A 54,010-nucleotide genomic window follows, 5' to 3' on the forward strand; every position below is an offset into this window, starting at 1 on the left:
AAAGTGATAAAGAAAACATCCAACATATAACGACCGCAGGCCTAAGCAGCAGCAACCCGGCATCAACCCCTCACCGCTACCCCCAAAACCTAGCGACCCAGCCCCCCCGACCGCTCCCACCAAAACCACCCCCCGTCCACCGGTGCGAACGAACTACCTACTTCGCCCCAGCGCAAACAACGTCCCCGCCACAAGAATAAACGCCCCGATAATCACCTTCTGCCAGGTACTGGGCACGCCGACCAGAATCAAGACGCTATTGATGAGCGTAACCAGCACCACGCCCAACAACGTCCCGACCACCGTCCCCGTCCCACCGGTAATCCTGGCCCCGCCAAGAATCACCGCAGCAATCACATCCAGCTCAGTCCCAACCAGATCAAACGGATTCGCCAGCCGATTAGTAGAGACATGCAAAATCCCGGCAATCCCCGCCAGCATCCCGGTGTAACCAAAAACAAACAGGTGAATAGCCCGCAGGTTATAACCAAGCCGCTCGGCGATCGGCAAACTCCCGCCCATCGCATAAACACCGCGCCCCATCATCGTCCGGTTGAGCAGCCACCACGTCACGCCCGCGGCTAAAAACAGCGCAATCACCGACACCGGCAACACCGCCCGAAGCCCATCGTTCGTGTGATAGAAAAACAGCGGCAGACGCCCGAAGCTGTCCATGCTGTGCGGGATATTCATAAAAAACTGCGTGCCCACAAAGGTCAGCAGCAACCCGCGATACAAATACTGCGTGCCAATAGTCACGATCAACGAAGGCGCCTTCAGCCGATGCACCAGCACGCCATTGATCAGCCCAAGCAACACGCCACCCACTGCGCCGCAAAGCAGAATCAGAACAAACGGCGCATCGGGCCACCAGGCGAACACGGCCTTGGTGATCGAATACATCGTAAAAGCAGCGATCGCGGTGAACGATACATCGATACCGCCCGACGCCAGCACCACCAGCGTCCCCAGCGCAAACAACGACACCGTCGTCCCCGAATGCAGCAGATCGAAAAGCGTCGCGAACTGGAAAAAGCGCGGATTGAGCGTACCCACCACCAGGCACGTCACAATAATCAACCCGACCGTGAACCACTCAGGATTGCGCACCAACCGCGCGGTAAAACCGAGCTGCCGCACCTGTGGCGCAACCTCCGCCAACGCCGGACTCAGCGCGGACGCGCCTTGCGATGTCTGAGCAACGCGATGAAGTGACTCGCTCATGCTGCCTCTGAAAGTAAAGCGTGATAAAGATCGGCTTCAGTCAATTGCCCCGCACGATATTCGTTCGAGACACGGCCCTTCTTCATCATCAGGATTCGATCGCAGTTCTGCAGCAGCTCAGGCAAGTCATCGCTGATCAAGATAATGCCGATGCCCTGCTCCGCCAGCCGCTGCATGATGCGGTAAATAATGTCCTTCGATCCCACATCCACGCCGACCGTCGGCCCGTGCAGGATCAAGACGCGTGGATCGATGGCAAGCCATCGGCCGATCAACACGCGTTGCTGGTTGCCACCCGAAAGCGACTGAACCGGTTTATCCACGTCAGGCGTCGCGATCTGCAGTTCCTTCACGGTGCGCTCGGCAAGCTCGCGCGTGCGTTTCCGGTCGACCTGTCCGAAGCGGTCGCGCAAACTCGAGATCATCGCGGTGATGACGTTGTCGCGGATGGATTTATCGAGGAAAAGCCCTTCATTCAAGCGGTCTTCGGGCACGTAGCCTATGCGCTGCCACTTCGCATCGGAGGGAGTCTTGAGCCGCACGATTGAGCCATCCAGCGTGACCGTTCCGCTATTCGCAGGCGCGACGCCCGCCAGCGCTCGCGCCAGTTCGTTGCGCCCCGAGTCGAGCAATCCCGTCACGCCAAGAATCTCCCCGCGATGCAGCGAGAACGTGACATCGGCGAACTGGCGGGAACGCGATAACGCTTTCACATCCAGCACGATGTCGTGACCATCCATGACTTCAGCCTGCCGATACCGCTCGTTCGATAACTGCTTGCCCGTCATCAACTCGCCAATCTGCGCCTTCGTGTAATTCTCGATCGGCCCTTGCGCCATCTTCTGGCCATCACGCAACACGATCACTTCACCGCCGATCGCGTAACACTCGTCCAGCTTATGGCTCACGAACAGGACGGCGACGCCATCGGCACGCAGCTTGGCGAGCACCGCGATCAGGTTGTCGACTTCCTTTTGCGTAAGCGATGTAGTCGGCTCGTCCATGATCACGAACTTCGCCTCGCTCGCAATCGCACGCGCGATCGCCACGAGTTGCCGTGTCGCCAGCGGCAACTGCTCGACCAGTGTGGACTGGAAATCGGCATCGCCGGGCAAACCCACTGCTTCCAAAGCGCGTGCCGCCGTGCGCGCCAGCGCGCGGCGATCGAAGGCTCGCGTAAGCCGTCCCGCATGCGCGGCCAGCTCCGATGTCAACGCCACGTTCTCCGCGACGCTCATGTTAGGCAGCAGCGAAAGGTCCTGATACACCGTCTCGATACCCGCCGACAACGCCTCCAACGGCGCAAGCCGCGCATGCCTTACGCCTTCGATCACGAGCTCGCCCTGATCGGGCGGCTGCGCCCCGGAGATGATCTTGATCAGCGTGCTCTTGCCACAGCCATTCTCGCCGAGCAGGTGATAGATCTGCCCGCGCTGGAACGAAAGGCTCACGCCACGCAGCGCGTAGACGCCGGTAAAGCGCTTGTGGATATCGACAACTTCGAGAAGCGGCGCTGTACTCATCATTGAACCTTCGACCCTTTCAAGCTTCCTCAAGACGGCGCGCACGCCTGCCGCGCGCGCCTTACTGCTTTCGCATGAAAATCAGAACGGATACTGCTTGTAGTTGGTCTTGTCGACGTCCACCCAGCCGGCGCCGCGCACGATGATGCCCTTGCCCGGACCCTTGCTTACCGTGACCTTGTTATAACCAACGATACCCAGGTCCGCGCCGTTCTCCACCGTCTTGCCATCGATCAGCATCTTCGCGATCTTGTTCATCGCGATACCGGCGAGCTTCGGATCCCAGAACGCGATACCGTTGATCGCGCCGCTTTCCAGGAACTTGCCGGCTTCCGTCGGCAGACCCGTGCCGTACACGCAGATCTTGCCGATCTTGCCGGCCTCTTCCACCGCACGCCCGATGCCAATCACATCCAGCGACGACGACCCCTGGAAGCCCGTCAGATCCGGGTGCTTGCGCAGCACTTCCTTCGCGACCTGATACGCGCGTTCACCATCATTGTTGGTCTCAAGCTTCGGCTCGACCAGATCCATCTTCGGGTACTTCTGCTTCGCATTGCCAATGCCGCCATCGGCCCACTGAACCTGCGAACGGCTGCCAAGCGAGCCCACCAGCACCGCCCATTTGCCCTGGTCACCCATGCACTTCGCAAGACGTTCGTTCAAACCCGCGCCGTACGCGGTGTTGTCGAAGGCTTCGATGTCGACCATCGTGTTCTTCTCGTTGTCCGCTTCATGCGTAACGACCTTGATGCCGCGATCCATCGCTTTCTTGAGCGCCGGTTCGAGCGTCGGCGGATCGTAGGGGACGACCGCGATCGCCGTGACCTTCTTCGCAATCAGGTCTTCGATGATCTTCAGTTGCTGTGCAGCGTCCGCACGTCCCGGTCCAGTCTGATACGCGTTCACGCCCGGGGTGCTCTTGGCGAATTCCTTCACGCCGTCGTCCATCCGGTTGAACCAGTTGATACCCGTGACCTTGACCACCGTGACGATGGTTTCATCGGTCGCGGCCTGCGCGACAGCAATGGCTCCGGCCGCAAGCGTGACAGCGGTGAGCGCGATGGCGATTCGACTGAGTTTCATGCGTTTGTCTCCGTTATGGTTTGTATGTGCTGCACATGAGGTGAAGTTTTGAAGCCCGAGGAACTCGAAGTCAGGTCAAGCCGCTGGCGGCTTTGGCACTTTCGAAATGGGCGCGGCGCCGCCGAGCCCGAAGATGGCGCGCACGCGTTCCCCACCCGCCAGCGCGAGCGACGCCAGCAGCAGGAAACCCCACGCACAGTCGCCGAAGAACTGCGACACGCCGAGCAGGTTGAACAAGCTCGACAGGAACTGGAGCACGGTCGCGGCCAGGAACACGCACACGATCCGGCCATAACCGCCCGCCGGATTCACGCCGCCCATCACGGCAATCAGGATCGCGATCAGCAGATACGAATTGCCGTAGTCCCACTTCGCGCTGGACGTATGCGTCGCGCTGATGAGACCCGCTAACGACGCAAGCACGCCGCACATGCCATAGGTCAGGATCAGCATGCGGTCGCGCGGAATGCCGGCGTAGAACGCGGCTTTCGGATTCGTACCCATCAGATAGAGCCGCAAGCCGAAGGGCGTGCGTTTCAGCACCCAACCGAGCAGCAACACCGTGGCTACGAAAATCCACAGCGAGATGGGGACTTGAAGGAAGGTGCCGTTGCCGATGTTCGAGAGGGCATCGACGTATTCCACCCGCACTGAAGCACCGTTGCTCAGCACCACGGCTATGCCGGTGAAGAGCAGCGAGGTACCGAGCGTGCAGAGGATCGGTGTGAGTTTCAGGCGCGCGATGATCACGCCGTTCATCAAGCCGCCCGCTGCGCCGAGCGCCACGGTGATCGCACAAAACACCGCGGTATAGAGCGACGGCGAGTTATCGGCGGAGACGAGCATCGGCAGCAGTTGCGCCGCGACCATGCCCGAGAGATTGGCAAGCGCGACGCCCGACAAGTCGATGCCGCCATTTCCCGACACCATCGAGAGCATGATGCCGAGCGCGAGCAAGCCGAGCTCGGGCAACTGGCTGCCCATCGACTGGAGGTTGTCGATATCGACGAACTGGCCATGCGACAACGCGGTCGCGACGATCACGACCAGCAGGTTCACGGCGACCAGGAAATTCAGTTGCCGGTCGGCGAGCCATTTCGATGTGTTCATCGAGGCGCTCCTCCGTTCAGGAATGTTGAGCCGACACGCTGCCGGACTTCGCAGCTTCGCCGAGTACCGCTTCGATCTCGACGAGCGTCGGCATCGACGGTGCGGTGCCCGCACGCGTGACGGACAAGCTCGCCAACGCACAACCAAAACGCACGGCATTCAACGGGCTTTCACCGCGTGCGAGCGCAGCAGCGAATCCGCCGGTGAAACCGTCGCCGGCGCCTGCGGTCTCGACCACGCGACCGCAATTGAAGGCGGGCACGAGCACCGATTGCTCCGGCGTATGCAGCAACGCGCCCGCTTCGCCCAGCGTCACGATCACCGCGCCTACGCCCTTGGCAAGCAAGGCATCGGCTGCACGGCGTGCGTCGTCGACTGACGTTATCGCGATACCCGTCAGCGCCGTTGCTTCGGTTTCGTTCGGCGTGATGTAGTCGCAGAGCGGGAAGATGTCGTCGTCGAGCGGCAACGCAGGCGCCGGATTGAACACGGTTGTCACACCATGGCGACGCGCGAGTTCGAGTCCGCGCTTGGCGGCCGGAACTGGCTGTTCAAGCTGCGTGACGAACACGGCGGCGGCCGCGATATCCGCTTCGATCGCTTCGACGTCTTCAGGGCACAACCGTCCGGCCGCACCCGCTGCAACGATGATCGCGTTGCCGCCGGTGACATCGTCGACGAAGATGTGGGCCGCACCGGTGGCCATGCCATCCGTCGATGTCGCCCGCGCCGTGATGCCTTCAGCGGCCCAGGTCGAGCGCGCAATGTCGCCGAATGCGTCGGCGCCGAGGCGCGTGCAGAAGACCACATCTGCACCGGCACGCGCCGCTGCCACGGCCTGGTTCGAGCCCTTGCCGCCGGGTCCCATTGCAAAGGCCGATCCGGCGATCGTCTCGCCAAGCAACGGCATGCGCTCGGCGCGAAACGTGAGATCCGTTACGTAGATGCCGAGGATGACGACGCCGCGGTTCATCGCGCGCTCTCCGAACCTGAAACTGCGGCCGGGGCATCGGGCGCGAGGTTCACACCCTTCTTGAAGATAAAGCAGCCATAACCGCGCGCTTCGCCGGTGGCGATCACGCAATAGGCTTTTTTGGCGCGTTCATAAAACGCAAAACGTTCGATGGAAGCGAAGGGCGTCGCGCGCCCTTCGGCGGCATCCACTTCGGTTTGTGCTTCGCGCTGCACGGCGGGGAGCGCGTTTGCGTCGCCGACCACTTCCATGCGTTCGGCCGGATGATCGACGAAGCTGTCCAGCGGCAACACCGACAACACCGCGCGAATCGCACGCGGCGCGTTCACGCCATCGAGTCGCAGCACATGACCGAGCACCGTTTGGCGCGCGACGGAATCGGCGGGAAAATTCGCGTCGCAGATCACGACTTCGTCGCCATGGCCCATCGCGCACAGCGCGTGCAGGACGTCGGCATTCAGCAGCGGATCGAGGTTCTTCAGCATTGCGTCTCCTTCATGTTGAGCGTGCCTCGCTGTGTTGCGAGGTCATCGCTCATGATACTAATTCGTCTGCTTCGAACCCGCACGGTCGGCGTTTAGTCGCCGTACGGGATCCAGATGTTCTTCACTTGCACAGCTTGGCGCAAGAACGGTAATCCTTCGCTGGCGGTGGCGTCGAACCAGTCGAACACGCGGCCGTAGTCGACGAACGTGCGCTTCAGATTCCCTACCGACTCGCGCTCTGTCATCGCCGATAAATCCGCACCGCCGAAGCACCACAACGCGTCGACATCGTCGTGTTTTGCCAAGGTCGAAGCCAGCGCGTGGCGCTCGCCCGTGACGATGTTCAACGCGCCCGCCGGCACATCCGAAGTCTCAACCACTTGATAAAAATCCGTCGCCATCAGCGGACATGTTTCGCTCGGCACCGCGACCACACGATTACCCAATGCAAGCGCCGGTGCAATCAGTGAGACGAGGCCAAGCAACGGCGCTTCGTCCGGACACACCACGCCGATCACGCCGAGCGGTTCGTGCATCGCCAGCGCAACGCCTCTTAGCGGCGGCGAGTGCACTGCGCCATCGAACTTGTCGGCCCATGCGCCGTAGGTGAACAAACGGGTGATCGACGCTTCTACTTCGCGCTCGGCATCGGCGGAAGAAACGCCTGTCCGCGCCGTGAGCTGCCTGGCAAATTCATCTGCGCGCGCCGACAGGTTTTCCGCGAGGTAATACAGCACTTGAGCACGATTATGCGTGCTGGCTTGCGACCACTTTTCAGCACTGCGCGCCGCCGCGACCGCGTTACGCACGTCCTTGCGATTGCCCTCGCCCACTTCACCTACGATCGCCCCCGACGGCGCATGCACGAGCCGCGAGTAACCGCTGTCCGGCCGAACCTGCTTACCGCCGATGAACAACTTCGCGGTGCGATCGAGCGCGCTGACATTGCTCTCGGTGGAAGCGGACTGAGCATGCGCCGCAGTAGCGTTTGAGCGAGCGGCCAGCTTAGTCCACGCGCGCGGCTTCAGATACTCGTAAATCCCCTCGCGTCCGCCTTCGCGGCCGAAGCCCGACTCGCGATATCCGCCGAAGCCGACGCTTGCGTCGAAGAGATTGGTCGCGTTGATCCAGACCACGCCGCATTGCAGACGCGGTGCGATATCCAGCGCGCGGCCGATGGTCTCGCTCCACACGCTCGCCGCGAGTCCATAACGCGAATGATTGGCCAGCGCGACGGCTTCGTCGGGCGTGCGAAAGCTCATTGTCACCAGCACCGGCCCGAAGATTTCCTCTTGCGCGAGCGTGGACGCAGGCGCGACGTTGGTCACCAAAGTAGGCGGATAAAATGCGCCTTGCTCGGGCATGCTCAGGCCCTTGGGCTGATGAATCTCACAGCCTTCCTGCACGCCGCGCTCAACCAGTGCGCGAATGCGTTCGAGCTGCACGGTATCCACGATTGCGCCCAGATCGATGCCCTTGTCGAGCGACGGCCCGACGCGCAGCGTGTCCATGCGGCGTTTCAATTTATCGATGAAACGCTTCTCCACGCCTTCCTGCACCAGCAGCCGCGAACCCGCGCAGCACACCTGGCCCTGGTTGAACCAGATAGCATCGACGACACCTTCCACGGCGCTGTCGAGATCGGCGTCGTCGAACACGATGAACGGCGACTTGCCGCCGAGCTCGAGCGTCAGCGACTTGCCCGAGCCTGCCGTGACAACACGAATTTGCCGGCCCACTTCCGTCGATCCGGTGAACGCAATCTTAGCTACACGCGGATGCTCGACCAGTGCGGCGCCGGTGCGGCCATCGCCAGTGACTACGTTCAGCACACCCGCCGGCAAACCTGCGCGCGCTGCTAATTCGGCAAACAGCAACGCCGTCAGCGGCGTGTATTCGGCGGGCTTCAGCACGACGCAATTACCCAGCGCGAGCGCCGGCGCGATTTTCCACGAGAGCATCAGCAGCGGAAAATTCCAAGGGACGATCTGGCCGATCACACCTAGCGGCGCCCACTCGGCGAACTCGCGATCCTGCAATTGCGCCCAGCCCGCGTGATGCAGGAAATGCCTTGCTACAAGAGGGATGTCGATGTCGCGCGATTCGCGAATCGGCTTGCCGTTATCGAGTGATTCAAGCACGGCGAACAGGCGGGCATGGCGCTGCACCATCCGCGAGAGCGCGTACAAATGCCGTGCACGCCCCGCGCCGCCAAGCGCTTGCCACGCGGGTGAGGCGCGATGCGCGGCATCGACGGCTGCGTCGATATCCGCTTGATCGCCTTGCGCGATACTCGCAAGCACGCGCCCGGTAGCGGGTTCCAGCGAGTCGAACTGCTCACCCGCCGATGGCGTGCGGAAGGCGCCATCGATGAAATGACCGAAGCCGTTCGTGTGTTGATCCAGCCAGGCGCGCACGGCGCTGTCGTCTTCCGGTGCAGGTCCGTAATCCATCGAGGAGAAGTAGTCGGCTACGCTCATGGGGAGCTCGTGTAAGAGATGATGCGGTGCTGATTCAAGCAACCGGATGTCGATGGAAAGCCGAGTAGCGGCCGGTGACGTGATGCTCGAGTTGCCGTTCGATATCGGCGAGCAGACTCGATGCGCCTATACGAAACAGCTCCGGTTCGAGCCATTCGCGGCCGAGTTCTTCCTTCATCAGGATCTGGTATTCGAGCACCGACTTGGCGGTGGACACGCCACCCGCTGGTTTGAAGCCGATCATGATGCCCGTCCGTTCCAGGTACTCGCGGATCATGCGCACCATGACTAGGGAAACGTCGAGCGTGGCGTTGACGCCTTCCTTGCCGGTGGAGGTCTTGATAAAATCGGCGCCGGCCATCATGCAAACCATTGATGCCTTGGCGATGTTCGAGAGCGTGCGGATGTCGCCGGTGGCGAGAATGGCTTTGATATGCGCCGGGCCGCACGCTGCGCGGAAGTCGCGCATTTCGTCGTAGAGCGCTTGCCAGTTGCCGGTGAGCACGTGTTCACGCGTGACGACGATATCGATTTCCGCCGCGCCGTCTTTCACCGATGCCTCGATCTCTTTCAACTTCAGCGGATGCGGGATAAGGCCGGCGGGAAAGCCCGTTGATACGGCTGCGACCGGAATGCCGCTGCCGGCAAGCGCTGCGACTGCCGTGCCGACGAAGCGGTGATACACGCACACTGCGCCGGTCTTGATGGAGCCGGGCGGCATGCCGAGCGCGTCCAGCAGGTCGTCGCGAATCGGACGGCGCGCTTTGGCGCATAAGCGTTCGACGCGCGCGGCGGTGTCGTCGCCATTGAGCGTGGTCAGATCGATGCAGGTGATGGCTTTGAGCAACCACGCTGCTTGCGCGTCCTTTTTAACCGCGCGGCGCGTGCCGAGCGTACTGACCCGGCGGCTGACAGCTGATTGATTGACTCGCAGGCCGTCGACCCACGAGAGATCCAGCGGCACGCCGGGATTGCGCTGTTCCGCGTGAGTCGAAGGCGGTTTGCCGCGCAAGGGGACAACGGGTTGAGAAGCAACATCGAGCATGAGCGTGGCCGGTTGTGCGGTGCACAACATTTTCCGGTTAATCGATGCATTATTCTAACACCTGGTTGTTATGATTGTAACATTCGGGATTATACCGAGGGCGGGGGTCGTTGGCACTTGGGGGTTTTTTGGGGGGTGGTGCTGGGGTGGTGCTTTCGGCGGTGGTGGTCTGCGTGAGTTAGCCGTATTTTTTATCACCATTAGCCACTGTGCGTGGCGGCACGTCATTTTTGTCCAAAGCCGAAAGCGACAAAGAAACGAAGCAAAGAAAGCGCTTTCCAACCACGGGCGAATTAGCGTCCCTAGCGTGCAGGCTAGAAGTTTCTGGCACCTGATAGCACGCTGCTCGCCAGACTCACCGATGTTTGAAACCCGACCTCTCCGAACACCGATACCCACACGCTTCGCCTCCAGTGATTGAACCTGCCCAAGGAACACCCCGCGCTATCCGCGTACAACCACCTCAAGAAATAACCTCGCAGTCCGCGTAGCCAACCCACCCGGAAATGAGGCAACCAGCACACGTGAGGCCGTACTGGTTCGTGGGTCACGGTTCTTGCCCGAGAGCGTTGGGGGCGAAGCGTGTTCGTGTCAGGATTCGCGAGAAGGAGGGGTTCACATATCGGGGAGTCTGGCGGGCACCGTGCTATCAGGTGCCAGAAACTTCTAGCCTGCACGCTAGGGACACTAACTTGCCCTTGGTTGGAAAGCGCTTTCTTTGCTTCGTTTCTTTGTCGCTTTGGACAGAAATGACGTGCCGCCACGCACAGTGGCTAATAGTGATAAAAAACACAGCTAACTCACGCAGACCACCAACGCCGAAAGCACCAACCCCGCACCCCCCCGTCCACCGGTGCGAACACCCCTCCTCCCCGGTTAGAATTGCCCTTCGCGCATGCATCGCCAAAAAAATCAGGGGCGACGCCGCGGTCAAGGAGAACCCGATGGATGCATTGCCACCCGAAGAAACCATCCGCAGCGCCGTCGACCGCTCGGTGAGCCGCTTGCGCCTGCAGCACGAGATCGCCGTGCAATTCGCGACCTCCGTCCTGCGGGTACACAGCGCCAACGCGCTCCTCGACGAGGCATGCAAGGCGGTGTCGGCTGGATTGCGCTCGCGTTTTGCCAAGGTGCTCCGCTATCAGCCCGAAAGCGAAACCTTCGTACTCGAAGCCGGAGTAGGCTGGGACCCCGCAGACATCGGCACCACGGAACTCGGCGCCGACGACGCCAGCCCCGCCGGCCACGCGTTCGTCAGCGGTCGCCCGGTACTATCGAATCATCTGGGCACCGAACATCGGTTCCGCACGCCCGACCTGCTCGCCCGCCACGGCATCAAACGCGCCATCAACGTCCCCATCCGCGGCATTCCGGAAACCTTCGGCGTGCTCGAAGCGGATAGCTCCGACGACGAAGACTTCACCGAAACGGACATCGTTTTCCTGGAAGCGATCGCGAACGTCATCTCCATGGGCCGCGAACGGCTGGCGGCGGAATCGCAGACCGGCGCCGACGAGCTGTTCTCCACCAGCGTGCTGAACGCGAGCACGGACTGCATCCAGGTGCTGTCGCTGAATGGCGGCATCGAATTCATGAACGATAACGGACTGGCGGCGCTGAGCATCGACGACTTCGCAGACATCGGCGGCACGTTTTGCATCGATCTGTGGCCGGAGGATCAACGCCCGAAAGTCCTGCAGGCTCTGGCGAAATCGGCCGAAGGCGAACCGGTCCGCTTCGAAGGCCCCTGCCCGACCCGCGCCGGCGATGCTCGCTGGTGGGATGTATCGGTCGCGCCCGTTCGAGACACCGACGAGCACGTAAAACGTATCGTGCTGACCATGCGCGATGTCACCGAACGACATGAGAACGAAGAAGAACTCGCGGCGCTTGTATCGAGCCAGGAAACGCAGCTCGGAAATTCCGCGCTCATGATGAAGGAGGTTCATCACCGCGTTCGCAACAGTCTTCAACTGGTGCAGACGCTGCTCGCGCTGCAGGCGAATCTCGCCGGCGACAAGTCCGTCGCCACGCATCTGCAAGCGGCGGCCACACGCGTGCGCACGGTCGGCTCGGTGCATCACCGGCTCTATCAGGACGATGGCGCCGAAGCGACGGACGCCACCAGTTACTTGCGCGGCTTGACGGCCGATCTGGCGGAACTGGCGGCGGGGCGTGAGGTATCGCTGGAAGGAGAATCGATTGTGCTGCCCGCCGCGCGGCTCGCGCCGCTCGGGCTCGTCACGGCGGAACTTGTGACCAACGCGCTCAAGTACGGTCGCGGGACAGTGCGCGTGAAGCTGGAACGATCCGGCGATGTCGTGCTGCTTTCGGTGGAGGACGAGGGAGACGGTTTTCCCGTCGACTTCCCGAAACCGCAGGGCACGGGCCTCGGCATGCGGCTCGTGACCACGTACGCCGGCAAGGGCGCGGGCGCGGTGACCGTCGACAGGACGGTGCCGTTCAGCCGTATTTTGGTAAGGTTTCCGGCGGGGTGAAGGCGGGTTGCAGGCGCGGCCCCGTTAAGCCACCCCCTTCTCCCGCAGCCTTTCGATCATCTCGCCCGGCACATCCCAGTCTCGCAGGATCGCTTCGTTATCTTGCCCTGGACTCGCCGGTGGCCCGCTCACCTCGGGCACCGTGCGGCTAAAGCGCGGCGCGGGTCCCGGTTGTGTCACCCCATCCACTTCAATGAATGCCCCCCGCCTCCGGTTATGCACATGCTCCGGTGCTTCGTTCATATCGAGCACGGGAGCAAAGCAGACATCAGTGCCTTCCATCAACTCGCACCATGCCTGCCGCGGTTTCGTCGCGAAGATAGCCGCAATTTTGGTTTTCAACACCGGCCATTGTTCGCGATCCATCTGGCTCTCGAAGGCGGCATCGTGGATATCGCAGAGCTTCAGCAGCAGGGCGTAGAACTGCGGTTCAATCGCCCCGACCGACACGAATTTGCCGTCCGCGCATGCGTACGTGTTGTAGAAATGGGCGCCGCCGGCAAGCATGGCCGAACCTCGCTCGCCCGACCACGCGCCAAACGCCTTGTAGCCGTAGATCATCGCGCCGAGCAGCGCGGAACCTTCGATCATCGCGGCATCGATAACCTGACCCTTACCCGAACCGCGCGCTTCCAGCAGCGCGCACACCACGCCGAACGCGAGCATCATCCCGCCGCCGCCAAAGTCGCCCACAAGATTCAGCGGCGGCACCGGCGGCGCATCGCCACGGCCAATCTCGTGCAACATGCCGCTCATCGCGATGTAATTAAGATCGTGACCGGCAGCGTTGGCCAGCGGACCATCCTGTCCCCAGCCAGTGACGCGGCCATACACAAGCCTCGGATTGCGCTCCAGGCACACGTCCGGCCCGAGGCCAAGCCGCTCCATCACGCCGGGGCGAAAACCTTCGATCAGCGCATCGGCCTGAGCAACAAGATGCAGCGCCAGTTCGCACGCTTCCGGTTGCTTCAGGTCAAGCGCCAGAGAGCGGCGGCCGCGCGCCATGACATCGAATTTCGTACCTTGCATCGGATAGGGTGTCGTGCCGCCGGCCGGCTTACGGTCGATGCGGATCACTTCCGCGCCCATGTCAGCGAGCATCATCGCGGCGAACGGACACGGGCCAAGCCCAACCATCTCGACAATACGAATCCCCTTTAGCGGCCCGCTCATCGCAAGGTCCCGTGCGAAGAACAATGCGACGCTGGCAGCGCACAAATAGCGGGAGATTTCATGTCGGTTTTCCTTAGCGGAATGGTTATGCAAGTCCAGCGTTTCCCTTAATCGCCTGAGTCTCAGGCGCTCGTCGATTTGCGAAACTTTACACCCCGCCCGCTCATTGAGCGGACCCTTGCCTTACGTTTAATACGGCTCCCTTGCCGCACCATGCGTGCAATGCCCCATTTATCTTTTCTAGCCGGGTACCATTGAATAGAATTGACCAAATGCCCGCGCATTCCCCCTGCTCGAGCGGCCGGTTGGCTTGGCGAACCCAAGGCGAAGCCGACCGCTCAGGAGGGAGCGAGCGGGCAGGTTTGGCTTTTGCCTTGGTTGCCGATTTTTGAGCGTGCGCCTCAGTGCCCGGCGCGTCGACGTCAGCCCATACCGTTGGTTTTCTTGTGCTAGCCTCGTCGTCATGGAACGCCGCAAAGTCACCTTCAAGCTCTACCCCAACGCACGCGAGGCCGAACGCCTCACGTCGTGGATCCGCTTGCACTGTGAGCTGTACAACGCGGCGCTCGAGGAGCGCATCGACGCATACCGCAAGGCCGGCAAGTCGATTAACTACTACGACCAGCAAAACGCGTTGCCAGAGATCAAGGCGGCTCGTCCCGAGTTCGTCGAGCTCGGCAGTCACGCGTTGCAGCAGACCCTCCACAAGCTCGATCTGGCGTTTCAGGCGTTCTTTCGCCGCATCAAAGCCGGGCAGACGCCCGGGTTCCCGCGCTTTAAGGCTAGCCAACGGTTTTCGGGCTTCTGTTATCCGGATCCGGCGGGTTGGAAACTCGCACAGAACGGCACGCGTGGAGCGACCGTTCGCCTCGGTAGCGCCCAGGATGCGATGTCGATCCGTGCCCGAGGCCAGCACCGGTTTGGCGACGGCGCGAAGCCCAACGATCTGACGATCACGCGCAAGAACGGGGAGTGGTTCGCCTCGGTCACGCTGCGTGTTTCGGAACACGCCTGCGCCCGTGCCCGCACGGGTGAGGAGCATCGCGGCGTCGACTTCGGGCTGACCGACTGGGCCACGTTCGATAACGGCGAGACGATCGACAATCCACGATTCGTGCGCAACGAGATGCCCCATATGGCGGATCTGCAGCGGCAGCAGGCGAGGAAAAAGCGCGGCTCCATTCGCTATCAGCGGCTGGGCAAGCAGGTAGCGAAGCTGCACGAGCGCATCGGCCACCTGCGCCGCGAGTTCCTGCACAAGACAACGACTCGGCTCGTCAAGTCCTGCGCGCTCATCGCGACGGAAGCACTGCGCACACAGAACATGAGCCGCTCGGCCAGGGGCACGCTGGACAAGCCCGGCCGGAGGGTCAAGCAAAAGGGCGGGCTGAATCGCGAGATTCTGTCGGCCGGATTGAGCATGGCGCACCACATGCTCGCGTACAAAGCGGTAGAGGCTGGTACGCGAGTGCATGTGTCAGACACGCGCCAATTAAAGCCGTCGCAACGCTGCTCGTCGTGTTGGGAGATTGTGCCCAAGACGCTCGCGCAACGCATGCATGAGTGCCCGCACTGCGGACTCAAAATGCCACGCGACCAAAACGCAGCGTCGGTCATGCTGATCGATGCGCACACGCCTGGAACGGGCGTGGCGGCGAGACCCAAACCGCTGGCGCGGCAACGCGCGAAGTCAAAGTCTTTGACCCGCGAAACCCCCGCTACAGCGTCGCAAGACGCTTAGCGGGGGAGAGTTCATTTAAATCGACTCAAGCGCTGCTCATGCAGCAAGAAGACTAGGCGGTCCGCGATCATGTCCAAGGGAGTCTGCTAATGAGTCTTCAGAAAATCAAACGAGCGAGCGTAAGCGCCGCTTGTGTTCTTCTTTGTGTGTCCGCGGCGGCACAGGCTCAGAAAGCGAGCAGCGCCGTCGCTGCGTCCGAACAAACAGCTAGCGCAGCCCCGGTCAGCGTCGTGCTGACGCCCAATTTCACCGGCGACGATCCGGCCGCCGTCAGGGATGCGCTGGCGCGCAAATTCACCGATAGCAAAACGCGCTCGTTCGCTCATCGAGTGGAAGACCTGATTGGCGAAGCTTTACCGAAGACGTTGCACGACGCCGCGTTGACAGACGCCAAGCTGAGCCGCGATCTCGCGTTCGTGGTGCCCGCACCGTATGGAATCCGCTATCGGTCGAAGGTCCACGTGATGACCGTGGATGTGGATCTGTCGGACAGCGATCACCCGGATACGATCGTCCTCAAGAAGACGATTACCGGACCACGCGGCCACAAGCTCGTGGTAGCGGCCGAAGCGAAATCCAAAGGCTATATCCAGACTGTCGACCTGATCGAGCTGGATCCCGTCAACAAGCACAACAAGACCACCGTGCATGGACGCTTCGTGCTTTCGCCAGCGGCATTTTCCGAGGAAGATGGCGATCTTGCGCTCGTATTGATTTGCCGCGTGGTGCCGCCTTACTTGACGGAGACACAGGACCATACCGACCCGAGCAACGAGGAACCGACAGACATCACCACGCGAACTGCAACGCTCCACGCGAACATCGGCGACATCTGGCTGATCAATCGCGAGAAGGGCATTGTGCTGGCGAAGGGACTGCACTTGGTGAAGTAAGCAGATCCCCGCAGAACCACACTTGTTTCGCTCAGCTCGATAGCAAGACTCCAAGCTGATGACGAAGCTGTTCAGTCGCTGGAGTCATCGGCGCGCGCAGTTCCTCGCGGATCATTCCCAGGACTTCGAGTGCACACTTCACGGGTGCCGGGTTAGGTTCGGAAACAAGCGCTTGTATCAAAGGCACCAGACGATGAAACCGCTCACGCCCCTCATCGATACGCCCATCCTTTATCGCTCTATAGACCGCAACGAAGTCGGCCGCGCGCACGTGCGCACTCGCTGCGATCGCGCCGTGGCCGCCAAGACATAGCGTGCTGAACATATTCAGGTCTTCGCCCGCCAGCACGGACAAGCGTCCATCGAGAATCAGCGCGAGTGTTGTTTCCAGCGATCCAGCACAGTCCTTGATTGCGTGAATGTTGGGATGACCGACAAGCATCAGCAGCGTCGCGATATCTAACTGCACGCCGGTCCTATAAGGAATGTCATAGACAACCAAAGGCGACGCGCTGATATCGGCGAGGGTCGTGAAATGGCTCAATAACCCTGCCTGCGAGGGCCGCACGTAATACGGCGCAGGGACGAGCAACCCGGCAAGCGGAAGCTCGTTCAAGCGCAGAACGCGTTCGCGAAGCTCCAGCGCGTTGTTGCCAGCCAGCCCGATCACCACCGGAAGATCCTTCGCGGCGTCGAGGATAGTCACGAGAACCTGTTCTTGCTCAGCGTGATCGAGCGACGACGGTTCGCCCGTTGTTCCCAGCGCAACGAACCCCGCGACCTTCGCTTCGATATAAGACCGGACGAGACCTCGCAGCGCGTCGTGATCGACACGTCCGTTTGCAAACGGCGTGACAAGCGGAATCCAGATACCAGAGAAAATCGACATTCCATACTCTCCTGTTTGACCGATAAAAACCGTCAGGGCATCGGAAAACAGAGATGGAAAATCGAGCGGCCGCATCCGTTTCGTCGCACCTGACGGAACAGCGCTCCGGTCAGATGAGCAACGGTTATTTGCGTTTGGAACCCGCGCTCGCAATGCACTTGATCACGCTCGCGTGATCAAGTGCATTGCGAGAAAACAAGTGATGCTTGTTCATTTGACGGGTAGATTCGTTACTCGAAAGCCGCCCGTTTTCCAGGCATGAATTGCCAGCCCAAGGTAGTTCCTGCAGCCGCCAGCAAAATCAGCGCTGCACCGATAATCTGCAGCCATCCTAAGCGTTGACCGAAGGCAACCCGATCAACAACGATTGCCACGACCGGATAGATAAACGACAACGCGCCTGTCATCGCAGTCGGCAATTTCTGAATTGCGCCATACAGCAGCACGTACATGACACCTGTGTTGATCACGCCAAGTACGACAAGATCCGCCCAATGATTCGGGGTCGCGGGCAGATGCTTGAAATCGACGAACGGCGCAAGCATGACAATGCCAAGCGTCACATGCAATAGCGCAATCAAATGGGGTGGTGTCCCCTTGAGCCGCTTGGTCACAATCGAACAAATAGCGTAGAGAAATGCAGCGCCAAGCGCATACGCGATACCTTCCAGATACTCGCCGGGCTTGGCCAACACCGCAGGCTCCACTCTAACGACCAGCACGAGACCCACGAATGCGACAGTGAGCCAGAAGATCGTGCGAAAGGTTATTCGTTCGCGAAACACCACCGCCCCGAGCAGTACGAGCATGAACGGCTGGGTGTTATAGACGGCGGTTGCCATCGAGATGGATGCTCGCGAATAGGCCGCAAACAGCAGGACCCAGTTGCCCACAATCGTTGCGCTGCCAAGCGTGACTAGTCCGAGCATGTGCCATGAAAACAGGCCCCGGCGCAACATTCCTTTGAACGCGCAGATCACAAACAGCGTCGCCGCGCCGAACACACAACGAATGAACACAACGTTTAGCGGCGATTGCTGAGACGACACGACGAGCCAACCGACCGTGCCGGATATCAGCATCGCTACACTCATTTCTACGCAACCAACGCGCGTCTCTCTGGAACCCATCGGTTCGCCTTTTTAAAGTGGTTTCGGCTCTATCAGTCTAGTGGCGTCGCGTGTGTAATTCCATGTGTAAAATGCGCGGACACCGACGTTTTTAACTTCAAATCGAAGGCTCATTTGAAGAATCGCCTTTCTTCCCCGCCGGCTCTGGTCTTGCTCGACCAGACCGACCGCGAATTGCTCGCCGTTCTGTCCGAGGACGGCCGCATTGCCATGAGCGAACTCGCGCGCCGGATCGGATTGTCGGCGCCCAGCACGGCCGAGCGCGTGCGGCAACTTGAAGCGCGTGGCGTGATCCAGGGGTTCGCGGTCCGACTCGACCCACGCGCCCTCGGATACACGCTTCAGGCCATCGTTCGGGTCAAGCCATTGCCCGGACAGTTGCATCTTGTGGAAGAAGCGATCCGCCGCATCCCCGAATTCGTTGAATGCGACAAGGTCACCGGCGACGACTGCTTTGTTTGCCGGCTATTTCTCAAGACAATCGAACAGCTCGACGAGATTCTTTCGAAGATCACGGAGCGGGCTGAGACGAGTACGGCAATCATCAAGTCGACGCCTGTCGAACGGCGCTTACCGCCCTTGGGTTGAGCGGCGCGCCGGGACATTCAAGCCTAGCGATGCAACCGCGTCCTGCAAACAATCCAGCAGCAATGAAGCAGCCGCCGTAAGCGGACTGTCGCGGCGCGTCACTACGCCGATGGGTATTGGCGGCGGCAGGTCGACTATGGGCAACACGGCGATACCTTCCCTCACCCACGGTTGGTCGAGCAAAGGCTCGGGCAACGACGCAACCGTGTCCGAGCCGCGCAGCAAACCGTGCGCAATGACAAAACTCGGACACTCGATAATTTTCTGCGGCACCATCAACCCACGCGCGGCGAAGAAATCGAGCAACCCGCGCGTCGAACTTTCAGGCGACGGATTCAACAGCCATTCCGCATCGACCAGTTCAGCAAACGACGTGCATTGCGCGAGCGGATGACCTTGCCGCGCGACGATCACCGAGCTGATTTTGTATAGCTCGATGTAATCGAACTCGGGCCCCAGGTTTTCCGGCACGACCACAGCCACGACGAAATCGAGCGACCCGTCACGCAAACGCGGCAATGCAACGCCCGGAAATCCTTCGATAAAACTCGCGCGCGCATGAGGCATCTTCGTTCGAAATGCCCGGAACGCTGTCGGCAAGACAGACCACGCGGCGGTCGGCGTGACGGCCGCCGCAACGCTGCCTGTCACAGCGCCTTTCATATGCTCGATGTCGTCTTCGGCACGGCGCATTTCGCTCACTACCATCTGTGCGCGAATCCTCAATTGCAAGCCAAACGCGGTCAATTGCACGCCGCGCGCGGTACGCAGCACGAGGGGCACGCCCAGGTCCTGTTCGAGCTCCTTCAACGCCTTCGTCAATGCCGCTTGCGAGAGATGCAGGCTACGCGCCGCCGCGCGGATGCTGCCCTGCTCGGCGACTGTCAGGAACGCGCGCAACTGATGGTATTTCATTGGGATTTCAAGGGTTTATACCGACAACTATAGGTAGTCACAAATTAAATTAACTGTCTTTTGGTTTTCTTTCTGACTTTATATGCTTGACCGGAAGCAGTCACGTCGAAATATCGAAATGTAATGAGGAGTTGTTCATGCTGTCAGTCGATCCCGTCATTCCCGGAATTGCCGCCATCGCGCCGGACCTTATTGCCGTGCGGCGCCAGATCCACGCGCATCCGGAACTCGCGTTCCAGGAGCGGGCAACCAGTGATCTCGTCGCGGGCCTGCTCACGCAATGGGGCTACGACGTCACGCGCGGCCTCGGCAAGACCGGCGTGGTGGGTGTGCTGAAGCTTGGCAGCGGCAGCCGGCGTATCGGCCTGCGCGCCGACATGGACGCGTTGCCCATCGAAGAGACGACAGGCCTCAGCTACGCGAGCGCCGTCCCGAAGACCATGCACGCCTGCGGTCACGACGGCCACACCGCGATGCTCCTGTGCGCCGCACGTTATCTCGCGGAAAGCCGGCAGTTTTCCGGCACGCTGACGCTGATCTTCCAGCCCGCGGAGGAGAGCTACGGCGGCGCGCGCGCCATGATCGAAGACGGTCTTTTCGAGCAGTTTCCCTGTGATGCGGTCTTCGGCCTGCACAACATGCCGGGCTACGAAACCGGCGGCATGAACTTCTGCACCGGACCCGCGATGGCTTCCGCCGACCGCGCCACGATCGTGCTGCGCGGGGTAGGCGGCCACGGCGCGTTGCCGCATCTGTCGCGCGATCCCATGCCCGCTGTCGCCGGCATCATCCTGGCGTTGCAGAGCATCGTGGCGCGCGAAGTCGATGCGCAGAAGTCAGCGGTGATCTCGGTCGGCAGCGTGAAGGCAGGCGAAGCTTTCAACGTGATTCCGCAAACCGCCGAGATGAAGCTCTCTATCCGCGCGCTCGATCCCTCGGTACGCACGCTCTTGCGGGAACGCATCACGGCGCTTGTTCACGCGCAGGCAGCGTCGTTCGGCGTGGAGGCGGATATCGACTATGAATGGGGTTATCCGGTACTGGTCAATCATCCTGACCCGACCGCTTTCGCAGCCGAGGTCGCGCAGAAGATGCTCGGCACGCAACGCGTGGATACACAAGCGCGCCCGCTCATGGGCAGCGAGGATTTCGCCTTCATGGCCGAGGTCGTGCCGGGTGCCTATGCGTGGATCGGCAACGGTGTCGAGGGCAAGGGGAGCTGCATGGTTCATAACCCCGGCTACGACTTCAACGACGACATTCTTGCCATCGGCGCGAGCTACTGGGTCCGCCTGACCGAAGCGCATCTAGTCGACTGAATCGCCGACCGAGCGATCTAGCCTTGTCCCCAACTGCAGTTTCGAGAAAAAACATGAGCATACCGACCGTATCAGGCCTCGACGTTCCTCCGGGCGCGGCGCTGGATCAGCGCAAGCAAAGCCGCGTGCGACTCGTCACCGCGGCAGCGGTCGGCAACGCGCTCGAGTTCTACGACTTCACCGTCTATGGTTTCTTCGCGCTGCTGATCGGCAAGCTTTTCTTTCCCGTGCAGGATCCAGTCGGGCAGTTGTTGCTCGCGGTCGCGAGCTTCGGCGTCGGCTTTTTCACGCGACCCGTGGGCGGGCTTGTGATCGGCATGTACGCCGATCGCGCCGGGCGCAAGAAGGCGATGGTGCTCACGCTCGGGCTGATGGCAGTCGGCACGGCAATGATCGCCGTAGCGCCGACCTACGGACAAGCCGGGATCGTAGGCCCCGTGATCCTGGTGATCGCGCGGCTCATTCAGGGATTTTCCGCGGGCGGCGAAGTCGGGGCATCGACCACCCTTTTGATCGAGCAAGCGCCGCCGAATCGGCGTGGTTTGTATGCGTCGTGGCAGTTCGCAAGCCAGGGTCTTGCCGCGCTCGCGGGCGCGTTGACCGGCGTTGCATTGACGGCCTCGCTTTCGACCGCGCAACTCGAAAGCTGGGGATGGCGCGTGCCGTTCCTGATCGGCACGCTGATCGTGCCGGTTGGCTGGTGGTTACGCAGGACGCTCGAAGAAGAGCCCGTGCACAAGCCGCAGCAAAAAGCGCCGAAGCTGCCTCTCCTCGATGTGCTCCGCGATCATCGGCGCGCCGTGCTGACCGGCCTGGGACTGACGATTGCCGGCACGTCGGCGCATTTCATCATCGTTTTCTATCTGTCGATCTACGCCGTCAAGACACTCGGCCTGCCTCCGGGAATAGCCATGCTGTCGGGCTGTGTATCGGGCGCGATTGTTTTTCTGGTCGTGCCGGTCGGCGGATACCTGAGCGACCGATTCGGGCGCAACATCCTCGCGCAAGTCTCGCGTGTCGTGCTGCTGCTCGCCATCTATCCGGCCTTCGTTGCATTGAACCGATGGCCTACGGTCACCACGCTGCTCACGGTCGTCACGCTCCTCTCATTGGTCCACGCGATCAATATTGGCGGCGTCGGCGCGATGCTCGGCGAGCTCTTTCCGCGCTCGGTGCGGGCGACCGGCGGTGCCGTGGTCTATAGCCTCGGGGTCGCGATTTTTGGCGGCTTCGCGCAATTCTTCGTGACCTCGCTGATCGTCGCGACCGGCAGTACGCTTGCGCCCGCGTGGTATGTGATCGGCGGCGGTTTGCTGGGACTGGTCGCCGTTGCGTTCATGGATGAAGGGTCGCAGAAGGCGCTGGATTGATTGGCCGGTATTCACCGGACGCAAGGCATTGAGCCAGCGTTTCCGGGCCCGCAGACATCATGGATGTCTAACCGGGCTCGAAACAAAACAGCGCTATCAATGCGGCGTCTCATTCAGGTCGTATTTCATGACCCGTCCGTGACGGCCTTCCAGATCGCGCTCGCTGCTGTACACATCGCCATCCGGCAAATGACGCTGCGCCAGGACCGCATCGAGCGCGGCGAGATCGGCGGTATCGAGCGTGACCTGCATCACGCGCAAGTGATCGGGCAAATGATCGCCGCGTCGTACGCCCACAATGATGGCCGCGACCTGTGGTTGCTGAAGCACCCAGCGCATCGCTATAGTCGGGATGGAAAGTGCATGACGCTCCGCGACTCCCTTCAGCGCGGATAAAAGCTGCTGAAACAAATCCCAGCCGCCGAAGTCGTCGATCATCAGTTTGTATTTGACGAGCGACCGGTTCTCCAGATCATCGGTCGGCTCGCTCTTGCCGAGCCAGCGTTCCGACAGGAATCCCCCCGCTACGGTGCCGTAACACAGCAACTGCATGCCCGCGCTCGCACAAAACGGCGAGAGTGCCGACGACGGCCGCTGATCCAGCAACGAATACTGAACCTGCATGCTGACGAGCGGCGTCCTGCCTTCCACAAGCTCGCGAGTGCGCGCGGTATCGAAATTGGTGCCGCCAAGATGCGCGATTTTTCCTGCCCGCTGCAACTCAGTGAGCCAGTGCGCCGTCTCGAGGTAACGCGGCACGTTGTAGTCCCACCAATGAAACTGCACGAGATCGAGACGTTCGACTCCCAGGCGAACCAGCGACCGGTCGACGGTCCCCTCGACCTGCTGTCGATCGAGCGTAGCCAGGGTCGCGAGATCGGGAACGTACTTGGTGTGAACGCGTAAATCGCGAAGACTGTCCTGGCCGTTGCGAGCAAGGTAATCGCGACGGAATTCGCCGATCAATTCTTCTACACCCGTGTAGATATCCGCGCAGTCGAATGTCGTGATACCGGCTTCGTAGTAGGCCGCCATGTCGGCGATCGCGGTGGCGCGATCGACCGAACCGTGACCACCCGCGAGCTGCCATCCGCCTTTGAGCAGACGCGAAATCGTATAGCCGGGGGCCAGCTCGATGCTGTACTGCGAACTCATTGCTGTTGCTCCGTGGAAGGAAGTTTGACGGCCGTGGTGTCGGCGTGGCTGAAGCGGCGCAGACCTGTCCGCACGATCCGGAAACGCGAGGGGCAGTTCGGATCGGGACAGGCGACTTCTGCGTCGGTGCTCATCCAGTCATTCGGATGCAGTCGCCGTTGCTTCGACGCAAGCAGCGGCAGCAGCGCCGCGAGCGAGTAGATGGAGAAACCCTGACCGGGCGGCAAATGCAGCATCTCGCCCTTCAACTCAAAGTAGTCACCCACCTTTGCGCCGCAATACAGCTTCGCCCCGTCCGGCGCGACGACCTCGACGCGCAGGTCGTATAACTCGAAAACGTCGTCCGCGGAATCAGTCGGGTGTTGCGTGGAAGGCATTGAACTCTCCTGGGAATAGCTGGCCAGCGGATATGCCGTATCGGCACTGAAAGCGATCTCGTGCAGTCACAACATACACTTCGATCGAGTGTACGTATCGTTATTTTGTACGTCAATACTGCACCGCGGAATTCGATCAACGAGAATATCCAGCCAATTTCCCGCAATTTCAGGAGAATTCTCGACGATTTATTTTTGACACGCTTGAATTTGTGTGCTGCCTGAGTGCACACTTATTCTCACAATGTGTGCAGTCAGAATTTACAGGAGGTGGCATGGACAGCAACTTTCAAGGTGAGCGAAGTCGCCCTCGTCATTGGCATCGATGGATGCTGGTCATTCCGTTCATCTGGCAGGCGCTATTGGCTCCGGCAGTGAACGACGTCCCGGTGAAACCCTTTGGCTTGCCGTTTCCCATGTTCTGGCAGATGGCGGGTATTGCCCTGGCGAGCATCGTCATCGGGCTTGTTTTCTTCATGGATCGCCGTGCAGGTGTAGAAGACGAGGAAGCGTCCTTCCTTGAGAAAACCTCTGCTTCTACGGGAGATGCGCAATGAAGATGGCAATCGTGTTGAGTATTCTGCTTGCGACGGTCGTAGGTGCAGTCGCTTACGGGCGACGCACTCGCAAGAGTGCAACCCTCGCCGAGTGGGCCGTCGGCGGACGCAGCCTGGGCACGCTGATCTTCTGGTTCATGAATGCCGGCGAGGTCTACACCACCTTCGCTGTGCTGGGTATTTCAGGCTATGCATGGGCGCTTGGCGCGCCCGCCTACCTCGCCTTCTGTTCCGTATCGATGAGTTACGCGGTCGGGTACTGGCTGATGCCCAAGATCTGGAAGGCCGGCCGGCTCGGAAAACTCGTCACACAAGCCGACTTCTTCGCAGCACGCTTTGACGCACCCTGGCTCGGCGTGATCACCGGCGTGATCGGGATCGCGTCGCTGATCGTGTATGTCCAGATCCAGTTGGTGAGCCTTGGGTTGATCGTGCAACTCACACTCGACGACGCCATCTCGAGCCGCGCGGCAACCATCGTCGCGGGGCTGCTCATGATTGCGTTCGTGTTCGTCGCGGGCATCCGCTCGGCCGCATTCGCGGCCGGCGTGAAGGATGTGCTAATGATCGTGGTGGTGGTATTGCTGAGCGCGACCGTGGCAAGCAAGGTCGGCGCAGGTTCGTTACTCGATATCTTCGGCATGGTCGAAGCGAAGCATCCGGGCATCGGCAAGTTTCCGGGACTCGACGCCAGCTCGCCCACCACTGCGATCTGGCTGATGACATCCGCGATCAACATCGCGCTCGGCAACTGGGTCTTTCCGCATCTGTTCCAGATGTCGTACTCGGCGCGAAGCGCCACATCCATTCGACGCAACGCCATCTGGCAACCGCTGTATTCGCTCGCGTATTTCTTCATCATCCTGCTGGGTTTCGCTGCGCTGCTCGCCAATACGCATCCGCCCGGCGACAACCTGAATGCCGCGTTGCTGCAGTTCGTGTCGGAGCGTTATCCGTCCTGGGTGATTGGCCTGGTGGCAGGAACCGGATTTCTGCTTGCACTCGCGCCGGGCGCCTTGCTGCTCGTCGCGGCGGGTTCGATCTTCACGCGAAATGTCGTGCGGCCGTTCGCTCCGCGTCTGAGCGAGGGTCAATCGCTGGCGTTGTCACGCGCCTCGCTGGTTTGTTTTGCCGGTGTGGCCGTCTATTTGTCGCTCGCTCAGAAGGGGTCGCTGGTCAAGATTCTCCTCGATGCGTACTCGGCCATCGGCATGCTCGCTCCCGCCGTCTTCCTCGGTTTCATCTGGAGACGCACGAGTGCGGCCGGCGTTCTGGCTGGCATGCTCGCGGGTTTCATCGCCTTGCTCGCACCGTTCTCCGCGCACTACTGGGGAACACATTGGCCGCAATGGGAACCCGGCTTGATCGCCATGGCGATCAACGCTGGCGTGACCATCCTGGTCAGCCTCGTCACGCCGGCACCCGCGCCGGCCGCCATTCGAATCGGTCTGCTGGACAGCGCCGCGCCGCCAACGACTTCTCGCACCGGCTACAAGCTCGGTGCATGAGACGCGGCCCCTGACGCGCGCTTAAACCATCCATCGCCCTATCCGCGTTTGCCCACGCCGCCATCGGAGCATGGCGAACGCGTCCTGCCTGACATCCTCGACACGCCTTCTGGAGATCGCCGTGAAAAAGAGCTGGTTCTGTATTGGCGCGTTAATCGCGTCGCCTCAAGCCGTATTCGCCCAAAGCAGCGTGACGCTTTATGGCCTCGTGACGGCAGGTGTTACTTACGTCAATAACACGGGCAAGGGGCCTGTGTACGAGTCCGAGACTTGCGCACCACCCGGATGTAATCGATGGGGATTGAAGGGCCGTGAGGATCTCGGTGGCGGTAATGCAGCGATCTTCACGCTGGAGAACGGCTTCAACATCCAGAATGGACGGCTGGGCCAAGGGGGCACTGAATTTGGCCGGCAGGCGTTCGTTGGATTGACGAATAACTACGGGACCATCACGCTTGGACGCCAGTACGATTCGCTGTCGGATACGGTCGGGATGTTTCCATCGAGTAATAATTTTGCGACCGGGTACGGTTCGCACTTCGGCGACCTGGACAACCTGAACCAGTCGATCCGCATCAACAACGTGATCAACTATGTGAGCCCGGTCTGGAACGGTCTTCAAGTCGACGGCATGTTCAGCCTCGGTGGTCAGGCAGGCGATTTCTCGACGAACCGCGTATGGGCGCTCGCCGGTTCGTACACCGCGGGGCCGTTCGCGTTCGCAGCCGGTTACCTCGATATCAACACGCCCGCGACGAACGCGAACGGAACGGGCGGTGTCTATGCGTCGAACGGCAACTACGTGGGTTCGCTAAGCAACTACGTTGCTCTACAGGATGCGAACGCCATGAAGGTTCTTAGCGCCGGCGCGTCCTATTCGATTGGGAATGCGAACGTAGGCGTGGTCTATTCGCATACCGTCCTGAAGAACAGCCAGTATTTTGTCGCCAATGGTTTCGCCAACGCCGGAACCGGCAGCGATTTCAAACTCGACAGCTATGAAGTGACGGCCACGTATCGCTTTACGCCTGCGCTGCTTGTGGGAGGCGCTTATATCTACAACGCGGGCAAGGCGGATTACGAGGGGCTGAAGCCGACCTTCCAGCAGATCAACCTGGGCGCCAACTATTCGCTTTCGAAGCGCACCAGTCTCTTCGCCGTGGCCGTGTTCCAGAAAGCGGGCGGAGACGGCATAGCACCCGTATTCAACTCGGCCGGCGCTAACGTGGGCCGGACAGCGATAGCGGAAATCGCCGGTGCCGGAGTTGACTCGAGCTCGGCGAAACAGGTGCTTGTGTCGGTGGGAATCACGCACACGTTTTGAAACGCCGCTGCCGAGAGTGGCTCACACTCCACCCGGTTTTGACGTTAGATTCGCCGCATTGAAAGCGGACCGCAACCAGCTCTCAAACGTCATCGCAGCTTGCGAGCTGGTGTTATAGCCTCTCGATCGAACCAGGTAATAAGACGTCACGTCAATGCTGAACCGTGCGTCGTCGAAAGGCGCGATAAGCCGTCCGTCTCTCAGTTCCTCCGCGGCCAGAACCTCGCTTTCAAGTACGACGCCAAGACCGTCGACTGCAGCCTCGATCGCCATGACCGACCGATCGAGCCAGAGTTCGTTGTCGGGCCGGACTTCCTCGTCGCAAACCCGCCTCAAGTACTCCGACCATGTCAGCCCGTTGGACGAATGAATCAGCGTGGTCCGCAAAAGATCCCGTGGATTCTTCAGCGCGAGTGTGGTGGCTAGCACAGGGCTGCACAACGGGCGCAGCCGCTCAACCAACAAGGGCTCGACATCGAGCTTCGAAGTATGCGGATGACCATAGGCGATCGCGATATCGAATCGAGTCGTCTCGAGGTCGTCATGATCGGACAGCGTGGATAGCCGGATCCTGATTTCCGGATTGGCGCGCAGGAATTCCGGAAGCCTGGGTTGCAGCCACTTGGCGGCGAAACTTGGACCCGATGCAACCACCAGATAGCCTCGCTGCGACTGTGGCGCGACCAGATTAGTGGCGTCGGCGATCACACCGAACGCGCGTTCAATCTCGCGGGCGTAGGTGCGCCCCGCAGCCGTGAGAACGGCTCGCCCCGGATGCCGTTGAAACAACGGCACACCCAAAAAATCCTCGAGTTGCTGGATGTGGTGACTGACCGCTGACGGCGTGACCGCGAGCTCTTCCGCGCCGAGCGCAAAGCTTCCCCTTCGTGACGCCGCTTCGAACGCAAGCAGCGCCTTGAGCGGGGGCAGGCGGGATTTCGTCGTGCTTCTAGTTGAGCTCATTTCACGAGGTGCTGAGTTATATGCGTTGGCGCCGGTATTTTCGCCTGCCTATGATCTTTTCTGACGGCGGTCAGCAAGAGCAAGTCGTATGCCAAATGTTGTACTTCGACGAGCATGGCGCCGACGGCGGTCGTCCGATGTGTCGGCCGATGTGATGCTACGCAACCCAGATTATCCCGCCAATGATGAGATATGGCCGGATAACGAGCCAACGGAGTGAACGATGAAAGAAGGACTTCTGCAAGCATCCCGCGACTTTTTGGTCAGATACGGCGGCGACGCCTTCCCGAACTTGTTCACGTCCGCCAAGGGCACTATCGTAAAGGACAGCAACGGACGTGAATACCTGGACTTCACTTCAGGGCAGATGTGCGCCACGATCGGGCACAACCATCCGGCGATTGTCGAAGCCGTTCACCGGGCAGGCGAAAAGGCCTTCCACATGTTCAGCGGCATGATTCCCGAGGTCGTGGCTGAACTCGGGCAGACGCTTGCACGCGACTGGTTGCCTGGCGATATCAAGAAGACGATCTTCATCAACACCGGGTCTGAAGCGACGGAGGTCGCGCTGCGCATGGCGAAGATGTACACCGACGGCTATGAAGTCCTGGCTCTGGGTGGTTCGTGGCATGGCATCACGGGCGGTGCGAGTACCGTGTCCTTCGCGAGCGACCGCAAGGGATACGGCGTTCCCGCACCCGGCGTGTTCCTGATTCCCGAGCCGAATTCGTATCGCCCATACATTCAGGGGGCAACGCCGGAAGAATCGGCACTGGCAAACCTGAACCTAGCACTGAAGATGTTCGACATGCAGTCGAGCGGCCGGGGCGCGGCGATCATTGTCGAGCCCGTTATCAGCGCGGGGGGTGTCCTGGTGCCTCCGCGTTCATTCATGCAAGCACTGCGCAAGGCGGCAGACGACCGCGGCATGCTGCTCATTTTCGATGAAGCGCAAACGGCATTTGGCCGTATAGGAACCCGGACCGGATCTGAATTTTTCGATGTCGTTCCCGACATCATGACTATGTCAAAAACGCTCGGTGGCGGCTTACCGCTCGCTGCGGTATCGACGACCGTAAAGATCGAAGAAGTCCTCCACCAGAAACACTTCACGTTTTACACAAGCCACGTTTCAGACCCGCTGACGGCCGAAGTTGGACTTGCGGTCTTGAAGGTGATCAAGGAAGAAAACCTCATTGCGCGCTCGAACGAAATGGGGGGCTACCTGCGTAGCCGCCTTGAAAAATTGCAGCGGCGCTATGAGGTGATCGGCGACATCCGGGGCGCGGGCCTTCTGCTTGGCGTCGAACTGGTGACCGACCGGGCATCGCGCAATCCGGCTCACGAACTCGGTGCAATGACGACCAGGAAATGCTTTGAAAACGGTCTGAGCATGAATATTCGCCGTCGGCCGGAACGCGGCTCCGTATGGCGCATTGCGCCTCCGCTTACGGTTTCAACGGACGAGATCGATCGTGCGGTGGACATCCTCGACAAGGCGTTGCGCGACAGTCTCGATGAGACAGCAATCGCGAAAGCTGCCTGAGCTTTGCGATCAGGATCGAACGGATTTCATTCAATACTGGGGAAACCATGAAGCACACTGCGGCGAGACATTGGCTAGTCATTGCGGCCGTTACCGGCTTTGGACTTACTGCGCCCGCGGTGCACGCGGAAAGTCCGACACTGGAAAAAATCCGTTCGTCCAACACGCTTACGCTTGGCTATCGCGAATCGTCGATTCCGTTTTCTTTTCTTGGTGCGGACCAAAAGCCGGTGGGTTTCTCGCTCGACCTTTGCGCCGCGATTGCGGAGAAGTTAAAGGCGGATCTGAAGATGCCGAGGCTAAATGTCGCCTATCTCGCGGTCAGTGCGGCAAACCGGATACCGCTCCTGCAAAACGGCACGATCGACATTGAATGTGGAAGCACCACCAACACAGCCGAACGCCAGCAGCAGGTCGGGTTTTCGGTCGCCACCTTCGCCGGCGCGCCGACCTGGCTGACGACCGCATCATCGGGTATTACAGACGAGAAAGGGCTTCAAGGTAAGACGGTCGTGATGACGCAGGGTTCGCTGAACCTGGGTCTCGCCATGAAGATCAATAGCGATCTAAAGCTCAATATGACGATTCTTCAATCCAAGGAGCAAGCCGAATCTCTTTTATTGCTGCGCACAGGACGCGCTTCGGCATGGTTTGAAGACAACATTCTGGAGGCAGGTCTCGTCGCCGGATCACCTGAACCCAAGACATTTCGATACCTGCCAAACGCAAGCGGGCAGGTCTATTACTACGGCTTGATGATTCCAAGGAACGACCCGGAATTCAAGTCTCTGGTGGATGGCGCCCTACGCGCTCAAATGGCATCCGGGGAATTTTCAAAGACTTACACCAAGTGGTTCACCCAGCCCATTCCGCCCCACGGACAGAACCTTGCGTTGCCCATGAACGAAGCGCTCAAGGCTCGCGTAGCGGCGCCCAGCGATTCTCTTACCCCGTAGCGCTGCAGCCCGCGTAAGCCGTGACCGGCTAAAGGCGGACCGTTTCAATGGGTCTTTGCCTCAAGACATTCACATCATCTGGCCGTCGACCTGTTACCCGATGTGGCCCCCGTCGCGGGCGCCCTTTCAGTGAGGGAAAAGCAATGCAAGTGCTCTTTGACCAGGCAGCCGACGGTGGCACCTACCTTGGCTGGTTGATGTCCGGCCTTTTCTGGACTTTGCTCCTGTGGTTTGTTTCCGGCGTGCTCGCGTTCGCCATAGGCATTGGCGTCGGTGCGGCTCGCACCGTCCGCCATCTTCCACTGCGAATTGCGGCGCGGCTTTATGTTCAGGTGTTCCGCAATGTCCCGCTCCTCGTGCAAGTGTTCCTTTGGTACTTCGTCCTTCCCGAAGTAATCCCAACCACATGGGGAAGTGCAATCAAACAGATCGCGCCGCCCTGGGCCAGTTTTTATCCCGCCGTAGCCGGACTTAGTTTGTACACGGCATCACGTATTGCGGAACAGGTTCGCGCCGGCGTCAATTCTCTCTCCGATGGCCAGAGAAAAGCAGCAGACGCGCTTGGCTTGACCGCCTTCCAGACTTACATCCTGATTCTATTGCCGCAGGCACTTCGCATAACCATTCCAACGCTGACCAGCGAAGCACTTGGCCTCCTCAAAAATACGTCCGTCGCGCTGACGATCGGCCTGCTTGAGATCACTGCCCGGGCGGCACAGATCAATGAGTTCACGTTCAGGACGTTCGACGCGTTTGCGAGTGCAACCGTTCTGTACTTGCTAATCGCGCTCGTGTTGCATCAAGTCGCGTTTCAGGTGGAGCGGATCCTTCGTATTCCTGGAATGAGCCCAAACAATACCCCCAGAATGTAGGTGACCTCATGTCCTTTGACTTCGCTGCTGTCGTCAACGCTACTCCGTACCTGCTGCAAGGACTGCTCTTTTCCGTCGAGCTCACGCTGGTGGCCATGATTGGCGGAATGCTGTTAGGGACGTTCATGGCAATCATCAGGCACATGGGCGTGCCGGTCGCTGCCGAGGCCGTTCGCGCATACGTCACCCTGATGCGTTCCATTCCCCTGATCCTTGTTCTTTTTTGGTTCTTCTTTCTAGTTCCACTGTTGCTTGGTCACCTGACGCCCACCGGCCACTCGATACCGCTCGGCCCAAGGTTCACCGCTTTTATTACCTTTACCCTTTTTGAATCTGCTTACTATGCGGAGATTGTGCGGGCCGGACTTAAGGCAATCGACAAAGGGCAATATGAAGGCGCAAAGGCTCTTGGTCTTTCCACCTCATCCATGTATTGGAGTGTTGTCGTTCCGCAGGTTTTGCGGGCAACCGCACCAATAATCGTGTCGCAGACAATCATCCTGTTTCAGGACACGGCACTGGTGTATGTGCTGTCTCTTACCGACTTCCTCGGCGCGGCGGCAAAGATCGCTCAGCGCGATTCGAAACTCGTGGAATTTTATTCGACGGTCGCGGTTGTCTATCTGCTCATTTGCTCGATAGGGTCTGAGCTCTCGGAACGCTTCCGGAAAAAACAAGGGCAGCGTTCATCCAACGGCAGGCTCGAACGCGCAAAACGCATGTTCGGCCTTGCCCGTCCTTAAATCATCGTTACCTTCAAGGTCTGACCATGGATGACGCATTTTCAACTCAAAACGAAATCCTTCAGATCGAAGGGCTTGAGCAAAGCTATGGAGCGATTTCTGTCCTGAAGGGCATCGATCTTCGCGTCAAGAAAGGAGAACGGATCGTCATATGCGGTCCATCGGGTTCGGGCAAGTCGACGTTGATCCGGTGTATCAATGGACTTGAGACATTCAAGTCCGGAACGATCCATGTAACCGACGTGCATAACGGTGAGCGCTTGAGACAGCTCAAGGATATTCGTCGCGAAGTAGGCATGGTCTTTCAGAGTTTCAATCTGTTTCCGCATTTATCGGTGGTTGAAAACTGCATGCTGGCACCCGTCAAAGTGCGCGGCGTGAAGAAGACCGAGGCACGAGAAAGAGCGCTTTATTTTCTGAATAAGGTCCAGGTCCTCGATCAAGTGAAAAAATATCCCGGGCAGTTATCGGGCGGACAACAACAACGGGTCGCGATAGCACGTGCGTTATGCATGCAGCCTTCCATCATGCTCTTCGATGAACCAACCTCGGCGCTCGATCCGGAAGTCGTGCAAGAGGTGCTGGCCACCATGGTTGGCCTTGCAAAAGAAGGAATGACGATGATTTGCGTCACACACGAAATGGGGTTCGCGCGAGAAGTCGCCGATCGCGTTATTTTGATAGACAGGGGGAAAATCGTTGAAGAAGCAGCGCCTGCACAATTTTTCGACACGCCCCGGCACGAACGCACGAGGGCATTTCTCGGCCGCGTGCTTCGCGGACATCCCGAAACGGCGCGAGGACTGGCGCATAGCTGAGCAGCGACCGTCGCGAGACCCGCAAGACCCCTCAGGGATTCGGCGGCGTAACCGACAAGATGATCTCAGTTTGTTTATCCGACTCATTCCGGTAACGATGGGCCAGCCGTCCGTCGAAGGAAACGCTCTCACCACTGACGACGGTGTAGTCGACACCGGCAATCTCCGCGATGAGTTCGCCCGCAACCACATAGACACACTCCGTTGAAGCGTGACCGCGTGGCTCCTCGGCGGATGTCTGGCCGGGATCGAGCACTGCCCGCAGCACTTCGAGTTGACCGTTGCCGGCGGTCAGCCGTTCATAGGTCACTTGCCCCATGGGGGCGATCAGTCTTGCGCGGTTGCCGGGCCGGCTGATCCACACAGACGGCGCCGCTGTTGCGGCAAAAAGCGACGCGACGGATTCGCCGAATACGCCGGCTAGTCGCCGCATGGTTTCCAGGCTGGGATCGGTGACGGATCGTTCGACCTGGCTCAATAACGTTGCGGATACGCCTGCCTGACTCGCCAGGTCGCGCAACGACAGGCCGTGGGCAGTGCGCAATTCCTTAAGTCTCTCGCCAATCACGATGTAGCCACCCGCTTTGTAAAGTCTCTATGAACAAAATAAGTATATGGAGGCCACCGCGGGTGGTCAAGCGAGCGCCAGGGCGGCCCGGCAAGGTCTGCCCGATACGCCACTACATTAGCCTACGCGGGTAAGCCGTCGTCTCGCGAGCGCGATGGCTTGGCATCACATGTGCAGTATTTCTTCACAACAGGCTCAGGCGAGCGCGCCACGTTCTGAAGAACCGCGTGAAGGGAAACATCACGCGGAACCGGCATGAAACAATGCCCGATAAAAGCCGCATATCACTTGAACCGGTAGTTCACGGCGGCGAGGAAATTCAATTCGGTCCGGCGTTCGGTGATCGGGCTATTCCCTGCATTGTGCTCAAGCCGGCCGGCCGTCAGCGAGACCGAACCCACCCATTTCTTCGAGAAATCGTAACTGACGTAGGTATTCAGATGGATGTCCCGGATGCCCGAACTGGTGCCATACACCGGCAAGCCGGACGCAGCGCTTTGACTGGCCGACACGCCAAACAGCGTACGGTTATAGACGGCATTAGCCCAGGTCACGCCCGGTCCAACAGACACCAGCAGCTTCGACGTCAACGGCATATTTGCCACCAGATCGCCACTCACAAGCAAACCCTGCCCCGTGCCCGCGATGTCCTGATAAGCCGCGACCGAACCTGTCAGCAGCGACACCGAATAGTCGGCAAACACCTTCAGCTTCGGACCGTAGTGCACATTACCCAGGCCGCGCAGGCGCGGATCGTCGGACTCGTTACGCGATTGAAAATCGAAGCTGATGGCCGTGCCGAAATGGTAAGCCGGTCCTTTCAGGAGATTGATGCCGAGCACGTCGAGACCTTGCGAGAAGATCCGGTCGTTGTAGGAGATATCGAGCGATGGCAGCGGCAAAACCTGGAACGAACGCGAACCAGGGTATTTCGGTGAAACCATCAGCGCAGGGCCGACCGAGATTTTCCATGGATCGGCGACGCTCGTATCGGGGGTGGCGCTTTGCTCGTCGGCGACGGCGTTCGTGACCCAGACACACGTGAAAGAGACTAGGGTGCAACGGCAAAAATCGGCAAACTTCACTGCGGGTTCCCTGGCATGTCGAGTCCTTAGGGCTCGTGTGGACTGAACGTCATCAACGGCTTGGCTTGGTCGCCCGCACCACTCGCCGCTTCGTTCAAGCGCAAGAATACGCCAATCTTCCGCGTGCCGATTTTCCGCCAGCCGTTAATCGCACCGCGCGACCTCGCGCCGCTCGGCATTGTGCATCGGAAAGTCTGCGAACGCACAGCTCATGAGGCCATGCAGCGCCGCGTTGCCAACGGGATCGCGATCCGCATGCGTCACGCTCACCTGGTAACCGACCGCCCCGCTCGTACGCTCGACAAACTGGATCGTCAGCGCGTGGACGTAGCGTTCGCGTCCAAACCAATCCTTCTGCGGCGCCACGTCGTCGCAGGCGCTCTCCGGCGCGCCCGTGCACGCGGCACGCACACGCACCGCTTGCGGGCGTGTTGCATAACCCAGCTTCACGAGATAGTCCGCGCGGTTCGGAGGCACCGGCCGAAAGCCCTTGGCGGCCAGCGCTTCATCGAGCCAACCGGCGGGCGCCGCGTTGGTCGCGACATCGCCCTGAGGCTCCATACTCAACGATTGCAGCGCATAGGTCTTGACGCTGCTCGTCGCGAAATCGCCTCCAAGTTTGTCGCGATATGCACTGATCCGCACCGGCGGCTCGCTGGCGCAACCGGTGAGAAGCGCGAGAAGAAAAACGGCACCTGCTATCGATCGTATGTTCACTTCGTTCCTCGGAAAACGTTTATTGCTTTTGTGCAGCGGGTTCGTCGTCGCTCGCTTCACGCGGCTCAACGGTCTGCGCGCGCAAGGTGATCGTCACGGTCGTCCCCCGGTCCGGCGCGCTTTTAATGGCGATCTCGCCTGCGTGGCGGCTGATCACGGTCTTGACGAACGCCATCCCGAGCCCGGTTCCGTCGCTCGGCGGCTGACCATCGAGATGAAAGCGCCGAAAGCGTTCGAACAGATGCGCCTGCTGCTCGAGCGCAATGCCGTAACCCATGTCCTGCACGACGCACACGATCGCCCCCGGCGTCTCGCTGACGATGCAGCCCACACGCGTGGCAGGCGGGCTGTATTTCACCGCGTTGCTCAGCAGGTTGATGAGCGCGCGTGTCATCAGGGACCGGTCGGCCAGGACCCAGAATGCTTCGCCTTCGCTTTCGCAACGCACCTCAATGTCCTTCGCGTGCGCGAGCGGCCAGATCTCGTCGCTGGCGTCGATCGCAAGTTCGTGCAGGTTCAGCAGTTCGAGGCTGTAATGCTGCGACTCGGCGCGCGCAAGTTGCACGAAGTCATCGGCTAGCGCGAGCGTGCGCCGTGCGTAACGTTCGACGCGCTCCATCAGGTCCATCGCGCGCGTGGAGTCGATGTGCGGCCGCTCGGTGTCGAGCAGCGCGAGAATCGACGCCTGCGGCGAGCGCATGTCGTGCGACAGCAGATGCAGCATGTCGTCGCGCTGGCGCTCGGAGGCATGCAGCGCGGTGATATCGACCCAGCTCGCAATCCACCCAAGCGATCCGCCCGCGCTCGTCGTGCAGGGCGCATAACGCAGCATATGGTCGCGCCCATGACGATCGCGCACTTCGATGCCGTGCATCATGACCTCGGCGTGACGCTCGACACGCGGATCGAGCATCGCCGGCCATGACATGCCGCTCGGCAGCGCGCCGCTGCTGTCCTCGTCGACCAGGCGCACGAAGTGGAAGTCGCTGAAGATCTGCACGATCGACATATCGTTGAAACGCACGGGGCCGAAATGCAGCCGCGCGGGATCGTTGACCATCAGGATGCGGCCGTCGCGGTCGCAAACCATGATCGGCTCCGGCAAACTGTTCAGGCTGTCCCAGATGAACTGCCGCATATTGCGCTGGCGCTGCACGGCCTGGCGCGTGAGTGCGATCAGGCGCTCGAGCAGATCGCCCGCCGCGCCCTGGGGTTTCTGCTCGGCCCCGGGCAGCAGGTTGGGCTCGGCGGCAAGCAGGCGCAGCTCCTGTCCGAGATAAGACATGGCGACCTCGAGACGCCGCCAGCTCCACAGCAGATAGATCAGCGCAAGACCGCCGAGCGCCGGCACCGGCGAGAGCCAGCGCGAGCGCAGGTACACCATGCAGGCGCTGGCAATCAGACTGGCGCAGGCCAGCGCAATGGTAAGTATCAGCGACTGGAACGGCGACATCACCAGCAGGCCCGCGAGCAGGATGCCTATCGGCATGAGGCTCGTCCAGCCGGCCGCCCTGTCGCTGACCGGTTCGATGGCGCGGCCGTCGAACAGCGCATCGAGGATGGTCGCGTAGATGTCCACGCCCGGCAGCTCGCCCACATCGCCTGAAATCGGCGTGGCAAAGCGGTCGCGCAGACCTGCCGCCGTTGCGCCGACCAGCACGATCTTGCCCGCGAAAAATTCAGGCGGAACCGAGCCTTGCATCGCGGCCGCGAACGACACCCGCGGATAATCCAGCGACGTGCGCGAAAACGGAATCATCATCCGGTGCGCACGTTTCAGCTCTCCTGCGCCCGCCGGACCTGACGCCGCGAACACCGCATCGGCCGCCGCCGGTTCGATGCCGGGCAGCGGCGCATCCGGGCCACGCATCGCTCGATAAACCGGCACCGTGATGCTCGGCCACCAGTTCTTGCCGCTGCCCTCAAACAGCGAGACGCTGCGCACGATGCCGTCCTGATTCACTTCCAGATCGATATGACCCACACCCGCCGCCGCCGCGCGCAACACTGGAACGGGTTCGACCGCCGCGGGCTCGTTCTGGTTGACGGGCAGGCGATCGACGAGAAGCGGCAGATAGGTCGGCACGTGCTTCATTGCCTGGGCGAAAGCGGCGTCGCCGGGAGAAGGCTCGGTGAACAGCACGTCGTAGGCCACGCTGGCCGGCTTCGCCTTCGCGAGTTGATCAAGCAGCGCCGCGTGAGTCTCGCGCGGCCACGGCCAGCGCCCGAGTTCCGCGATGCTCTCGTCGTCGACCGCAACGATCACAATGCCAGCCGACGGACGGCTCGCCGAGTGCGACAGCAACTGATCGTAGATCAGGAAACTTGCGCGTTCCGTCAACGGGCTCACGACGCCGCAAAGTACGGCGGCAACGCCCACCGCGCCGATCAGCATCCACTCGATGAAGAAGCGCTTGCCTATTGTCGGTCCCGGCCAGCGCAGGTCGCGAAAGGGGAAGCGCCATGGCATGGGTCGCGCCTACCGCGTTTGAGTGAACGACCGGATTTCGCTCGGGATCGACAGGAGCCGGCCGTTTTCGAAGGTATCGACAACAATCGTCCAGTAGTACTTTCCGGGCGCCAGATGCGCCACCGACATCTCGCCGCCCGACACGTCGAGCAAGTCGATGAGCGGCGCGCTCAGGTCCGCATGACTCGACAGGATGAAGCGATACCGCGCGCCCTGCCCGTTGCCGTCCACATGCCAGCGGAACACATAGCCATTACCTTCGATAGGCGTAGCCGCCGCGTTGGTCGTATCGAGATGGCGGTTGAACGTGAAAACCTGCGGCAAACCGTCAATGCCCTGCGTGTCCGTGGCCGAGACACGCACAAAATAGTTGCCATCGGGAATGTTCTCGAACGCTGCATGCAGGCCGGCCGTGCGCTGGTCGCGAAGCAGGTCGAGAAAATCGGCATCGGTCGCGATTTCCGTACGATATGCACCGGCGCCATCGACCGGCGTCAGGTCGAATGCAACTTGCGACGCGCGCTGCAGCTTGTCCGGATCGACGATGCCCGGCGGGTCGAGCAGCCGCATCGACGCGCCCGCGCTCTGGCCCGTGCGAGTCACGTTGCCGTAGCCGGCCAGAACAAGTGTCTGCGCGCCGCCCTGAACCGGTAGCGGGGCGGCGTTATCGGCGCCTGCTCCGTCCACGCCGATCTTGCCCGCCAGCACCTCGACGGTGGTCGCGTCTTGCCCGGCCAGGTAGTTCACCCGGAAACGTGTGCCGCGCACACCTGCCACCACCGACGGCGAACTGACCCGGAACGAGTCGCGCGGATTCTTGAACGGCGTGACTTCTGTCGTGACCTCGCCTTCCTTCAGGTCGAACTGGCGTTCAACCGCGCCGGTCAGCACCGTGGTCCGCAATCGTCCGATCTGGATACGGCTGCTCGACGGCAACACGACGTGCGAACCGTCGGGCAACGTCATGGACACGAACGCGTCGCGACCGGTCTGGATTTCGTCGCCCTCCACCAGCAGCGTCCCCGCGCTCAACGGCACGGGTGGCGCGCCCGCCGCTCCTTCTTTCTCGACGCTGCCACGGACCGCCACCACTTGCGCCGTCAGCAACTTCTGCCTGAGGCGTGAGGTGGGTATGGAGAGACGGCTGTTGATCTGCAAGTGGCGCGGATTCGCAACGTGATTGATGTCGCGCAACAGCCGCCAGTCGTCGGGACTGTGCATATAGCGGTCCGCGAGCGTGTAGAGCGAATCGTCGGCATGTACCACATACGGCGTCATGTCCTGCGGCGGCACGCGTTTGGCGTGCGCTGGCTGGATCGAACAGACGATCGCAACGATGCCGGCCACCGTCATTGCGGTTTCCAGTCCCGTACGCGGGCGTTGATGAGCCGCCAATCCGCGCCTGCTTTTATGGAACCCGTTCACGGCGATTCATTCCCCACTTTTTCCAGCCGGTAGCCGTAGCTATAAATGGGTGTTATGCGGTATCCGTTTTGAGGCCGCAACACCAGCTTGGAGCGAATCTGCGAGACATGGGTATCGATTGTCCGCGAGGGGATATCCACGTCCTGCCGCCAGACCGATTCGCGGATATGGCTGCGTGACAGCGGCCGCGACAGGTTGCGAAAGAGCAGCAGCGCAAGCTCGAATTCCTTTTGCGTCAGCGTGGCCGGCGCTTCGCTGACCAATGCGGTCTGGGTAGTGAGATCGAACCGATAAATGCCGTACGTTTCCTGGGTCGCCTCGTGCTGCTGCATGTAAATCCGCCGCAACAACGCTTCCACGCGGGCGAGCAGCACCGGCCGCGACACCGGTTTGAGGATGTAGTCGTCCGCACCCGCATTGAGCATCTGGACGATATCGGCTTCAACGCTGCGGCTCGTCAGGAAGAGGACCGGCAGATTCGTGGTGAGGTTTTTCCTGACCCATTGCAGTACGACGTCGCCCGGCATTTCCGGCATGTTCCAGTCGAGCAGCAGCAGGTCGTAAGGCTGACGCCTCAGCTCGTGGATCAGGCTCTTGCCGTCCATAAACACCTGGCAGAGGTGCCCGGCCGCGGTCAGTGTCTGAGCCACAAACTCCGTCTGGCTCAGGTCGTCGTCCAGCACACAAATCCGCATTGCCATATCCCGTTAAATAGTCAAGACGGCCTTGTCGTTTATTTTGCTTAACGCCGAATACCAATACAGCCCATGCGGATTATCGCGTTCGTTTTATTATACTTTTTACTGCGATTCAACGCATTTGAACCAGCATCCGGTCAAAGCTTTTCATGACATGATCCCACGCCGCATCCGAGTAATCCTCACGCGCCCGCGCGCACATGCAGGCAAATGCCATCAATCGCCGCGCCGTCTGTTCGCAATAAGTCAGCGGCATTAGGGTAGCTTCATCTTCGTGAAGTCCCGCAAATTGATCCTGAGTGCGGTCCGCCGAACGGTTCAATGTCTTCAGCCGTGCTCGCAAAATATCCGCCAGCCACGGCATCTCGGCCGCGCATGAATCGCTGTAAGCCTCTATTGCCGCACGCGCATGCGAATCCGACGCGAGATCGAGCGTCACATGACGCAAGCTATCGGTCGATTGACCCGGCTGGATTTTCGACTTCCACGCAAGCGGGCCACCACTGGATTTATTCAACATTCGAAGCACCCGGCACTGTCCTGTTACCTGACATAAACAATCGGTCTGGATACGTTGGATTCCCCACGTCTCGTTTCTTGCATTCCGGCCTAATCGGACTCCACGAGATCGCTCAAAAGCGATCGCACCGCGACGTCCTGCATATGGCTCAGACCGGAATCCCGTAGCGTCAATAAACGGTTGCGCCAATAGTTCGCGTGAAAAATCGCGCCATCGGCTCCTGTCGCAAGACAACGAGACATGATCGCCTCAATATGTACTATTTCCGCGTCGATAATTACGGACGCACGATTTCCCTGGTATTGCGTTTTGGTATTCACTGATATCCCCGAAATCTGACATCTTGACCGTGTGGCGAACCAGCCTCTCAGTGCTGAGTAAAACAGCTCGCCTTCGTGGGATGGCATTCCTTGGCGCATAACGCCCGAAGTGTTTTTTCCCACTGATTTTATTTATCGAAGGACAAACCAGAACTGTCTTTCGATGATGCACTTTACCGCCAATCACTACGCCATTTAACCTACTTTTCAGTATTTAACACTTCATTCGCCCGGCATCGGCATGCATGTCAAAGCGGTGCCGCAAACACCGCATTTGCGTGTGCGGTAAGTTAATTGTCAGTCTATGCCCCGCCCTATTTCCGTGTCCGTACGCCGCATATCACAGGGTGTTCCCTAACAACCATTGTGCTCGCGGCGTTTAAAATTCGTCGGCGCAGATCTCATCGATTTATCAACTCTTATCAACTCCTTACGGTCACTCATGAAATCTTTCTTGCTGATGCTGTCCGCATTCGCGTTCATCGGCGGCGTTGCTGCCGCGGCCACCGTCCAGGCCGCTGAACTGCGTGTCATGAGTTCCGGTGGATTTACCGCCGCCTATAAGATCCTCGGGCCAAAATTCGCGGCGGCAAGCGGCAATACCCTCGACACCGCCCTGGGTCCGTCAATGGGAAAAGCGCCCGAAGCCATTCCGAACCGGCTGGCCAGAGGCGAACCGGCCGACGTGGTGATCATGGTGGGTTACGCGCTCGACGACCTCATCAAGCAAGGCAAGGTCATGCCCGGTTCGCGCGTCGAACTCGCCGATTCCGCTATCGGCATGGTGGTTCGCGCCGGTGCGCCGAAGCCGGACATCGGCACGGTGGCGGCTTTGAAGGAGACGCTGCTGCACGCGAAGTCGGTCGCCTATTCCGACAGCGCGAGCGGCGTGTACATACAGAACGAGTTGTTCAAGCGCCTGGGAATCGAGGACCAGATCCGGCCCAAGGCCACGATGGTGCCGAAGATTCCGGTGGCGTCGGTGGTGGCTACCGGTGACTACGAACTCGGCTTCCAGCAGGTGAGCGAACTGCTGCCCGTGCCGGGCGTGACGTTCGTGGGCAAGATTCCCGAGTCGGTACAGTCGATCACGCGATTCGCGGGCGGCATTCCGGTAGGCGCACAACATCCGGCCGAAGCAAAGGCGCTGCTCGACTATCTCGCTTCGCCGGACGCAGTGCCGGTCGTCAGGCAGACGGGGCTCGATCCTGTCACACCGCGGTGAACGGGGCCTGCTAATGTATCGGTCGGGCCCGGGTTATTGGAGAAGCAGAGCATGTTGACGAGCGTCGAACAACTGGAAGAAATCTACGGCAAGCCGAACGAGCGATCGGTGCGCAAGGAGATTTCGTACATCAGCAAAGACTATGCGGCGTTCATCCTTGCATCGCCGTTCGTGATGCTCGCGTCGGCGGGAGAAGACGGGCTCGACTGCTCGCCAAAGGGCGATGCAACGGGTTTCGTTCGTATCGTCGATGCCCATACGCTCGCCATACCCGACCGCCCGGGCAATAACCGCATCGACACCCTCAGGAATCTCGTGCACGATCCGCGCGTGGCCTTGCTGTTCCTCGTGCCGGGCGTGGGAGAAATGATGCGCGTGAACGGCCGTGCATCGATTGCCGACGACAGCGATCTGCTCGCCTCATTCAGCGTCAATGGCAAAGCGCCGCGCACGGTGATCCTGGTGCATGTGGAATCCGTGTATTTCCATTGCTCGAAGGCGGTGGTGAGATCGGACTTGTGGAATGGCGAGAAACACGTCGACCGTTCGACCTTGCCCTCGGCCGGCGCGATGCTGCAGAACGTAAGCGACGCCAGTTTCGATGGCGACGCCTACGATCGCGCACTGCCGGGACGCCTCAAGACCGATTTGTACTGACCCAGTCGCCGCAAGCCACCGTGCATTGCAGACCCGACATGCGGCCGGCTTCGTCGATGGCAGCTTCCAGCGCGGCGAACGGAAAGGTCTTCAGTTCGACCGACTCCAGCGGCAACTGGCCCGACGCGACCAGCGCAACCAGCGCGAGGTAGTCGGCGGGCGTGTACATGAAGTGGCCGATCAGCTCCCAGTTGTGCAGGAGCATCTCGCCATAGGGAATCGGCAGGTCAACCAGCATGCTACCCATCAGCACGAGGCGTCCCCCGCGGCGCAAGCTCCTTAGCGTGGCTAGCGTGGCGTTGGCATCGCTGGCATTGCCGACCATGTCGAAGGCGAGGTCCGCGCCGCCGCCCGCAGCCGAGCGGATAGCAGCCACGTCCTGCGCAGCATCGCCCGAGAGCACGACCGGCGCCACGCGGCCTCGTCCGAGTTCAACGAGCGCCTGCAGCGTCCCGGCACGCCTGCCGAGCGCGACCACTCTGCTTGCTCCCATCGCCAGCGCGGCGAGCACCGCCGCCGAGCCGAAATAACCGGTCGCGCCGTTGACAACGACGGTCTCGCCCGCCGCCAGCCGCCCGCGCCGCAAACCGCCGAATGGCACCACGAACTTGCCCAGCATTGCGAGGCGCTCGGCGGGGAGATCGTCGAGTCCGTCGAGCGGGATCAACGTCGACGCCGGGAATTCCGCCACTTCGCGCAAAGTGCCATCCGGAAATTCGGCCATCATCGGCGCGCTGTCGGGACCGAGGCCGGTCAGCGCGATCAACACTTGCGCCGGTTCACGTACCGTTTCATTCGCAACCCAATATGGGTTCACCGCAACACACTGACCGACGCGAAACGACATCACGCCGTCGCCGACCGCGGCCACGCGACCAACGCCGTTCGTTCCCGGCGAGAACGGTCCCGGCGGATACGCATACGGCAATTTGCCTTCAACGTGGGCGCGCGTGTAGCTGAGCAGCGGCACCGCTTCCATCCGGACCGCCACCGCGTTGCGGCGCGGCGCCGGTTCAGCAATGTCGCGCAACGCCAGCGGCGCACCGGGTTCATCGAGCATCCAGGCTTTCATCTGTATTCCCCTAAGGTCGGTTGGACAGTTGAACTCTAGGTGCCAGGTACGTATTCTTGAAATCAATTACTTGAATGCGACCTATCAACATGATTGATCTTCGCGGTATCGACTTGAATCTGCTTGTCTCGCTCGATGCGCTGCTCGCCGAATCCAACGTCACGCGCGCGGCGCTTCGGCTGCATCTGACGCAACCCGCTGTATCGACGCAGCTTGCGCGGCTGCGGCAGATTTTCGGCGATCCGCTGCTGATTCCCGCCGAGACCGGCCGCGGCATGACGCGCAGCACGCGGGCGCTCGAGCTGATGGAGCCGTTGCACTCGGCATTGAAGAACCTCGAAGCGGTCGTGCGCCATCAACCCTCCTTCGACCCGCGCACGGACAACCGCAGTTTTGTAATCGCCGCGAACGATAACGCCACCGCCGTGCTCGGCCAGCGGCTGATGGAGCAGCTACCGGCGCTGGCGGGACCGGGCGTGCGGATTGCGTTTGTCGTCGCCGACCAGCCGTCGATGGCGACCCGGCTAGAACGCGGTGAAATTGACTTGCTGCTGGGCTCGGAGCGCATGGTGCCGGCGTCGATGAAAGCCCGCAAACTCTTCGATGAGCACTTTGTCGTCGTCCAGCGGAAGGACCATCCGCGCGGCACCGCACCGCTGGATCTCGACACTTATTGCGCGCTTGACCACGTGCTGGTGTCGACAAGCGGAGGCAGTTTTCATGGCTTCATGGACGAACATCTGGATGCGCTGGGACGTCAGCGCCGCGTTGTTTTGTCAGTGCAGCATTTCACGCTGGTCCCGGAGCTGCTGTTGCGCACGGACTATGTTTCGACGCTGCCCGCGCGGTTTGCCGAGCGTTATCGTGATCGCCTCGATATCTTTGGGCTGCCGTTCGAGGCCCGCGGTTTTACGTTGTTTGCTGCGTGGCCGCCTCGGAGTCAAGCCGATCCGGCACACGTGTGGTTGCGAGACACGCTGGCCTCGCTTGCCGCAATGTAAGGATGTTGATTCTTCCTCTTCGCGTGGCTCGATTCGCCCACCGACGCTCCCTCCAACCGCCGGCATTGCGCCTTGTCCAGACGTCGGCGCCCCGCGCCCAATACACAAAATGACTTATCATGTCGCCCCGAACCGGGACATCAGAGATGGCGAGCGATGGCAGAACCGACCGAAGTTCCACGCTTTGACGCGGAGACGAATTTCAAACTTGACCGTCCATGGTGCGAGTTTGAGGACGCGTCGGTGGAACAGGAATTTCAGCGTCATCACCGGGTCGCGACCCACACCACCTTGGTGCGAACGCTCATCTTTTCCAGCGTGTTTTACGTCTCCTTCGCATTTTCCGACATAGCCGTCCTCGGTTACTCCCGTACCACCTTCGTGCTTTTCCTGGCGCGCTGCTGCCTTGCGTTGACGTGTGTGATCAGCTTACGCGTCGCCAGCTTGCTGCAGATTTCCGTCGCCTCCCTGCGCGCGGCCGCGAGTGCGGTCGAGATCGTCGGCTTTACTGCGTTCATGATGATCACGTGGCTTCGTCCCACCGGCATGGCGACGCACTGCATGTCCATGTGCATCTTGCTGATCGTGGTTTACAACTTCATTCCGAACAAGCTGATTTGGGCTTTGCTCATCTCGCTCGCCGCCACCGTCGCGTTTATCGCCATTTCCGCGGCATTGAAGACGCTCGACTCGTCGGCGTTGCTGACGTCGTCGATGCTTCTCGTCTTCACCAATGTGCTCGGTTATGTCACGGCTCGCCGCCACAATCGGCTGGTCCGCGATGAGTTCTGCCAGCACGCCTTGTTGCGCAATCTATCGGTGCGCGACTATCTCACCGACTGCTTCAACCGGCGCTACCTGACCGACGTGTTATTCGATGCCGAACTGCGGCGTACCCGGCTATACAAGTCGAAACTCGCGGTCATCTTGTGCGACATAGATCACTTCAAGCAGATCAACGATAGCTATGGGCACCCAGCAGGCGACGCGGTCTTGCGGGCCTTCGCGGCATTGCTTCTTGCCCACACTCGCCATGAAGTCGACAGCGTGATTCGCTACGGCGGCGAGGAATTCCTTCTGCTGCTTCCGCAAACCGATGTCGCCGGGGCGACCGTGCTTGCCGAGAGAATGCGCCAATCGTTCGAACTGACGACTACGCGCGCCTGGGATGGCCGCGAGATACGGTCCACCGCGAGTTTCGGTGTCGTGGCCGTGGATTGCGCGGGCGGATCAGGATCAGATCTCGTAACCGAAGAAAGTCTGGTGGGCGCGGCGGACGCGCAGTTGTATCGCGCGAAGAACGCCGGGCGCAATCGGGTTTGCACCAACGCTGCGCCCAGCGCACCGGACCAGGACGCTGGGCAAGAGGGCGTATTTGCGGTGACGTAGCGGTAGTTCCTCGAAGCGCTGTCAGCCGCCTGTCACGCGGCTGATGGACAAACGAGATCACTCTGAATCAGCCGCAGACTCTCCGATAAGTAGGTTTCCTGACAATTTTCTTCCTTACCGCCACGATCCACCACGATGAAGTCCGCCACGTCATCCAGGACAATCAACGGATGATGCCAGACGCCCCGCGAATAATTCACGCCCTGCCAGCCGCGCGTAAAAAATGCGCGCAGTTTCGACGCATCGAATTCACCCGCCGGCGCGACCACCACCAGATATGACACCACGCCGAGCGGCAGGAACGCCTGACTGCCAAGCGGATGACGCTCCATCATCGATATCTCGACCGGTTGAGCGCGCGGCTGGCCCCGGAACACGTTGATGAGCGGCCGGCCACCGCTATCCGCGCCGATATCCACCCGCGCGAGATCGTGGAAACGCTCGGTTGTGCCGCCGTTGATCGGAAAATGCTGCGCACCGTCGAGTTCGATTACATCGCCGAACGGCTCGAACGCCGCGCGCGTCAGGGGTTCGAGCGTAAGCGTCTGCATGGCCGCTTACTCGATCGCGCCGAACAGACGCAGACGCGAGACGCCGCCGTCCGGGAACATGTTGAAGCGAACGTGCGTGACGGGCCCAAGCGCGGCTAACTCGCTTTCGAAGCGATGAATGTTGTCTGCCGAGAGTTTCTGTTGCGGCAGCAGCACCGGCCAGAACATCGCCTGCGTGATCAACGATTCATCCGTGCCGCCCGTCACGCGTGCTGCCTGCAACGAACAGCCATCGGGGAAATTGCCCTTGAAGTGGGCCGTATCCACTTCGATTGCATGGATCACGCCGGGATGCGCCAACGCCACGATCGCCCAGTCGTTGCCGGGCTCACGACGCCGCCGCGTCTCCCAGCCGTCGCCCATGTCCACGCCGCGCCCGCGCATCAGCATCTGCGATGCCGGTCCGAAATGCTGGTTGTTCGCCGTCACCAGATAAGCGCCGTTTTCAATGGCCGCGAGATCGACCTGCGACCCGCGTTCGACTCGCGTCCAGTCCACCTTCGGCTGGCCGTAGACACGCAATCGCGCGATCCCGCCATCCGGGTAGATGTTCACGCGCAGGTGCGTATAAGCGCGAGCATCCGCGACCGTCAGATAGTGATGCTGGTTGCCCTGCAGCGTGGTCGCCGGCACGATCTCGCGCCAGTCTGCGTCGTCTTGCGGCGTGGCGCTTTCGCTAATGCACGCTTCGATGGACGCCGCCGGCGGGAAGTTGCCGGTGAAGTGGCTCGTATCCAGGTCGATGCCGTGGATGGTGCCCGGCCGCGCCAGTTTGACGATGCAGAAATCGTAGCCGGTGGTGCGCTTGCGGCGCGTCTCCCAGCCGTCCATCCACTTGCCGTTGTGATCGTACTTGTCGGGGATGAAAACCGCTGGCTGCGGGTCGAGCATCCGCTCCTTGGGTGCGAAGAATTCATCGCTGGCGACGAGCGCTGTGGCGCCAAGACGCGGATCGGCGAGATTCATGAAGCGGCGGGTAAACGCCGGAGCATTGGGATCGAGAACGGGACTAGCCATGGCGTGGGTTCCTTCGAAACGATTCAGAAGATAACGACGAGCGTTGCGCGCTCAGACAGCGTGCGCTGGTTCGCGGTTGTGATTAGAACCGGCGTGATCGGCCGGAACGAAAAGCAATTCGGCATCCTGGTTCAGCACGCGCGTGGCGCGGACGCGGTCGATATCTTTCTCCCACACGGCCACGACCACCGTCGCGACGCAGTTGCCGATCAGGTTGGTGACGGCGCGCGCGATGCCGACAAACCAGTCCACCGGCAGGATCAGCACGAGGCCGAGCACGGGAATGGCGGGGATCGCGGAGAGCGTCGCGGCGAGGATCACGATCGCCGAACCGGGAATGCCATGCGCGCCCTTCGATGTCACCAGCGACACCAGCACGACCACGATCAGATCGTGGATCGAGAGCGGCGTATTGGTGGCCTGCGCGATAAAGATGACGGCGAGCGTGAGATAGATCGAGAAACCGTCAAGGTTGAATGAATAGCCGGTCGGGATCACGAGGCCGACGGTGGAGTCCTTCACGCCCATCCATTCGAGCTTGCGCATAATCTGCGGCAGCACGGCGTCCGACGAAGCGGTGCCGAGCACGATCAGCAATTCCTCACGCAGATAACGCACGAGCTTGAAGATGCTGAAGCCGGTGAGCCGCATCACCACAGCGAGCACGACGAAGATGAACAGGAAACAGCTTGCGTAGAACACGATCACCAGCATGCCGAGTTGCTTCAGCGAAGCAACGCCATAGGTGCCGGTCGTGAACGCAATCGCGCCGAGCACGCCGAGGGGCGCGAGCTTGATGATAAAACCCATGATGCGAAAGAACACGTGCGACAGTTCATCGATAAGACTCGTCACGCGCTGCGCCTTCTCGCCAAGCAGCGAGAGCGCCGCGCCGAACAGCACGGAGAACACCAGCACCTGCAGGATGTCGCCTTTCGCGAAGGCGTCGGTGGCGGTATCGGGGATGATCTTGAGCAGGAAACCCGCCGTATCCTTCAGGCTTTTCGCGTGTTCGGTGTAAGTGGCAAGCGAACCGGCATCGAGTGTATGCAGGTCGATGTTCATGCCCACGCCCGGTCGGGTGACATACGCGAGCACGGCGCCGATCACCAGCGCGAGCGTGGTCATGATCTCGAAGTAGATCACCGACTTCAGTCCGACGCGCCCGACCTTTTTAAGGTTGCCCGCGCTTGCCATGCCCGAGACGACCACGCAAAACACGATCGGCCCGATCACCATCTTGATGAGCTTGAGGAAACCATCGCCGAGCGGCCTGAGCGTCTGCGCGAAATGAGGAAACACCGCGCCGATCACGATGCCCGCGACCAGCGCGATCATGACCCGTCCAAACAGGGAATTAAGAAATCTCAACACGATGTTTCTCCTCGGTGTCGCACGGCACGGGATGATGACGTCAACTGTTCAGACTGGTCGGACCAGTTGCTGATGAGGAATATTAGAAAGCCGATATAGTGGAGTCAAGCGCGATTTGATAGCGGTTTACCCGGTATTTTGGCGTGCTGGCATGAGGAAAAACCGAATTGAAGCAGACGCTTGGCAACGTCGCGCCTACAATGGCGGTCAGACCGCGCTACTTCGTGTTTACTCCCATACGTCCTATGAAAAATGTTCCGCATACCGTGACCGATGCCGCCATCGCGACCATTCGCGAACGCATCGAGACGAGCGTCTATCCGGTGGGAAGTTTGCTGCCGGCGCAACGGCAGTTATCGGAGGAACTGGCGATCAGCCGCGCGTCGCTGCGTGAAGCGCTGTCGACGCTCGAAGCACTCGGGATGCTGCATATCCGTCCCGGCAAGGGCGTTTATGTGAACAGCGCAGAGGCAGGCGGCGCGCACGCCTGGCGTTTCGCCGACCAGGCATCGCTGCCCGATACCTACCAGATGCGTTTCGCGCTGGAGGGGTTCGTCGCGCGGCTGGCGGCGCCTGCCATTGGCGACGCGGATATCGTCTGGCTGGAAGATAACCTCGACGAGCTGCAAAGCGCCCTCACCTGCGCCGAACTCGACGAAGCCGCGCAACTCGATTTCGCATTCCACATGCGGATCGTGAGTCTCGCGGGCAATACGGCTATTGAATCGATCCTGCGCGGCAGCGCCGACATCATGAAGGAAAGCCAGCGCCTGCCGTTTTATCGGCGGGAACTGGTGCTGTCGACGTATCACGAGCATCTGGCGATTGTCGAAGCGTTGAAGGCGCGCGATAGCGAACAAGCCGGGCGCGCGATCGAAGCGCATATCGTGAACGCGGCCCAGCGGGCGGGCGTTCATTTTCCGATTCCGGTCTAGTTTGGCACCGCGCGTTTACCCGGCGGAACAATGAAGCGAAACGGGCGCGCACGTTATTCACCGTTTATGTTGAGAACCCTGTGGATAACGTGCCTGGCGACGCGCTAAGCGCTTGATGTGTCTCAAATTTGCGCCGTTGCCTCGCTTTGGTCAATGGCGCGTGGCCCGGGGAAATGTGGGTTCGTCTCCATCTGTCAATGCGCGAAGAAGTGCATGCCTCCGTCAACAGGAATCACCGCCCCGGTGATGTATCTGGCGAGCGGCGACGCAAGAAACGCGACGAGATTAGCGACGTCCGCCGGCTCGCCGAAATAACCTATCGGAATGTTCCGCTCGATAAAAGCCTGCCGTGACGCCTCGGTCGGATGCAGCTTGGTCCGCACCTGTTCACTGTCGATGCGGCCGGGTTGGATCGTGTTGACCGTGACAGCGTCGGCGGCGATATCGCACGACAAGCCCTTCGCCCATAAATGCAGTGCACCCTTGGCCGCCGTCGCGGCGTTGAGCGAACGGGGCTCCATCGAACCGCTGATATTGATGACACGTCCCCAGCGTCGCCGGCGCATGTCGGGAAGCAGCGCGGTGGTCAACCGGCGAATCGATGTGAAATTGAGCAGGAAAGCCTCGTCCCAGATTTCGTCGCCCGCATCCGGCGATGTCGGCCGGGCAGCGCCGGCACCGTTGACCAGGATATCGATCGGTCCGAGTTCTCGAACCGCTTCGTGAACCGCTCGGTTAATGTCGTCTGCGCGCGTGAGGTCTGCCGTTATCGCGAGGAGCTCCGTGCCGCCTGCTGCGCGAATTTCGCCAGCCAGTTCCTGCAGCTTTTCTGCTCGCCTGGCGATGCCCGCCACACGGGCGCCCTGCAGCGCCAGCAAGCGAGCCACACCCGCGCCGATTCCCGAGCTCGCGCCGGTGACGAGGCACGTCCGCCCCTCAAGCATCAAATTCATTTCCGGCTCCGTCGGTGTCGATTGGTGGATTCATCGATTCGTGGATCGCGCGAGCCGCGTTACCAGACACGATAGACGCGCCCGGTCTGCGGCCCTTCGACGCTACGCCGATAAGCCAACGCGACTTTCGCAACAGGAACACTCTCGAAACCTGGAAAGAACGGGCCATACACCGAAGCAGATTCGGTCACGATGGTCGGACTGACGGCATTGATGCGCAGCCCACGCGGCAGCTCGATCGCGGCCGCTCGCACGAACCCTTCGACGGCGGCATTGACGGTGGTCGCATTGCTGCCCTGCCGAATCGGTTCATCGGCGACGATGCCGCTCGTCAGCGTGATCGAGCCGCCGTCGTTCAGGTGATGTTGTCCCGCCAAGGCAACGCGTATCTGGCCGAGCAACTTATCCTGCAGGCCCAGGTTGAACTGTTCGGCGGTGGTTTCAGTGACGGGACCGAAATGCAGGTTGCCCGTTGCGGCGATGAGGGCATCGAATCGTCCAATGTGATTGAACAGCGCCTGCACACTTGCCGGATCGGTGATGTCGACCTGCCGGTCCCCATGACTCCGACCCGCCACGACGATTTCATGCCGCGGCTGCATCTCTTCAACGATCGCGCGTCCGATCGTTCCCGTTCCTCCGATCACCACAATTTTCATCGCAAGCTCCCTGATGCATAAAGAAGAGCCACGATTGTTGATCTCTCACCCAGTTAGTAAAAGACGCATAAGATTCGGACATCTCTAACTACTGGTTAGCAATATGGACAAGTTGCGGTGCATGGAGGCGTTCGTCGCCGTGGTCGAGACCGGGAATTTCAGCGCTGCGGCTGACAAGCTCGACGTGTCATCCGTCATGGTCGGTAAGCACATCCGGCAATTGGAAGAGCTGTTGGGCGCTCGCCTCCTCCAGCGCAGCACACGTCGGCAGAGCCTGACGGAAGCAGGTGCAGCCTTCTACGAAAGCGCGCGAACGGTGCTGGAGCAAGTGCGCGTGGCGGAGCATTCCATCGAAACCATGCAAGCAACGCCGCGCGGTCTCCTGCGCGTGAGCGCACCGGTGACGCTCGGCGCATGCGCGGTCGCGCCGCTGATCTCGGACTATCTGCGTCAGCACACAGAAGTGAAGGTCGAGCTCGTGCTGAGCAACACGCGCGTGGATCTGATCGAAGAAGGTTTCGACATGGCGATACGAATCGGCGCGCTCGCCGACTCCGAGCTGGTCGCGCGGCCGTTGCAGCCTTATCGGATGATTATTTGTGCCGCGCCGGCCTATCTCGAACGGGCGGGCGTGCCGCGGACATCGGCGGACCTGGCCAACCATCAATGCCTGGCGCATCTGGTCTGGAATGGACGAACCGCCTGGCAACTCGAAGACAAGCCCGAGTATGCGTGGCCGGCAGAGACGCGCTTTGCTTCCAACGATGGGCAAGCGCTGCGCGCGGCGGCGGTGAATGGCGCGGGGTTGATACTTCAGCCGGAAGTCTTGCTGGCGGACGACCTTGCCGCGGGACGGCTCGTGCCCTTGCTGCAATCGCATGTGCCGGTGGCCCGCCCGGTGAACCTCGTGTATCTTCGCGACCGCCGTCCGCGACGCAAGCTGATGAGTCTCGTGGAATATTTGCTTGAGCGGATGGGTGAGCCCGCGAACGCCTGAAGCGGTATCTGCGACCCCGCGATCTGCATCGAGCACGTTGGGACACGTGGCGCGTGGGTATCGCCTCCTACAATTGCGTCCATGCCGCCGACAAATTCCAGACCGACATCCGATCGTCATGCCGAGTTGATCGCTCGCGCGCTGGCTCACGCAGAGAGCCATCTCGATGAACCGCTGATAGCCGAAACGCTCGCTGATTGCGCCGCCATGTCGCGCCATCACTTTCACCGGGTGTTCCGCGCTTATACAGGTTGCACCGTGGCGAACTACATAACCCTGCTCCGCCTTCGGCGTGCCTGCGCGCTGCTGGTCAGCGGCCACGAGCCGGTACCGGATATTGCGTCGACGGTGGGTTACGAGTCCGCACAAGCGCTGGCAAAAGCGATGCGCCGCGATCTCGACACCACGCCGACGGCTGTACGTCGAGGCGATGTCCCCAGGTGGGAGACGCTCCTGACAAGCTGTCACGAAGCCGAATTACCGTCTACTTTCAAAGGAGCCACCACTATGCAAGTCTCTCGAATGACCCATTTGCCCGAGGATGTCGTCGCCCTTACTGCCACGGCGCGCGGCATGGTGGACAACAACATGATTCGTGCAGCGCAACAAGCGTATGGAGAGTTGATGCAGGCGGTGGCCGGCGCCGGCCTTCTCGAACATGTGGCGAGTTATGTCAATCACCCCGCCCTGAAAGGGCGAGGCTTGTTAAATCAAGCCTGATTGACCAGCCTGAGCTGTGAGAGGTATCGCAGCTACGTGGTACGGAAGTTAAAGACTCACCCTGGGATGCTTCCTCAGTTCCAGGCTCTGAAACCTGCAGCCGCAGACAAGCTTTGGGTAGGCGCGAAACGGGCTGCGAGGATGTGCTGCCGTATCCCGAAAGGGACTAGGAGCCGTAGGCTCCGTCGCAACATTGGCGAGGGGAGCGGAGCCGAAAGGCTCCCGTTACAAGGCCCGTAAGGGCAGAGAAGGAGATTTAGATTGGCGGTATTCATTTTGGACAGGCAGGGCCTGCCCTTGATGCCCTGCACAGAGAAACGTGCCCGGTTGTTACTGGAGCGCGGTCGGGCACGGGTGCATCGGGTTGTGCCCTTCGTTATCCGGCTGACTGACCGA

At 60.6% G+C, this 54,010-nt stretch carries 52 protein-coding genes; 23 read left to right on the forward strand and 29 right to left on the reverse strand.

What is annotated here, in order from left to right; genetic code table 11:
- Positions 1 to 153: 153 nt before the first annotated feature.
- The 8 genes from M0D69_RS30815 to deoC all read right to left on the reverse strand — a co-directional run bounded on the left by M0D69_RS30815 (position 154) and on the right by deoC (position 9,926).
- Positions 154 to 1,224, reverse strand: coding sequence for an ABC transporter permease (locus M0D69_RS30815; RefSeq protein ID WP_301785638.1), 1,071 nt, complete (start codon positions 1,222 to 1,224; stop codon positions 154 to 156).
- Positions 1,221 to 2,750, reverse strand: a complete 1,530-nt coding sequence (locus tag M0D69_RS30820) for a sugar ABC transporter ATP-binding protein (protein ID WP_301785639.1) — start codon at positions 2,748 to 2,750, stop codon at positions 1,221 to 1,223. Before M0D69_RS30820 ends, M0D69_RS30815 begins: the two co-directional genes overlap by 4 nt.
- Before the next feature lie 78 nt (positions 2,751 to 2,828).
- Positions 2,829 to 3,833 (reverse strand): autoinducer 2 ABC transporter substrate-binding protein, encoded by a 1,005-nt coding sequence (locus M0D69_RS30825; protein ID WP_301785640.1) that lies wholly within the window; start codon positions 3,831 to 3,833, stop codon positions 2,829 to 2,831.
- A 75-nt stretch (positions 3,834 to 3,908) separates the two neighbouring features.
- The gene (locus tag M0D69_RS30830) at positions 3,909 to 4,943 is read right to left on the reverse strand and encodes an ABC transporter permease (RefSeq protein WP_301785641.1); all 1,035 of its coding nucleotides are present in this window, start codon (positions 4,941 to 4,943) and stop codon (positions 3,909 to 3,911) included.
- A gap of 16 nt (positions 4,944 to 4,959) precedes the next feature.
- On the reverse strand, positions 4,960 to 5,916 hold the full coding sequence (gene rbsK, locus M0D69_RS30835) for a ribokinase (protein WP_301785642.1): 957 nt from the start codon (positions 5,914 to 5,916) through the stop codon (positions 4,960 to 4,962).
- Positions 5,913 to 6,401, reverse strand: a complete 489-nt coding sequence (locus M0D69_RS30840) for an RbsD/FucU family protein (protein ID WP_301785643.1) — start codon at positions 6,399 to 6,401, stop codon at positions 5,913 to 5,915. The genes rbsK and M0D69_RS30840 overlap by 4 nt, the downstream gene beginning before the upstream one ends.
- Positions 6,402 to 6,493: 92 nt before the next feature.
- Positions 6,494 to 8,881 carry an aldehyde dehydrogenase family protein gene (locus tag M0D69_RS30845; RefSeq protein WP_301785644.1) on the reverse strand — a complete coding sequence of 796 codons (2,388 nt, stop codon included), beginning with the start codon at positions 8,879 to 8,881 and terminating at the stop codon, positions 6,494 to 6,496.
- A 34-nt stretch (positions 8,882 to 8,915) separates the two neighbouring features.
- Complete coding sequence (deoC, locus tag M0D69_RS30850) at positions 8,916 to 9,926, reverse strand: deoxyribose-phosphate aldolase (protein ID WP_301785645.1); 1,011 nt, start codon at positions 9,924 to 9,926, stop codon at positions 8,916 to 8,918.
- Positions 9,927 to 10,870: 944 nt separating this feature from the next.
- Between deoC and M0D69_RS30855 the strand changes: the two genes are divergently transcribed.
- Positions 10,871 to 12,424 (forward strand): sensor histidine kinase, encoded by a 1,554-nt coding sequence (locus tag M0D69_RS30855; RefSeq protein ID WP_301785646.1) that lies wholly within the window; start codon positions 10,871 to 10,873, stop codon positions 12,422 to 12,424.
- A gap of 24 nt (positions 12,425 to 12,448) precedes the next feature.
- On the opposite strand, the gene M0D69_RS30860 is transcribed toward M0D69_RS30855, so the two are convergent.
- Entirely contained in the window at positions 12,449 to 13,597 is a 1,149-nt protein-coding gene (locus M0D69_RS30860; RefSeq protein WP_301785647.1) for a CaiB/BaiF CoA-transferase family protein, read from the reverse strand.
- Positions 13,598 to 14,060: 463 nt separating this feature from the next.
- Here M0D69_RS30860 and M0D69_RS30865 point away from each other — a divergent pair, with 463 nt between their 5' ends.
- Both M0D69_RS30865 and M0D69_RS30870 read left to right on the forward strand, forming a co-directional pair.
- Positions 14,061 to 15,338, forward strand: coding sequence for a transposase (locus tag M0D69_RS30865; RefSeq protein ID WP_301785648.1), 1,278 nt, complete (start codon positions 14,061 to 14,063; stop codon positions 15,336 to 15,338).
- A gap of 89 nt (positions 15,339 to 15,427) precedes the next feature.
- Positions 15,428 to 16,231, forward strand: a complete 804-nt coding sequence (locus M0D69_RS30870) for a hypothetical protein (protein WP_301785649.1) — start codon at positions 15,428 to 15,430, stop codon at positions 16,229 to 16,231.
- A 31-nt stretch (positions 16,232 to 16,262) separates the two neighbouring features.
- Here M0D69_RS30870 and dapA read toward each other — a convergent pair whose 3' ends face one another.
- The gene (dapA, locus tag M0D69_RS30875) at positions 16,263 to 17,120 is read right to left on the reverse strand and encodes a 4-hydroxy-tetrahydrodipicolinate synthase (RefSeq protein WP_301785650.1); all 858 of its coding nucleotides are present in this window, start codon (positions 17,118 to 17,120) and stop codon (positions 16,263 to 16,265) included.
- A gap of 53 nt (positions 17,121 to 17,173) precedes the next feature.
- On the opposite strand from dapA, the gene M0D69_RS30880 reads away from it, so the two are divergent.
- Positions 17,174 to 17,296 carry a hypothetical protein gene (locus M0D69_RS30880; protein WP_301785651.1) on the forward strand — a complete coding sequence of 41 codons (123 nt, stop codon included), beginning with the start codon at positions 17,174 to 17,176 and terminating at the stop codon, positions 17,294 to 17,296.
- Between the two features lie 54 nt (positions 17,297 to 17,350).
- Here M0D69_RS30880 and M0D69_RS30885 read toward each other — a convergent pair whose 3' ends face one another.
- Positions 17,351 to 18,250, reverse strand: a complete 900-nt coding sequence (locus M0D69_RS30885; RefSeq protein ID WP_301785652.1) for a DMT family transporter — start codon at positions 18,248 to 18,250, stop codon at positions 17,351 to 17,353.
- Between the two features lie 114 nt (positions 18,251 to 18,364).
- Between M0D69_RS30885 and M0D69_RS30890 the strand changes: the two genes are divergently transcribed.
- Positions 18,365 to 18,838, forward strand: coding sequence for an Lrp/AsnC family transcriptional regulator (locus tag M0D69_RS30890; RefSeq protein ID WP_301785653.1), 474 nt, complete (start codon positions 18,365 to 18,367; stop codon positions 18,836 to 18,838).
- Here the strand turns inward: M0D69_RS30890 and M0D69_RS30895 are convergent.
- A complete protein-coding gene (locus M0D69_RS30895) occupies positions 18,821 to 19,753 on the reverse strand; it encodes a LysR substrate-binding domain-containing protein (RefSeq protein ID WP_301785654.1) in 933 nt (310 codons plus the stop codon). The two genes, M0D69_RS30890 and M0D69_RS30895, sit on opposite strands and share 18 nt — an antisense overlap.
- A 137-nt stretch (positions 19,754 to 19,890) precedes the next feature.
- On the opposite strand from M0D69_RS30895, the gene M0D69_RS30900 reads away from it, so the two are divergent.
- Positions 19,891 to 21,072 (forward strand): M20 aminoacylase family protein, encoded by a 1,182-nt coding sequence (locus tag M0D69_RS30900; protein WP_301785655.1) that lies wholly within the window; start codon positions 19,891 to 19,893, stop codon positions 21,070 to 21,072.
- 53 nt (positions 21,073 to 21,125) lie between these two features.
- Positions 21,126 to 22,442: an MFS transporter gene (locus M0D69_RS30905; RefSeq protein ID WP_301785656.1), complete on the forward strand. Its 1,317-nt coding sequence runs from the start codon at positions 21,126 to 21,128 to the stop codon at positions 22,440 to 22,442.
- Between the two features lie 96 nt (positions 22,443 to 22,538).
- Here the strand turns inward: M0D69_RS30905 and M0D69_RS30910 are convergent, their stop codons facing one another.
- Both M0D69_RS30910 and M0D69_RS30915 read right to left on the reverse strand, forming a co-directional pair.
- Complete coding sequence (locus M0D69_RS30910; RefSeq protein WP_301785657.1) at positions 22,539 to 23,597, reverse strand: aldo/keto reductase; 1,059 nt, start codon at positions 23,595 to 23,597, stop codon at positions 22,539 to 22,541.
- Positions 23,594 to 23,974 (reverse strand): TIGR04076 family protein, encoded by a 381-nt coding sequence (locus tag M0D69_RS30915; RefSeq protein WP_277044705.1) that lies wholly within the window; start codon positions 23,972 to 23,974, stop codon positions 23,594 to 23,596. Before M0D69_RS30915 ends, M0D69_RS30910 begins: the two co-directional genes overlap by 4 nt.
- Before the next feature lie 275 nt (positions 23,975 to 24,249).
- Between M0D69_RS30915 and M0D69_RS30920 the strand changes: the two genes are divergently transcribed.
- The 3 genes from M0D69_RS30920 (at position 24,250) to M0D69_RS30930 (ending at position 27,363) form a co-directional block, all read left to right on the forward strand.
- Positions 24,250 to 24,531: a DUF3311 domain-containing protein gene (locus tag M0D69_RS30920; protein ID WP_301785658.1), complete on the forward strand. Its 282-nt coding sequence runs from the start codon at positions 24,250 to 24,252 to the stop codon at positions 24,529 to 24,531.
- On the forward strand, positions 24,528 to 26,039 hold the full coding sequence (locus M0D69_RS30925; RefSeq protein ID WP_301785659.1) for a sodium:solute symporter: 1,512 nt from the start codon (positions 24,528 to 24,530) through the stop codon (positions 26,037 to 26,039). Before M0D69_RS30920 ends, M0D69_RS30925 begins: the two co-directional genes overlap by 4 nt.
- Before the next feature lie 121 nt (positions 26,040 to 26,160).
- Positions 26,161 to 27,363 carry a porin gene (locus tag M0D69_RS30930; RefSeq protein ID WP_301785660.1) on the forward strand — a complete coding sequence of 401 codons (1,203 nt, stop codon included), beginning with the start codon at positions 26,161 to 26,163 and terminating at the stop codon, positions 27,361 to 27,363.
- Positions 27,364 to 27,384: 21 nt separating this feature from the next.
- Here M0D69_RS30930 and M0D69_RS30935 read toward each other — a convergent pair whose 3' ends face one another.
- Positions 27,385 to 28,326, reverse strand: coding sequence for a LysR substrate-binding domain-containing protein (locus tag M0D69_RS30935; RefSeq protein WP_301785661.1), 942 nt, complete (start codon positions 28,324 to 28,326; stop codon positions 27,385 to 27,387).
- A gap of 223 nt (positions 28,327 to 28,549) precedes the next feature.
- On the opposite strand from M0D69_RS30935, the gene M0D69_RS30940 reads away from it, so the two are divergent.
- The 5 genes from M0D69_RS30940 to M0D69_RS30960 are packed head-to-tail and all read left to right on the forward strand — an operon-like array spanning position 28,550 to position 33,261.
- A complete protein-coding gene (locus M0D69_RS30940) occupies positions 28,550 to 29,872 on the forward strand; it encodes an aspartate aminotransferase family protein (RefSeq protein WP_301785662.1) in 1,323 nt (440 codons plus the stop codon).
- 47 nt (positions 29,873 to 29,919) lie between these two features.
- A complete protein-coding gene (locus M0D69_RS30945; RefSeq protein WP_301785663.1) occupies positions 29,920 to 30,828 on the forward strand; it encodes an amino acid ABC transporter substrate-binding protein in 909 nt (302 codons plus the stop codon).
- 47 nt (positions 30,829 to 30,875) lie between these two features.
- Complete coding sequence (locus tag M0D69_RS30950; RefSeq protein WP_301785664.1) at positions 30,876 to 31,700, forward strand: amino acid ABC transporter permease; 825 nt, start codon at positions 30,876 to 30,878, stop codon at positions 31,698 to 31,700.
- An 8-nt stretch (positions 31,701 to 31,708) separates the two neighbouring features.
- On the forward strand, positions 31,709 to 32,443 hold the full coding sequence (locus M0D69_RS30955) for an amino acid ABC transporter permease (protein ID WP_301785665.1): 735 nt from the start codon (positions 31,709 to 31,711) through the stop codon (positions 32,441 to 32,443).
- A 26-nt stretch (positions 32,444 to 32,469) separates the two neighbouring features.
- Positions 32,470 to 33,261 carry an amino acid ABC transporter ATP-binding protein gene (locus M0D69_RS30960; protein ID WP_301785666.1) on the forward strand — a complete coding sequence of 264 codons (792 nt, stop codon included), beginning with the start codon at positions 32,470 to 32,472 and terminating at the stop codon, positions 33,259 to 33,261.
- A 31-nt stretch (positions 33,262 to 33,292) separates the two neighbouring features.
- On the opposite strand, the gene M0D69_RS30965 is transcribed toward M0D69_RS30960, so the two are convergent.
- The 8 genes from M0D69_RS30965 to M0D69_RS31000 form a co-directional block, all read right to left on the reverse strand.
- Entirely contained in the window at positions 33,293 to 33,829 is a 537-nt protein-coding gene (locus M0D69_RS30965; RefSeq protein ID WP_301785667.1) for a cupin domain-containing protein, read from the reverse strand.
- Positions 33,830 to 34,113: 284 nt separating this feature from the next.
- Positions 34,114 to 34,914, reverse strand: coding sequence for a MipA/OmpV family protein (locus M0D69_RS30970; RefSeq protein WP_301785668.1), 801 nt, complete (start codon positions 34,912 to 34,914; stop codon positions 34,114 to 34,116).
- A 144-nt stretch (positions 34,915 to 35,058) separates the two neighbouring features.
- Positions 35,059 to 35,631, reverse strand: coding sequence for a DUF4136 domain-containing protein (locus M0D69_RS30975; protein ID WP_301785669.1), 573 nt, complete (start codon positions 35,629 to 35,631; stop codon positions 35,059 to 35,061).
- Between the two features lie 19 nt (positions 35,632 to 35,650).
- Positions 35,651 to 38,101, reverse strand: coding sequence for a CHASE2 domain-containing protein (locus M0D69_RS30980; protein ID WP_301785670.1), 2,451 nt, complete (start codon positions 38,099 to 38,101; stop codon positions 35,651 to 35,653).
- A 9-nt stretch (positions 38,102 to 38,110) separates the two neighbouring features.
- Positions 38,111 to 39,454, reverse strand: coding sequence for a FecR domain-containing protein (locus tag M0D69_RS30985; RefSeq protein ID WP_301785671.1), 1,344 nt, complete (start codon positions 39,452 to 39,454; stop codon positions 38,111 to 38,113).
- Between the two features lie 68 nt (positions 39,455 to 39,522).
- Positions 39,523 to 40,221 carry a response regulator transcription factor gene (locus tag M0D69_RS30990; protein ID WP_301785672.1) on the reverse strand — a complete coding sequence of 233 codons (699 nt, stop codon included), beginning with the start codon at positions 40,219 to 40,221 and terminating at the stop codon, positions 39,523 to 39,525.
- Between the two features lie 115 nt (positions 40,222 to 40,336).
- Positions 40,337 to 40,663 (reverse strand): hypothetical protein, encoded by a 327-nt coding sequence (locus M0D69_RS30995; RefSeq protein ID WP_301785673.1) that lies wholly within the window; start codon positions 40,661 to 40,663, stop codon positions 40,337 to 40,339.
- A 170-nt stretch (positions 40,664 to 40,833) separates the two neighbouring features.
- Complete coding sequence (locus M0D69_RS31000; protein ID WP_301785674.1) at positions 40,834 to 41,064, reverse strand: hypothetical protein; 231 nt, start codon at positions 41,062 to 41,064, stop codon at positions 40,834 to 40,836.
- 442 nt (positions 41,065 to 41,506) lie between these two features.
- Here M0D69_RS31000 and M0D69_RS31005 point away from each other — a divergent pair, with 442 nt between their 5' ends.
- Entirely contained in the window at positions 41,507 to 42,289 is a 783-nt protein-coding gene (locus tag M0D69_RS31005) for a substrate-binding domain-containing protein (protein ID WP_301785675.1), read from the forward strand.
- 51 nt (positions 42,290 to 42,340) lie between these two features.
- Positions 42,341 to 42,946 (forward strand): pyridoxamine 5'-phosphate oxidase family protein, encoded by a 606-nt coding sequence (locus M0D69_RS31010; RefSeq protein ID WP_301785676.1) that lies wholly within the window; start codon positions 42,341 to 42,343, stop codon positions 42,944 to 42,946.
- On the opposite strand, the gene M0D69_RS31015 is transcribed toward M0D69_RS31010, so the two are convergent.
- The gene (locus M0D69_RS31015) at positions 42,927 to 44,018 is read right to left on the reverse strand and encodes a zinc-binding dehydrogenase (protein WP_301785677.1); all 1,092 of its coding nucleotides are present in this window, start codon (positions 44,016 to 44,018) and stop codon (positions 42,927 to 42,929) included. The two genes, M0D69_RS31010 and M0D69_RS31015, sit on opposite strands and share 20 nt — an antisense overlap.
- Positions 44,019 to 44,107: 89 nt before the next feature.
- On the opposite strand from M0D69_RS31015, the gene M0D69_RS31020 reads away from it, so the two are divergent.
- Together M0D69_RS31020 and M0D69_RS31025 are read left to right on the forward strand one after the other, a co-directional pair.
- Complete coding sequence (locus M0D69_RS31020; protein ID WP_301785678.1) at positions 44,108 to 45,019, forward strand: LysR family transcriptional regulator; 912 nt, start codon at positions 44,108 to 44,110, stop codon at positions 45,017 to 45,019.
- A gap of 156 nt (positions 45,020 to 45,175) precedes the next feature.
- Complete coding sequence (locus M0D69_RS31025) at positions 45,176 to 46,408, forward strand: GGDEF domain-containing protein (RefSeq protein ID WP_301785679.1); 1,233 nt, start codon at positions 45,176 to 45,178, stop codon at positions 46,406 to 46,408.
- Between the two features lie 32 nt (positions 46,409 to 46,440).
- On the opposite strand, the gene M0D69_RS31030 is transcribed toward M0D69_RS31025, so the two are convergent.
- From M0D69_RS31030 to M0D69_RS31040, 3 genes are read right to left on the reverse strand one after another with little or no spacing between them, the layout of a single operon-like run.
- Positions 46,441 to 46,959, reverse strand: coding sequence for an ureidoglycolate lyase (locus M0D69_RS31030; protein WP_301785680.1), 519 nt, complete (start codon positions 46,957 to 46,959; stop codon positions 46,441 to 46,443).
- A gap of 6 nt (positions 46,960 to 46,965) precedes the next feature.
- Entirely contained in the window at positions 46,966 to 47,976 is a 1,011-nt protein-coding gene (gene alc, locus M0D69_RS31035; protein WP_301785681.1) for an allantoicase, read from the reverse strand.
- 51 nt (positions 47,977 to 48,027) lie between these two features.
- Positions 48,028 to 49,350 (reverse strand): C4-dicarboxylate transporter DctA, encoded by a 1,323-nt coding sequence (locus tag M0D69_RS31040; protein ID WP_301785682.1) that lies wholly within the window; start codon positions 49,348 to 49,350, stop codon positions 48,028 to 48,030.
- A gap of 245 nt (positions 49,351 to 49,595) precedes the next feature.
- Here M0D69_RS31040 and M0D69_RS31045 point away from each other — a divergent pair, with 245 nt between their 5' ends.
- Positions 49,596 to 50,285, forward strand: coding sequence for a FadR/GntR family transcriptional regulator (locus tag M0D69_RS31045; RefSeq protein WP_301785683.1), 690 nt, complete (start codon positions 49,596 to 49,598; stop codon positions 50,283 to 50,285).
- Between the two features lie 194 nt (positions 50,286 to 50,479).
- Here the strand turns inward: M0D69_RS31045 and M0D69_RS31050 are convergent, their stop codons facing one another.
- Positions 50,480 to 51,238: an SDR family NAD(P)-dependent oxidoreductase gene (locus M0D69_RS31050; protein ID WP_301785684.1), complete on the reverse strand. Its 759-nt coding sequence runs from the start codon at positions 51,236 to 51,238 to the stop codon at positions 50,480 to 50,482.
- Positions 51,239 to 51,297: 59 nt separating this feature from the next.
- Complete coding sequence (locus M0D69_RS31055; RefSeq protein WP_301785685.1) at positions 51,298 to 51,897, reverse strand: short chain dehydrogenase; 600 nt, start codon at positions 51,895 to 51,897, stop codon at positions 51,298 to 51,300.
- 103 nt (positions 51,898 to 52,000) lie between these two features.
- On the opposite strand from M0D69_RS31055, the gene M0D69_RS31060 reads away from it, so the two are divergent.
- The 3 genes from M0D69_RS31060 to M0D69_RS31070 form a co-directional block, all read left to right on the forward strand.
- Positions 52,001 to 52,894: a LysR substrate-binding domain-containing protein gene (locus tag M0D69_RS31060; protein WP_301785686.1), complete on the forward strand. Its 894-nt coding sequence runs from the start codon at positions 52,001 to 52,003 to the stop codon at positions 52,892 to 52,894.
- Between the two features lie 81 nt (positions 52,895 to 52,975).
- Positions 52,976 to 53,614 (forward strand): helix-turn-helix domain-containing protein, encoded by a 639-nt coding sequence (locus M0D69_RS31065; protein WP_301785687.1) that lies wholly within the window; start codon positions 52,976 to 52,978, stop codon positions 53,612 to 53,614.
- 261 nt (positions 53,615 to 53,875) lie between these two features.
- Positions 53,876 to 54,010: RRXRR domain-containing protein (locus M0D69_RS31070; protein WP_301785688.1), on the forward strand; the 135-nt coding region annotated here is incomplete at its 3' end.

The sequence above is a fragment of the Caballeronia sp. SEWSISQ10-4 2 genome, assembly GCF_030464885.1.
Lineage (GTDB): Bacteria > Pseudomonadota > Gammaproteobacteria > Burkholderiales > Burkholderiaceae > Caballeronia.

Coding starts and splice junctions, on each gene's coding strand:
- M0D69_RS30825 (WP_301785640.1), bottom strand. CDS start 3,833: ATGAAACTCAGTCGAATCGCCATCGCGCTCACCGCTGTCACGCTTGCG.
- M0D69_RS31025 (WP_301785679.1), top strand. CDS start 45,176: ATGGCAGAACCGACCGAAGTTCCACGCTTTGACGCGGAGACGAATTTC.
- M0D69_RS30860 (WP_301785647.1), bottom strand. CDS start 13,597: ATGAGCGGGCCGCTAAAGGGGATTCGTATTGTCGAGATGGTTGGGCTT.
- M0D69_RS31060 (WP_301785686.1), top strand. CDS start 52,001: ATGGACAAGTTGCGGTGCATGGAGGCGTTCGTCGCCGTGGTCGAGACC.
- M0D69_RS30925 (WP_301785659.1), top strand. CDS start 24,528: ATGAAGATGGCAATCGTGTTGAGTATTCTGCTTGCGACGGTCGTAGGT.
- M0D69_RS30815 (WP_301785638.1), bottom strand. CDS start 1,224: ATGAGCGAGTCACTTCATCGCGTTGCTCAGACATCGCAAGGCGCGTCC.
- M0D69_RS30885 (WP_301785652.1), bottom strand. CDS start 18,250: ATGGGTTCCAGAGAGACGCGCGTTGGTTGCGTAGAAATGAGTGTAGCG.
- M0D69_RS30920 (WP_301785658.1), top strand. CDS start 24,250: ATGGACAGCAACTTTCAAGGTGAGCGAAGTCGCCCTCGTCATTGGCAT.
- deoC (WP_301785645.1), bottom strand. CDS start 9,926: ATGCTCGATGTTGCTTCTCAACCCGTTGTCCCCTTGCGCGGCAAACCG.
- M0D69_RS31005 (WP_301785675.1), top strand. CDS start 41,507: ATGAAATCTTTCTTGCTGATGCTGTCCGCATTCGCGTTCATCGGCGGC.
- M0D69_RS31055 (WP_301785685.1), bottom strand. CDS start 51,897: ATGAAAATTGTGGTGATCGGAGGAACGGGAACGATCGGACGCGCGATC.
- alc (WP_301785681.1), bottom strand. CDS start 47,976: ATGGCTAGTCCCGTTCTCGATCCCAATGCTCCGGCGTTTACCCGCCGC.
- M0D69_RS30980 (WP_301785670.1), bottom strand. CDS start 38,101: ATGCCATGGCGCTTCCCCTTTCGCGACCTGCGCTGGCCGGGACCGACA.
- M0D69_RS30820 (WP_301785639.1), bottom strand. CDS start 2,750: ATGATGAGTACAGCGCCGCTTCTCGAAGTTGTCGATATCCACAAGCGC.
- M0D69_RS30990 (WP_301785672.1), bottom strand. CDS start 40,221: ATGCGGATTTGTGTGCTGGACGACGACCTGAGCCAGACGGAGTTTGTG.
- M0D69_RS30935 (WP_301785661.1), bottom strand. CDS start 28,326: ATGAGCTCAACTAGAAGCACGACGAAATCCCGCCTGCCCCCGCTCAAG.
- M0D69_RS30830 (WP_301785641.1), bottom strand. CDS start 4,943: ATGAACACATCGAAATGGCTCGCCGACCGGCAACTGAATTTCCTGGTC.
- M0D69_RS30910 (WP_301785657.1), bottom strand. CDS start 23,597: ATGAGTTCGCAGTACAGCATCGAGCTGGCCCCCGGCTATACGATTTCG.
- M0D69_RS30905 (WP_301785656.1), top strand. CDS start 21,126: ATGAGCATACCGACCGTATCAGGCCTCGACGTTCCTCCGGGCGCGGCG.
- M0D69_RS30950 (WP_301785664.1), top strand. CDS start 30,876: ATGGGTCTTTGCCTCAAGACATTCACATCATCTGGCCGTCGACCTGTT.
- M0D69_RS30895 (WP_301785654.1), bottom strand. CDS start 19,753: ATGAAATACCATCAGTTGCGCGCGTTCCTGACAGTCGCCGAGCAGGGC.
- M0D69_RS30865 (WP_301785648.1), top strand. CDS start 14,061: ATGGAACGCCGCAAAGTCACCTTCAAGCTCTACCCCAACGCACGCGAG.
- M0D69_RS30880 (WP_301785651.1), top strand. CDS start 17,174: ATGGAAAATCGAGCGGCCGCATCCGTTTCGTCGCACCTGACGGAACAG.
- M0D69_RS30945 (WP_301785663.1), top strand. CDS start 29,920: ATGAAGCACACTGCGGCGAGACATTGGCTAGTCATTGCGGCCGTTACC.
- M0D69_RS30960 (WP_301785666.1), top strand. CDS start 32,470: ATGGATGACGCATTTTCAACTCAAAACGAAATCCTTCAGATCGAAGGG.
- M0D69_RS31065 (WP_301785687.1), top strand. CDS start 52,976: ATGCCGCCGACAAATTCCAGACCGACATCCGATCGTCATGCCGAGTTG.
- M0D69_RS30840 (WP_301785643.1), bottom strand. CDS start 6,401: ATGCTGAAGAACCTCGATCCGCTGCTGAATGCCGACGTCCTGCACGCG.
- M0D69_RS30900 (WP_301785655.1), top strand. CDS start 19,891: ATGCTGTCAGTCGATCCCGTCATTCCCGGAATTGCCGCCATCGCGCCG.
- M0D69_RS30915 (WP_277044705.1), bottom strand. CDS start 23,974: ATGCCTTCCACGCAACACCCGACTGATTCCGCGGACGACGTTTTCGAG.
- rbsK (WP_301785642.1), bottom strand. CDS start 5,916: ATGAACCGCGGCGTCGTCATCCTCGGCATCTACGTAACGGATCTCACG.
- M0D69_RS30940 (WP_301785662.1), top strand. CDS start 28,550: ATGAAAGAAGGACTTCTGCAAGCATCCCGCGACTTTTTGGTCAGATAC.
- M0D69_RS31045 (WP_301785683.1), top strand. CDS start 49,596: ATGAAAAATGTTCCGCATACCGTGACCGATGCCGCCATCGCGACCATT.
- M0D69_RS31015 (WP_301785677.1), bottom strand. CDS start 44,018: ATGAAAGCCTGGATGCTCGATGAACCCGGTGCGCCGCTGGCGTTGCGC.
- M0D69_RS31010 (WP_301785676.1), top strand. CDS start 42,341: ATGTTGACGAGCGTCGAACAACTGGAAGAAATCTACGGCAAGCCGAAC.
- M0D69_RS30985 (WP_301785671.1), bottom strand. CDS start 39,454: ATGACGGTGGCCGGCATCGTTGCGATCGTCTGTTCGATCCAGCCAGCG.
- M0D69_RS30870 (WP_301785649.1), top strand. CDS start 15,428: ATGAGTCTTCAGAAAATCAAACGAGCGAGCGTAAGCGCCGCTTGTGTT.
- M0D69_RS30845 (WP_301785644.1), bottom strand. CDS start 8,881: ATGAGCGTAGCCGACTACTTCTCCTCGATGGATTACGGACCTGCACCG.
- M0D69_RS30955 (WP_301785665.1), top strand. CDS start 31,709: ATGTCCTTTGACTTCGCTGCTGTCGTCAACGCTACTCCGTACCTGCTG.
- M0D69_RS30855 (WP_301785646.1), top strand. CDS start 10,871: ATGGATGCATTGCCACCCGAAGAAACCATCCGCAGCGCCGTCGACCGC.
- M0D69_RS31020 (WP_301785678.1), top strand. CDS start 44,108: ATGATTGATCTTCGCGGTATCGACTTGAATCTGCTTGTCTCGCTCGAT.
- dapA (WP_301785650.1), bottom strand. CDS start 17,120: ATGTCGATTTTCTCTGGTATCTGGATTCCGCTTGTCACGCCGTTTGCA.
- M0D69_RS31030 (WP_301785680.1), bottom strand. CDS start 46,959: ATGCAGACGCTTACGCTCGAACCCCTGACGCGCGCGGCGTTCGAGCCG.
- M0D69_RS31050 (WP_301785684.1), bottom strand. CDS start 51,238: ATGAATTTGATGCTTGAGGGGCGGACGTGCCTCGTCACCGGCGCGAGC.